Consider the following 44,939-nt stretch of genomic DNA (forward strand, 5'->3'; position numbering starts at 1 on the left):
GCCTCTTCCCGATCCGACAGCATCTGATCGTCAACCGGCGCATCGACCTTGAGGATCTGGGCGGCTACCCGGGCGACCGAGCCGAGGTGCGGGCCGACTACGTCAACCCGATGCGGCTGGCCCGGGAGGGGGAGGCGTCCGGGGCCGGTGACACCGCTCCCGACTTCGTCTCCGGCGGCCGGTACACCTTCGAGCTGGACCGTACGGACCCGGGCTGGCGGATCCGTACCGTCACCGTCCACGAGAAGTGGCGCCGCGCCCCGGGCGCGGCCTGATCCGCACCCCAGCGACCCACGCCCCCGGCCGCGTCCCGTGCCCGGTGGGGATCACCTCCCCCACACTGGGTACACAGAGCTGATCCGGCAGATCACGCGGTGGATCACGCGGCTGCTCACCCGCGCGGGACGAGGAGGGCACGGCATGCGGATGCGGGGCGGAGGGGTTCCGGAGGGCGGACAGCCCCCGGGCGGGTCACGCCCGGGCGGCGGGAGTTCCGGCCGCCCCTCGCTCCCGGCCTCCGGCTGGGTCCGGGGAGCCCTCGCCCTGCTCGCCGGGGCCCTGCCCGCGCTCGCGTTCCCCGAGCCCTCGCTCTGGTGGTTCGGCTGGTTCGCGCTCGTTCCCTGGCTGCTGCTGATCCGCTCGGCGGGCACGGCGCGCCGGGCCGCGCTGGACGGCTGGATCGGCGGAACCGGCTTCGTCATCGCCGTGCACCACTGGCTGATGCCGAGTCTGCACATCTTCATCGTGCTGCTGGCCGCGCTGCTCGGTCTGCTCTGGGCCCCGTGGGGCGTGCTGGCCGGGCGGCTGCTCGGCGGCGCGCCTTCCGCGCTGCGGGCCGCCGCCACGGTGGTGGCCGTGCCCTCGGGGTGGCTGGTGATCGAACTGGTCCGCTCCTGGGAAGGGCTCGGCGGGCCCTGGGGGCTCCTCGGCGCGAGCCAGTGGGAGGTCGCCCCGGCGCTGCGGGTGGCGTCGGTGGGCGGGGTGTGGCTGGTGAGCCTGCTGGTGGTGGCGGTCAACACCGCGCTCGTCCTGCTGGTGACCGCGCGCGCCGCCGCCCGGACGACGGGCGGGGTGCTGCTGGTCGGGTGCGCCCTGGCCGTGACCGCCGTATGGGCCTGGGCACCGCAGCCGGTGACCACGACGACGGCCGGGATCGCCGTCGTACAGCCGGGTGTCATCGCCGGTCCCGGCAGTGTCGGGCGGCGCCTGGCCCGGGGCGAGGAGCTGACCCGTACGGTCGCGGACCAGGACGTGGACCTCGTCGTCTGGGGCGAGAGCAGCATCGGGGCGGGGGCCTGGCGGGACCCGGAGACCGCGCGGCGGCTCGCGGCGCTGTCGCGGGAGACCGGCGCCGATCTGCTGGTCAATGTGGACGCCCGGCAGACGGACGGTTCGGGCCGGAGCGGGATCTTCAAGTCGGCGGTGCTCGTGGGGCCGGACGGACCGACCGGGGACCGCTACGACAAGATGCGCCTGGTGCCGTTCGGCGAGTACGTCCCGGCGCGCTCCCTGCTCGGCTGGGTCACCTCCGTGGGCAAGGCGGCGGGCGAGGACCGGCTGCGCGGCGACCGGCAGGTGGTGATGACGCTGCCCGACGGCGACCAGCGGCTGCGGATCGGTCCGCTGGTCTGCTTCGAGTCGGCGTTCCCCGACATGAGCAGGCGGCTGGTCCGGGACGGCGCCCAGGTGCTGGTCGCGCAGTCCGCGACCTCCACCTTCCAGGAGAGCTGGGCCCCGGCCCAGCACGCGTCGCTGGGGGCGCTGCGGGCCGCCGAGAACGGCCGTCCCGTGGTGCACGCGACGCTCACCGGGATCAGCGCCGTGTACGGACCGCGCGGGGAGCGGATCGGTGAACCACTCGGTACGGAGGTGAGCGCGGCGGCCGTGTACGACGTACCGCTGACGCGCGGCACCACGCTCTACGGCCGGTTCGGGGACTGGGCGGTGTACGGGGCCCTGGCAGCGCTGGCCGCGCTGTGCGCCGCCGAGGGGGTGCGGGCGCTCAGGAGGAGGCCTGCTCCAGGGACTCCCTGACGATCCGCTCGCACAGCTCATGGGTGGCCAGAGCGTCCCGGGCGCTGAGCACCGTACCCGCGCGGACCGCGTCCAGGAACGTGTGGACGCACGCCTCGATACCGCGCTGACGGGCCACCGGCACCCAGTCGCCGCGTCGGCGCACGCTGGGCCGGCCCTTGTGGTCGACGATGTCCGCGAGGTTGAGGACCTGGCGCTTGGTGTCCCGGCCGGAGACCTCCAGGATCTCTTCGGTCGAACCGTTCAGCCGGTTCATCATCCCGATCGCGGTGAAGCCGTCACCGGAGAGCTGGAGCACCACGTGGTGCATCAGCCCGTCCACGATCCGGGCCCGCACGGTGGTGTGGTCGACGGGCCCGGGAGCCAGGAAGCGCAGGGTGTCGACGACATGGATGAAGTCGTCGAGCACCAGGGCCCGGGGGTCCTCGGGCAGCCCGACGCGGTTCTTCTGCATGAGGATCAGCTCGCGCGGGTGCTCGGCGCACTGGGCGTAGCCGGGCGCGAAGCGGCGGTTGAAGCCGACGGCGAGGCTGACACCGCGCTCCTCGGCGAGCTTCACGAGCCGCTCGGACTCCGCGTACTCGTACGCGATCGGCTTGTCGACATAGGTGGCGACCCCGGCTTCGAGGAGCCGCTCCACGATCTCGGGGTGGACGGCGGTCGGAGCGTGCACGAAGGCCGCGTCGAGCCCTTCGGCGAGCAGCGAGTCCAGGGTCGTGTGGCGGGCGCCGGCCGGAATGCGGTGGGTGTCGCCCACGGTGTCGAGCGTGGCGGGCGTACGGGTCTGGAGGTGCAGCTCGACCCCCGGGACGGCGGACAGCACCGGCAGGTACGCCTTCCGCGCGATGTCGCCGAGCCCGATGCAACCGACCTTCACAGGGGTCTCCCTATCGCCGTGCCGTCTGGTGTCCGGATCGCCGTGCCAAGCGGTGGTTCCGGATCGCTGTGCCGTCCCGGTGTTCCGGTCCCGGCAGCATACGGGGCGGCGGTCGGCCCGCTCCCGGCCGCCCGGGGAGGGAAATGCCTGGCCAGGATCGTGATCATGGCCCAGGATGACCGGCATGACGTCCGCAGAACGCTCCGAACCCGCCCTCGACGCCGCCGAACGCCCCATGCTGGAGGGCTGGCTCGACTACCACCGCGAGACGCTCGCCACGAAGTGCGCGGGCCTCACGGACGCGCAGTTGCGCGAGGCGTCCGTCCCGCCCTCCGCGTTCACGCTGCTCGGCCTCGTACGGCACCTGGCGGAGGTGGAGCGCTTCTGGTTCCGCGAGATCCTGGCGGGCGAGGAGCTGCCGGACTTCTACTGCACCGAGGAGAACCCGGACGGGGACTTCGCGGTGACGGAGGCCGACACCTGGGCCGAGACGGAGACGGCCTGGCGGGCGGAGATAGCCGCGGCCCGGAAGAACGCCGCCGCGTACGGCCTGGACGACTTCTCCCAGGCGGTCGGCTCGGCGGGCAAGCCGTTCAGCCTGCGCTGGATCTACACGCACATGATCGAGGAGTACGCCCGGCACAACGGCCACGCCGACCTGGTACGGGAACGCGTCGACGGCACGACGGGCGTCTGACCGGACCTCCGGCCGCCCCGGGAAGGCTTTCGCACGCGGTACGTTCGCACGCCCGGCCCGGCCGTGGCGCCGTGCTGACCGGGTCACTCGTGCGGGCCATTCCTGGTCCTCGGGCTGCCCGAGTGGCGGCCCGCACCGCAGAGTTACCCGGGTGCAGCGAACCAGATTCACCACAAGTCTCCTGGTCGGGGTGGCCGTCACGGCCGTCTCCGGTTGTGTGTCGGTGGAGCCGCAGACGGGCCCCCGGCAGCCTCCCGGGAACAGCAGCAGACCGGTACAGGACGTGTTCCCGCAGGTCGTGCAGCCGCCCGCCCGCGAGGCGCTGGAGGCCATCGAGGAACCCGGCCCGTCGCCCGGCACGCCCGCCTCGCCCGCACCGTCTTCCGCCGCCCCTGCGGAGGCGCGCCGTGCCGGGCCGCCCCCGGCACCCCGGCCACCGGAGCGTGCCGCGCCGCCACCGCGCCGGACACCGCCCCCGCAGGTACCGCGCGTTCCGCCCCGCGTCCTCCCGGCCCTGCCGCGGATCGGAGGCGGGGTGTTCGACGTGTGCGCGCTGGGCCGGGGGTACGGCGGCTGGCAGTCGGGCAGCACGGAGGCCCGGATCTGCGAGGAGACGTACGGGCGCTGAAGGCCCGGGAGGCAGTTCAGTGGCCCCCAAGCGCCCCGGCCCCCAGAGGCGCAGCGGCTGCGGGCGCCCCGGGCGCAGGGCCCCGGGGCCCGGGTATCGGCGGGCCCCGGGTATCGGCGGGCCCCGGCGCGGCCCCCGCGCTCACAGCCCCCGCATCCGCAGCTCCAGCCGCTCGATGGCGGCCCGCACGCCGCCGCCGTAACCGTCGTCGTCCAGCACGTCCGCCGCGTCGCGGGCCTGACGCAGGTGGATGCGGGCCGCGTCGGGGCGCTGGAGCTTGAGGTAGTCCGCCGCCAGGTTGAGGTGGAGCGAGGGGTAGAACGCCTGGACCGCCCGGGAGTCCCGGTGCCCGTCGGGGCGCTCGCCGCTCAGCCCCTCGGCGGCCGTCAGGGCCCGCAGGTCCCAGGCGAGCTCGTCCCCCGGGTCGTCCTGGGTGTCGGCCAGGTAGTGCGCGAGGGTGCAGCGGTGCAGGGCGTCGCCGTCCGCGCCGAGCTCCGTCCAGAGGAGACCGAAGCGGTTGCGGGCCTCCTCCCGGTCACCGCCGTGGAGCAGCATGACCGCCTGGCCGATCCTGGTCATGACGGCGTCCTCGGACGACGCCTCCTGCTGCTCCACCACTGCGGTCTCCTCTTGCCCGTCCAGCCGGTCGCGGTCCCTCCGACGCTAACGCCGGGGGTCCGCGATACCGCTCAGGCACGGGTGGCGGCCCGGTCGGCCTCAGCCGAGATTCGGGATGCGCCAGTCGATCGGCTGGTGGCCCTGGGCCGCGACGGCCTCGTTGATCTGGGTGAAGGGCCGGGAGCCGAAGAACTTCTTCGCGGAGAGCGGGGAGGGGTGGGCACCCTTCACGACGACATGGCGCTCCTCGTCGATCAAGGGGAGCTTCTTCTGGGCGTAGTTCCCCCAGAGCACGAAAACGGCCGGGTCGGGCCGGTCGGCGACGGCGCGGATCACCGCGTCGGTGATCTTCTCCCAGCCCTTGCCCTTGTGGGAGTTGGCCTCGCCCGCGCGCACGGTGAGCACCGCGTTCAGCAGGAGGACGCCCTGCTCGGCCCACGGCATCAGATAGCCGTTGTCCGGGATGGGCAGGCCGAGCTCCTGCTGCATCTCCTTGTAGATGTTGCGCAGGGAGGGCGGCGTCTTCACACCGGGCCGCACGGAGAAGCAGAGCCCGTGCCCCTGACCCTCCCCGTGATAAGGGTCCTGGCCGAGGACGAGGACCTTGACCTTCTCGTACGGGGTGGCGTCCAGTGCGGCGAAGACCTGCTCGCGCGGCGGGTAGACGGGCCCCTTGGCCCGCTCCTCCTCGACGAAGTCGGCCAGCTCCTTGACGTACGGCTTCTGCAGTTCTTCGCCGAGGACGCCGCGCCAGGACTCGGGCAGCAGGTCGATATCGGTCACGTCCACAACCTCCGGTGAGCAACAAGTTCTTGATCCCAGAACCTACCGCCCACCACTGACAACGGGCCCGGGGAGGCCGAACTCCCCGGGCCCGTAAGCCTGCTACCAGCTGGCCTTGCGGTAGAGCTCCCACATCTGCATCACGGTCTGCGGGTCGAGTGCGCGCTCGCCGCCGCCGATGTCGTCGCCCGAGGCGACGTACAGCTTGCCCTGCCACAGCGGCAGCAGCCGGACGTCCTCGACGAGGATCTGCTGCGCCCGCTCGAACTGCTTGCTGACCGCGCCCCGGTCGCTCTCCTGCCGCGTGGCGGGGATGAGCTCCTGGGTGATCTCCTTGTTGCGGTACGGGGTCCCGGTGACGCTCTCCTCGCCGACGAAGGGGGCGATGAAGTTGTCCGGGTCCGGGAAGTCCGGGAACCAGCCACGGCCGAAGACCGGGTACTCGCCCTGGGTGAAGCCCTCCTGGAAGGTCTTCCAGGGCGCGCTCTCCAGGGTGATGTCGAAAAGCCCCGACTTCTCCAGCTGGCGCTCCAGCTCCTCGAACTCGGGCTGCGTGGAGGAGCCGTACCGGTCGGTCGTGTACCAGAAGGTCATCTTCACCGGCTCGGTGATCCCGGCCGAGGTCAGGATCTCCTTCGCCTGCTTCACGTCCGGTTCGCCGAAGGTGTCGAAGAAGCTGGTGGTGTGGCCGGAGATGCCCTTGGGGATCATCGAGTAGAGGGGTTCGGCGGTGCCGCGGTAGACCTTGGCGACCAGGGCGTCACGGTCCACGACATGGGCGATGGCCTTGCGGACGGCGGGCTTGGAGGCGGCCGGGTCCTTCGGGTTGAAGACGAGGAAGCGGATGTCCGCGCCCGTGGTCTCGATGATCTGGAGGCCGTCGTTGTCCTCCTTGTTGTCCTCCAGGCCGACGACCTCCTCGGCGGTCAGACCGCGGTAGGTGGCGTCGATGTCCTTGGCCTTGAGCGCGTCCACCATCTGGGCGGACTTCTCGAAGTACCTGATGGTGACCGCGTTGTTCTTCCGGTTGGCGAAGCCCTTGTAGTCGGGGTTCTTCGTCAGCTCGGCGCTGACCCCGGCCTCGTAGGAGTCCAGGAGGTAGGGACCGGAGCCGGTGATCCTGCCGTCCTCGCGGATCTTGTCCTTGGGGTAGTCGCCGGGGGCGACCAGCGACATCGCGGGCGTGGCCAGGATGAACGGGAAGGTGGCGTCGGACTTGTTCAGGTGGAAGATGACGGTGTCGTCGCCCTTGGTCTCCACCCGGTCGAGCGAGCCGAGCATGCCGGCCGGGCCGCCCTTGAAGTGGATGTCCACGATCCGGTCGATGGAGTGCTTGACGGCCCGGGCGTCGAGCTTCTCGCCGTTGGAGAACTTCAGGTTCTTCTTGAGCGTGCACCGGTACGCCATGCTCGTGGCGTCGGTGAACGTGCAGGACTCGGCCGCGTCCGGCTCGGGACTCGTACTGCCCGTGGGGAAGCTCACCAGGGTCTGGTAGATGTTCCGCATCAGCTCCCAGGAGCCGTCCCAGGCCGCCGCGGGGTCCAGGGTGGACGGGGAGCTCGTCGTCCCGACGGTTATCTTCTGGTTCTCGTCCGACCCGCTGTCGGAAAGAAGACCGCAGCCGGCCAGCAGAGAAAGGGATGCTAGGGCTGCAGCGGCCTGCAGACTGGCCCGGTAGAACACGTGCACGCTCCTCGATCAGCCATGGGTCGGCAGACCATACCGCAGCGCCCCGCCGGAGCAATCCGACGGTCCAGCGGGGCGACTGAGTCAATCAGGCCAAACCGGTTCAGGCCACTCTCAGCCCACGCCGGCGTTGAGGAAAATTCCTCCGTCGACCACCAGGGTCTGCCCGGTGATCCAGTCCGACTGCGCCGAGGTCAGGAAGGCCGCGGCGCCCCCGATGTCCTCGGGCACACCGAGCCTGCCGAGCGGATAGGCGGCGGCCGCCTCCGCCTCACGGCCCTCGTAGAGCGCCTCGGCGAACTTCGTCTTGACCACGGCGGGGGCGATCGCGTTGACCCGGACGATCGGCGCGAACTCGTGCGCCAGCTGGAGGGTCAGGTTGATCATGGCCGCCTTGGACATCCCGTACGCGCCGATGAACGGCGAGGGGGAGACGCCGGCGACGGAGGCGATGTTGACGATCGCCCCGCCGTTCTCCTTCTGCCAGGCCCGCCAGGTCTGCTGGGCGAAGCCGAGCGCCGAGATCACGTTGATCTCGAAGACCTTGCGGGCCACGTTGAGGTCCATCTCGGCCATGGGGCCGAAGACCGGGTTGGTCCCCGCGTTGTTCACCAGGTAGTCGACCCGGCCGAACGCCTCCATGGTCCGCTCCACCGCCGCCGCCTGGTGGGCCTCGTCGTGGGCCTTGCCGGGGATGGCGATGACCCGGTCGGCGCCGAGCCGCTCCACGGCCTCCTTGAGGGCGTCCTCGCCCCGTCCGGTGATGGCCACCCGGTCGCCGCGCGCGACGAGCGCCTCGGCGACCCCGTAGCCGATGCCCCGGCTGGCGCCCGTGACGAGGGCGACTTTCCCGCTGTCCTGCACCGTCATGTCGTTCGCTGCCCTTCGGGTCAGTTGAGGGGGCCGCCGGCCACGTAGATGACCTGGCCGGAGACGAAGCCGGCGTCGTCACCAGCGAAGAAGGCGATGGCGTTGGCGACGTCCTCGGGACGGCCGACGCGCTGGACCGGGATCTGGGTGGCGGCGGCCGCCTGGAACTCCTCGAAGCCCATGCCGACCCGGGCGGCGGTCTGCGCGGTCATCTCGGTGACGATGAAGCCCGGGGCGACCGCGTTGGCGGTGACGCCGAATTTGCCGAGCTCCTTGGCGAGGGTCTTGGTGAGGCCCTGGAGCCCCGCCTTGACGGCGGAGTAGTTGGCCTGGCCCCGGTTGCCGAGGGCCGAGGAGGAGGAGAGCGAGACGATCCGGCCGAACTTGGCCTCCACCATGTGCGCCTGGACGGCCTTCGCCATCAGGAACGCGCCCTTGAGGTGGACGTTCATCACGATGTCCCAGTCGGACTCGCTCATCTTGAACAGCAGGTTGTCGCGGAGCACGCCCGCGTTGTTCACCAGGATGGTCGGAGCACCCAGCTCGGCGGCGACCCGCGCGACGGCGGCCTCCACCTGGGCGCTGTCCGACACGTCGCAGCCGACGGCGAGCGCGGTGCCGCCCGCGGCGGTGATCTTCTCGACGGTGTCCTCGCAGGCCGCCTCGTCGAGGTCGAGTACGGCGACGGCGCGGCCCTCGGCCGCCAGGCGGACGGCGGTGGCGGCGCCGATGCCCCGCGCGGCTCCCGTCACGATGGCGACGCGCTGCTCGGTGGTGGACATGCTTGGTTCTCCTCGCCCTTGGATAGCGGCTCAGCGGACGTCGGGGCGCCTGCCTGACAGTCCCCGCCAGGGAGGCCCCGATGGCTGAGCAACCGCTTAGTACCTTCAGCAGACGAGACGCTAGAAGCCCTGGCACCCGGTGTCAACGGCGGGCGCCCCCGGGGGCCGCACGTCACACCGCCCGGCCCCGCCCCGTACCGGGCTCAGCGCACCAGCAGATCGAGCAGCCGCTCCACCTCACCGGCCGGATCGGTGGTGAGCCCGCTGTGCACGGCCCCCGGCTGGACGACCGTGGAGCGCGGGGCGATCAGCCAGCGGAAGCGCCGCCCGGCGTCGTCACCGGCCGCCTGACCGGCCCCCTCCCCGCCGCCGCAGAGCCCTTCGACCGCGCGGAGGGCGGCCCGCACCCCGACGACATCGGCGTGCGGGTCCAGCGCCCTCAGCTTCGCCTCGTCCAGGTGTGTACGGGCGGCGACGAACGACTTCGCCCGGCAGTAGACGAGCACCCCGGCGTTGAAGCACTCCCCGCGCTCGACCCGGGGGACGACCTTGAGGAGCGCGTACTCGAAGACATCGCGGCGCGTCATCGGCCACCCTCCTCGCCGGTACGGGCGGCTGCGGCGGCACGGTCCCCGCCGATGGCGGCGGGAGCCCCGCCGTCCGGTTGTTGCGGCCGGGGCGGCAGCCGTTCGGTGAGCCAGCCCGGGGCCTGGGAGGGCCGGTTCGCGGCCGGCGCGTCCAGGGTGATCCGCTCATGGATGGTGGCGGCCCGCGCCAGCAGCGGAGCCACGTAGGCCCGGCGCAGCTCGTCGGTGGACCCGAACCCGGGCTCGTCGGCCAGCCAGGCGTCCGGGACGTCGGCGGCCACCTCGGTCAGCAGCTCCTCGGTGACCAGCGGGGCGAGCTCGGCGGCGGCGGACGCGATGTCCGGGGCGAAGGGGGCCAGCACATGGTCGGAGGCGTTGTACGGCTTCGCCGCCGAGGCCTCGGCGCCCGGCCAGTTGTGGTGCCAGATCATGGTGGCGCCGTGGTCGATGAGCCAGAGGTCGCCGTGCCAGACCAGCATGTTGGGGTTGCGCCAGGAGCGGTCGACGTTGTTGATCAGCGCGTCGAACCAGACGACCCGCCCCGCCTCGGCCGCACCGACCTCGTAGGCGAGCGGGTCGAACCCGAGCGACCCCGGCAGGTAGTCCATGCCCAGATTCAGCCCGCCGCTCGCCTTGAGCAGCTCCTGCACCTCCTGGTCGGGCTCGGCGAGCCCGATGACCGGGTCCAGCTCGATGGTCACCAACTCCGGCACCCGCAGCCCGAGCCGACGCCCCAGCTCCCCGCAGATGACCTCCGCGACGAGGGTCTTGCGCCCCTGTCCGGCTCCGGTGAACTTCATGACGTACGTACCGAGATCGTCGGCCTCGACGATCCCCGGGAGCGAGCCGCCCTCACGCAGGGGCGTGACGTAGCGGGTCGCGGTGACTTCGGTGAGCATGGGGCCAGGCTATCGGCCGCCACGCGGCGGGCCCCCGGCACACGCCTCGTACGATCAGCGGATGAAAAGAGCGCGGAAGACAAAGAAGAGAAAGGCGAAACACCCCGGGCGCAGACGTTTCGTCATCTGTGCCGGCTGGGTGACCGGCGCGCTGGTCTTCCTGGGCATCACCGTGTACGTGGCCATCAGCGGCAGCATCGGCGCCGGGCTGGCCGGGGAGTCACGCCCGGTCCGGGTCATGGAGTGCGAGACACGGTCCGGCGGCAAGGGCGGGGACCAGATCTGGTGCGCCGTCCGCCCGGTGGAGGCGGGCGACGCCGGAGGGCTGGGCGAGCCGATGGTGCACTTCGGCCGACAGCCGGGGAAGACCGCCGATGTGGCCCGCACCCCGTGGGGCGAGTGGGTCGAGGTGGAACCCGATCTCCTGTCCAGGGCCGGGCTCCTGCTCTTCCCCGCGATACCTCTCCTGGCCTCGGGCGTCTGCGCCTGGCTCGCCGTGGGGGCGCTGCGGCCGTCGGAGTTCTGACCCCGGTACGGCCCCGCTCCCCCGCGCTGAACACCCGCGCCCCGTTCTCCGTACCCATGGCCGAAGCCGTAGTCATTCATGGATACCGATGAAGGGAATCACCACGATGAGCGCAGCGCGGAAGCCCCGGAACCTCCTCGAACGCCGCACCGTCTTCCTGGCGGTGGGCGCGGCCGGAGCGGCTGCCGCACTCACCGCGTGCGGGGGTTCGGACGGCTCGGGAGGTGCGGAGTCGGTCGAGCAGCCGGGGAGCGGCGGGGAGGGGGCTGGGGCGGCCGTTCTCGCGCAGACGGCGGACATCCCGGAGGGCGGCGGGGTCGTCTTCGCCGCGCAGAAGGTCGTGGTGACCCAGCCGAAAGCCGGTGAGTTCAAAGCCTTCTCGGCCACGTGCACCCATCAGGGCTGTGCGGTCAAGGACGTCAGGGACGGGGCCATCACCTGCCCCTGCCACGGTTCGACGTTCGACGCGGCGACGGGCAGCCCCACCGCCGGACCCGCCACCCAGCCGCTGCCCGCGCGGGAGATCTCGGTGGAGGGCGGGGCGATCACGCTGGTGTAGGGCCGGTCGTCACCGCTCCGCATCGGCCGCCGGCATCCGCGCGCGGCGGCCGGTGCGGGGGGGCAACCTCACATGATTGGTGGGGTGGGTGGCCGCTCAGGCGCCCACGGTCCCGTCCACGCCCTCCCGCAGGAAGTCCGCGTGCCCGTTGTGACGGCCGTACTCCAGCAGGACGTGCATCACCACCATCCGCAGCGACACGCCCTGGCCCCAACGCGGCTGCTGCCCGGCCAGATCCAGGGACTCCGCCTCCCGCTCGATCCGGCGCGAGTTCGCGACCTCCGCCTCCCAGGCCGTGAACGCCTCGGCCCCGGTCGATCGGGTCGCGTCGTACGCCGCCTGAAAGTCGGGCTCCTCGGTCCATGTCGGGGCTTCCGGGGCCCCCGAAACCTACCCCGCCTGCCTGCGGGGTCCCTTCCAACGGCCCAGGATCTCATCGGTGGTGGTGACCGTGGAGACCAGGGCGAGGGTGTTGCGGATCATCGCGGGGGTGTACTCGGCGGGCACCCCCGCGATCGCGTCGGAGGGGACGACCGCCGTGTAGCCGAGGTTGACGGCGTCGAACACGGCGTTGGGGATCGCGACGTTGGCCGAGACCCCGGTGACGACGAGCGTGCGGCACCCGAGGTTGCGCAGGAGCGCGTCCACATCGGTGCCGGCGAGCGGCGAGAGTCCGTGCAACCGGCGTACGACGAGGTCCTCTTCCGCCACCGGGATGGGCGGCGCGACCCGTACGGCGGTGGTGCCGGTGTGCTGCTGTACGGGGAGCCGGGCGGCGGCGCGGAAGAGGCGGGCGTTGCGGTTGGCGCCGCGTCCGTCGGGGCGGCTCTCGGCGACCGCGTGCATGACCTGGACACCGCCCTCGTGGGCGGCGGCGACCAGGCGGGCGATGTTGTCGAGGACGCCCGAGGAGCGGGCGGCCCTGGCGAGTTCGGGCAGGGCACTGTCCGGTCCCACGACGCCCTGCTGGCATTCGACGGTCAGCAGTACGGTGGTGGCGGGGGCCAGCAGCGCGGCGAGCCGGTCCTGCGATTCCCTGGACGCCACGGGGCTCCTTCCCTTCTCGCTCTTCTCGTCCGCCGTGCGGTCAACGGCGTTGCGCCGCGACGGAAGAGCCCCCATGATTTCTGACACGTCGTCAGATGACAAGGGGAGGACCCCGCATGACCGACACCCAGCGACGCGGCCGCCGGATCATGATGACCCCCGAGGAGCGGGACGCCTACCTCACCGGGCAGCGCACCTGCCGGGTCGCCACCCTCGCCGCCGACGGACCTCCGCACATCGGTGCGCTCTGGTTCGTCTGGGACGGCTCCTCGCTCTGGCTGTACTCCATCACCCGCAGCCTGCGCTGGTCCCAGCTGCGCAAGGACCCGCGAATCGCCGTGGTGGTCGACGACGGGGAATCGTACGACGAGCTGCGCGGCGTGGAGCTCTCCGGTACGGCCCAGTTCGTCGGCGAGGCCCCGCGCACGGGTGAGCCCTGCCCCGAACTCGACGTACCGGAGCGGCTGTTCCCCGCCAAGTACTTCGGGATGACGGAGATGCCGCACGACGGTCGGCACGCCTGGCTACGGCTCACCCCGGACACCGTCACCTCATGGGACTTCCGCAAGATCGCGGAGCCGGGGCGGTAGTCACCCCGCACCCGCGACTCCGGCCGCCACCTGCTCCGCCGCCGCCCGCAGCGCCTCGACCGTGGCCCGGACCGAGGGGCGGCGGTCGGCGTCCGTACGCCAGACGGCATGGATGTGGCGGCGCATGGTCTGCCGCACCGGCACCAGGGAGACTCCGGCGGGGACAGGGCCTCGGCCCAGTCGCGGTGCGACGCAGACGCCGAACCCGGCCGCGATGAGGGCGAGTTGCGTGTGGTGCTCTCCGGCCAGGTGGGAGATGCGCGGCTCGATCCCCCGGGAGCGCAGGGTGAACATCAGCCACTCGTAACAGAATTCGCCCTCCGGCCAGGAGACCCACTCGTCCCGCGCGAAGTCCTCCAGCTCCACTTCGGCCCGGTCTGCCAGCGGATGCCCGGCCGGCATGGCGATGTCCGGTGCGTCGTCGAGGAGTTCGGCCTTGGTCAGACCGCCGGGAACGGGCAGCCGCTTGTTGCTCCAGTCGAGCACCACGGCCACGTCGACATCGCCCCGCAGCACCGCGAGGAGCCCCTGCTCCGGCTCCAACTCCCTCGTTCGCACTCTCAGTTCGGGATGGTCCGCGCGCAGGGAGATGAGCGTGGCGGGCAGCAGTCCGCGCGCCGCCGTGGGGAACGCGGAGAGCGTCACCTCGCCGACCACCTCACCCCGCTGCGCCTCGATGTCGGACTGGGCCAGCTCCACCTGCGACAGGATCCGGGCGGCGTGGTCCGCGAGCAGTCGGCCCGCGTCGGTGAGGCGGACGCCCCGGCCGTTCCTCGCAAGCAACTGCTGACCGACCTCGCGCTCCAGCTTGGCCATCTGCTGCGAGACCGCCGATGTGGTGACATGCAGCCCTCCGGCGGCCCCGCTCACCGAGCCGTGCCGGGCGAGGGCGTCCAGGGTGCGCAGCCGCTCCAGATTCAACATGTAAGCGATGCTACGCGAATCTGCGCAGAAACTCTCGCTTGTTCTAATCAGTGCTGTTGGTCATCGTTGAGCCATGAGCGCCCCCTGCCAGCAGCCCGCCACCCCTCCGGCCGCGTCCGTACCGCCACTCCCGCCCCCGCCCGCCATCCGGCGCCCGGCCGTGGACTGGCGAATCCGGTTCGCCGTGCTCTCCCTCATCTGGGGGTTCAGCTTCCTGCTCATCAAGGTGGGCACCGAGGGGTACGCACCGTTCCAGGTCACCCTCGGCAGGCTGCTCGCGGGCACCGCCGTCCTGGCCGTCGCGATGGCGATGCGCCGCGAGCGGCTGCCGCGCTCGGCCCGGACCTGGGGGCACATCACGGTGGCGGCGTTCTTCCTCAACGCGCTGCCGTTCTCCCTCTTCTCCTACGCCGAGCTGACCATCCCCTCCACCCTCGCCGGTATCTGCAACGCGACCTCGCCCCTGTGGGGCATGGCCCTCTCGGTGGTCGCCCTCTCCGAGGACCGCCCGACCCGCCGACGCGTCGCGGGCCTGGGCGTCGGCTTCCTCGGCGTGCTGACGGTCCTGGGCGCCTGGCAGGGCTTCTCCGGCGTGGACCTGCCCGGTACGGGGATGGCGCTGCTGGCCTCGTTCAGCTACGCGGTCGGCTGGATCTACGTCCGCCGTACGCTGGCGGGGACCGGCTCCTCGACGCTGACGCTCACCGGCAGCCAGCTCTTCGTCGGGACACTGCAACTGGCCGTGGTGACCCCGGTGTTCACCTCCGCCCCGGACACGTTCCCGCTCCTGCCGACGCTCTCCGTCCTCGCCCTCGGCGCGCTCGGCACGGGCCTCGCGGTGCTGCTCCAGTACGGGCTGGTCCAGGAGGTGGGCCCGACGACCGGGCAGATGGTCACCTACTTCATCCCGGTGATCGCCACGGCGGCGGGCGTGACCCTGCTCGGCGAGCAGCTGACCTGGAACACCCCGGTGGGCGCGGTGATCGTGCTGGCCGGAGCGGCCCTCACCCAGAGCCGCCCCTCGGCCCCCGCCCGCAAGCCCGCGCCGGGCGAGGCCCCCCGATCCGGAGAGGGACGCCGACGCCTCAGCCGTACGTGACCGGTCGCACCGGTCCGGCCGCCGCCGCCACCGCGTCCGCCAGCGGCCCGATGTCCGCGGCGGTCAGGCGGGAGACGGTGAGCCGCACCGCCTGGGGCGTGGCCACCCGGAAGCGCGCTCCGGGGGCCGCCGCCCACCCTGCGTGCAGCAGCCGGGCGATGGCCCCGGTCTCGTCGCTGACGGGCACCCACACGTTCATCCCGCTGCGCCCGTGGGCCGCCACCCCACGCTCCGCCAACGCGTGTACGAGGGCGTCGCGGCGCTCTCCGTAGGAGCGGGCGACGGCGGCGGTGTCGACGGCGTCCGAGGTCCACAGGTGGAGCACCGCACGCTGGAGCAGGCGGCTGACCCAGCCGGGGCCCAGCCGTTGCCGGCCCGCGACCCGGTCGACCGTGACCGGGTCGCCGGTGAGCACGGCGACCCGCAGATCGGGCCCGTACGCCTTGGTCGCCGACCTGATGAACGCCCAGTGGTCCGTGGTGCCCGCCAGCGGGTGCAGCGGCAGGCCGACGATGGCGTGGCCGTGGTCGTCCTCGATCAGCAGGACATCCGGGTGGCGGGCGAGCACGGCCTTCAGCTCCCGGGCCCGGCCCCCGCTCACCGAGGCCCCGGTCGGGTTCTGCGCCCGGTCGGTGACGACGAGCGCCCGCGCCCCGGCCCGCAGCACCCGCTCCACGTCCGCGACCAGCGGCCCGTCGTCGTCCACCCCGACCGGTACGACGCGCAGCCCGAGCGCCGGTACGAGGTCGAGCACACTGCCCCACCCCGGGTCCTCCACCGCCACCGCGTCGCCCGGCCGCAGATGCGCGGCGAGCACCCGCTCGATGGCGTCGAGGGCGCCGGAGGTCACCGCGACGGGCCCCTCGGGCACCCCGTCGGCGTCCATCGCGCCCCGCGCGTACGCCGCGAACTCCGGGACCACGGGGGCCTCCCCGTACAGACCGGGGCGCTCGGCATCGACCGCGGCGGCCGCGGCGAGCGCCGGGCCCAGCGGCGGCAGCAGGGCCGGATCGGGGTTGCCCTCGCCGAGATCGCGTACGCCCGGCGGCGCCTCGATCCGCAAGGAGCCGCGGGGCGTACTGGCGGGGCGCGCCCGCACCCGGCTCCCCCGGCGGCCCGCCGTCTCGATCACTCCGCGCTCGCGCAAAGTCCGGTAGGCGGCGGCCACCGTGTTCGGGTTGACCTCCAGGCGCGCGGCCAACTCCCGCATCGGGGGCAGCACATGACCGGGCGCGAGCTCTCCGGAGCCGACCCCGCGCTCCACACTGGCGGCGATCTCCGATGCGCGCCGCCCACTGATCCGATACTCTCCTAGCACAAACAACATTATGCACTAGTGCAATGGAGTACGCAATGCAGCACACCGCACCGCCCGCCCCCACGGGCCCCGGCGTTGCCGCCTCCCCCTCCACGTCCTCCTCCTACACGCCCACCGACCGCACGGTACCCACCCGGTCCAAGGAGCGCGCCTCCTACGACCGCGAGCTGGTCCACTCGATCCTCGACGGGGCCTACCTCTGCCACCTCGGCTTCGTCCGGGACGGAGCGCCGGTCGTGCTGCCGACCATGTACGGCCGGGTCGGGGAGCGCCTGTACGTCCACGGGTCGACCGGATCGCGGCCGCTGCGGAACGCCCGGGCGGCGGCCGGCCCCGGGCTGCCGGTCTGCCTGACCGTCACCCATGTCGATGCCCTGGTGCTGGCCCGGTCCGCCTTCCACCACTCGCTGAACTACCGCTCCGTGGTGGTCCACGGCACCGCCACCGCCGTGACCGACCCCGAGGAGCGGCGCATCGCCCTCGACGCGATCGTCGACCAGGCGGTCCCCGGCCGCTCCCGCGACGCCCGCCCGGCCGACGCCAAGGAGCTGGCCGCCACGGCGGTGATCCGGCTGGACCTGGACGAGGTCTCGGCGAAGGTCCGCACCGGCGGCCCCGACGACGAGCCGGAGGACCTCACCCTCCCCCACTGGACCGGGATCGTCCCCCTCACCCGGGGCTACGCGCAGCCGGTCCCGGCGGACGACCTGGACCCGGCCGTCGACGTACCGGACTACCTCCGCGCGCTCTGATCCGGGCCGCCCGGGGGAACAGAACCCGGAGCCGCTGCCCCGGCCCCGGGCCTCGACACCCGGCCCCTGCTCCAGGCCCTGCCCCACTACACGGCCAGGGCCTCCGCCTCCCTCCGGCGCGTGACCGCGGCGCCTCGCGCCTCGGCCAGGGCCAGCCCGGCCACGGCGGCCAGCAGAAGCAGGGTGCCGATGACGGTGGCCGCCGTCAGCCGCTCCCGCAGGACGGTCACCGCGATGAGCGCGGCGCTCACCGGCTCCAGGAGCATGATCACGGAGACGGTGGCCGAGCGGACGACGGCGGCCCCCGCGAAGTACAGCGCGTACGCGAGCGCGGTGGGCACCGCCGCCACGTAGACGAGCAGCCACAGCACCTGCCCCGCCTCGGCGGTGTGCGGCACAAGCCCCTCGGCCGCCGCCATGGGCAGCAGCCCCACCGCCCCGATGCCGAACGCCCAGGCGCTGGTGGTGAGCGCGTCGCCACCGCCGCCGTCCCGCCCGAGCCAGCGGGTGAGCAGGGTGATCGCCGCGTACCCGGCGGCGGACAGGAGCGCGAGGAGCACCCCGGCCGGGACGACCTCGCCGCCCTCGCCGCCCAGGACGAGCACGGCGAGACCGGCCAGCGCACCCACCACGGCGGCGAGCCCGCCCCGGCCGAGCCGTTCGCCCAGCATCACGCGTGCGCCGAGGGCGATCAGGACGGGCCCGGCGCCGAGCGTGACGACGGTACCGACGGCGAGGCCGGTGGCCTCAACCGCCGCGAAGTACGCGCTCTGGAACACGGTGAGGCCGACGCCCGTGGCGAGGATGCGCAGCAGCCTGCGGCGCCGGGGTTCGGGCCGCCGGGGTGCGCGGCCGGGACGCAGGGCGAGTACCCCCGCCAGCAGGACGAGGCCGCCGAAGCAGCGCCAGAAGGACAGGGCGAGGGGGCCGAGATCGCTGATCCGGAAGATCAGGGAGGCGGCCGCACCGGCGGTGCCCCAGGCGACTCCGGCGACGACGAGATACAGCAGGCTCCGCCCGACGGGCAGAGCGGAAACACCAGGCATGGCCATGTGACTTCTCCGGAGGAGGACAGACAGGGTGGTGGTCGCTCGGCTCCGCACGCGGGCAGCGACGAACCGCTCGGGGACTGCCCGAGCCCGGTCTTCGTCAGGAGTGGCCGCGCGCGCTAGGCGACAGGCGGCGGCAGCACAGTCAGATGCATGATCGGCACACTAATGCGGGGCCCGCCCGGCGGACAACTCACTTCCGGCGGCGCCCTCGACGGCACCGAGGCCCGCCCCCGCCCCTGCGGCAACGGGCCCCGAGGGCGGTTTCGGCGCGGCCGACTGGGCAATGAACGCCCCGGTCAGGACCACGAAGCCACCGATGAGCTGCGGCGCGGAGAGGTGCTCACCGAGGAGCACCCAGGCCAGCACGGTCGCGATGACCGCCTCCAGGCAGGCGACGACCCCGGCGACCTGCGGCGAGAGCCTCCGGACGGAGACGACGCCACTGCCGTACGCGAGCACGGTGGCGATCAGCACGATCCAGCCGAGCAGCAGCCAGGCGGGGACCCCGTTGCCGTTCATGCCCGCGGTTCCGCCGAGCAGCGACCAGTCCATGCCCCAGGGGCGCGCCACAACGGTGAGGACGAGGGCGCCGACGATCAGTCCGTACGAGATGACGCCGAGCGGGTGCGGAGGTTCGACGCGCCGCCCGTCACCGCCCTTGCCCTCCTGGCCGCCGTGGTCGGAGAGGACGAAGTAGCCGACCTGGCAGCAGGCGGCGCCGAGGGCGAGCAGCAGCCCGAGGGCGTCGAAGCTGAGCCCGGCCCACACCTCGACGACACAGGCGAGCCCGCCGACGGCCAGGACCACACCGAGTGCGGCGGCCCGGGTGACGGGCCTGCGCTGGACGAACCGGACCCAGCCGAGGACCAGCGCGGGGGCCAGATACTCGACGAGGAGCGCCACCCCGACCGGGATACGGGAGATCGCGGCGAAGTAGCAGGCCTGCACTCCCGCCACGGCGAAGAGCCCGAACCCGGCCAGCAGGGCGGGCCGCTCACGTACCAGGTTCCGGTGACGCCAGGCGACCGGCAGCATGATGAGAGCGGCACCCGCCACCCGCAGCCACACCACGTGCAGGGGGTCGAGCCCCGCCTCGATGAGCGGCTTGGCGGCGACCCCCGAGCCGCCGAAAGCGAAGGCCGAAAGCAGGGCGAGCCCCAGACCGGCGCTTCGCTTCTGAGTACCCCGAGACGCGTGCATCGGCACATCATGACAGCACCCGACAGCACCGTCACCTCCGTGACACCTGTCGAGACACCCCGCCGGCACGCTCCCCCGTCACACCCCCCGAAACACCCGCCCCATCACCCCCACCGAGACGCCTCAGCCATACGCTCCACCGCCCGCCCCGCCAGCCACCGCGCGTCCACACCGGCCCGGCTCAGCACCTCCACCGCCCGGCACTCCCCATCGGCGGCCAGTGCGGCGAGGAGATCCAGCCCCCGGGCGTGCGGCTCCCCGCGCAGCCCCGCCCGGCGCAGGGCGTCCTCCATCGCGGTGACGGCCGACGGCGACCAGCCCTCCGCCGCCGGGTCCCGTACGACGGGGACGGCCCCGGAGTCCTCCACCGACCCCTGCCAGCGGAGCCCGTAACCGATGCTGCGCTGCACGAGGTAGCCGAGCACCTTCGCCAGCCGCGGTCCGCCGTCGAAGGCCTCGCGGACCTCGGGGTCGCTCTCGATGAGGGAGTGCAGAAGGTGGGCGGTGTCGATCTGCCGGTCGCCGTCCCGCAGCGCACGCCTGCGCGCCCCCGTCACCACCGAGGCCAGTTCGACGGTGAGCCCGGCATCGGGTCCGACGGGGTTCGGGGCGGGCTGGTCAGGGATCCGCGGCGTCCGGTTTTGCACTACTCCACCCCATCAGTCCCCGGGCCGTGAGGCATCGGCGGCGCGGCCCATTCGCGGGTCCCACCCAAGTTGGGCTCACCGGAGCGGCCCCTCATCCCTGCGGATGAGATCGCGCCACGGCGTACAACCATCACTCTCAGGGGGGCGCGCCGCCTTGCGCCGCACTCCCCCGGGCAACCGCCACACCCCGCGCACACGTCCCCCAGACCACAGCACACAGCACGCAGGCATCGACTCCGGGCGGAGGGACATCACAGGTGTTCTGGATGGTCGCACTGCTCGCCCAGGACGGGATGCAGTACGTCTACCGCGTGTACGCGCCGGACGACGCCCTGCCCGCCGATCTGTTCTGGGCCGCTTTTCACTGCCACGACGAGGGCCCGCACCCGCGCGCGTCGGACCGGTTCGACGCGGCGGAGATCTGGCGGAACCGGCAGCCCCAGCAAATCTGACGATGCATCAGCATTGAATATTGGAGCCGCCGCCGTTACGTTCCCCGGCACCGTAACCGGACGAACCAGGGGTGGTCGCATGGCCGAAGTCAGCGCGGAGGCACGCATCGAGGCACCCGCCGAGAAGGTCTGGGCACAGCTGACGGACTTCCCTTCGTACGGCGAGTGGAACGCCACCCACACCAGCTTCCCCAAGGGCGGCCCGACCACGCTGGAGAAGGGGGCCGTCTACGAGGAGAACATGAAGCTCATGGGCTTCCCCGCCGAAGTGACGTGGACGGTCGACGAACTGGAGCCCGGCCGACTGCTGACGACCCGGGGCACGGGCCCGATGGGCGTCAACCTGGCCATGCGCTACTCCCTGACTCCGCACCCGTCCCCGTCCCCGGACGGGACGGCCACGGTGGTGCGCATCGAGGGCGAGTTCACCGGCGCGGCGGTCTCCCTGATGGGCGGCAAACTCAAGGACTCCGCGACGGCGGCACTCCAGGAGTCCCTGCGCAAGCTCGCGGGCCTGGTCACGCCCTGACCACGACTGCCGACGCGGGAGGGACACGCGGTGTGTGACCGCTACCGGGCCCGGACACCCAGCAGCCACTCCTCCAGAACCCCGAAGTCGGCCTCGCCGAGACCGGTCGAAGAAGCCACCCGGTGGAGGAGCGCGGCCCATATCAGCGTGCAGGGCAGAGCCAGGAGACGCGGGCCGTGCGTGCGGTCGATCTTCGCGAGCTGAGGATTGGACAGGTGCTGCCATCCTGCCCACTCGTCCGGGGCGGCGGGAAGCCGAACTCCCCCGTACGGCAGCAGCGTTCCGTCGACGTCCAGGAACAGCAGGGGTGACTCCACGGGTTCGATCACGGCCGCACGCTGTCGAACCGCCCGCCGATCACGGCCGGAGGGCCCTCGGGCGGTGGGGCCCGCCGTAATCGTCTTTCGCCTCCCGGCCCCCGAGCGCTACCGTTCGGGCCGACGAGTGACCCACGAGGGAGGCGGAGAGGCATGCCCGGTCGTCCGAGCGCGCGTTGACGTCGTAGGCCGGGACCGGCCCGTCATCGCGTGCTGCCCCTGAGGTCGCGGCACAGCGAGCCCTTCACCCCGCCCGAAGCCCGGGTGCGCCTTCACGCGCCGAGCCGGCGGTCCTCGTTCCGGCAACCCCAGGGGTCTCCGTGCCGTCCCCCTCCTCCGCGTCCTCCCCTTCCGTGTGGCGGGACGCCGACTTCCGCAGACTCTGGGCGGGCCAGACCGCCTCCCAGCTCGGCGAACACACGATGCTCATCGTTCTGCCGCTCTTCGCCGTCCTGGCGCTCGACGCCGACGCGGGCCAGTTGGGCGCCCTCCGGGCCGTGGGGCAGGCGCCCGTCCTGTTGCTCTCGCTCCTGGCGGGTGCGTGGGTGGACCGATGGCGGGCCCGCACGGTGATGGTGGTGACGGACGCCGCCCGGGCCGTCGTACTGGGCGCGGCCGCCGTGGCCGGTCTCCTCGGGCTGCTCGGCCTGCCCGCGTTGTCCATGGTCGCCTTCACCGTCGGAGCTCTGTCCGTCCTCTTCGATGTCGCCTATCAGGCCTCCCTCGTAAGGCTGGTGAGACGCGATCAGCTCTTGCCGGGCAACAGCGCGCTGGAAGGCAGCCGGTCCGCCGCGCAGATCGGCGGCCCCGCGCTCGGCGGCGGGCTGGTGTCGCTGCTCTCGGCGCCGGTCGCCGCCGCCTCCGGCGCGCTGTTCTTCGCGATGTCGTTCGCGTCCCTCCGGCGGATCCGCCGGGCCGAAGCCGTACCGGAGCACCACGAACCCGCCCCTCGGGTCCGGCAGCAGATCCGGGACGGCCTGCGCTTCGTCGCCGGACACCCCCTGCTGCGGGCCGTCTGCCTCGCCTCGGCCGCCTTCCAGTTCTCCTTCGCGGCCACGATGACCGTCTACCTGCTCTTCCTCCCGCGCGAACTGCACCTGACGGGCGCGACCGTCGGGCTCGTCCTCGCGGCGACCGGACCGGGCGCGCTCCTCGGGTCGGTCCTGGCCGCCCGGCTGCCGAGGCGGTACGGCCATGGCGTGGTGCTCGTCTCCGGCGCGGTGCTCGGCAACGGCGCCCTGCTCTGGGTGCCCGCCCTGCACGGCTCATCGGCGGTGACGGTGGCCGCGCTCCTGGCGGTCAACTTCGTGTTCGGGGCCTTCGGGCAGTTGGTGAACGTCACGGTCATGTCGGTGCGGCAGGCCGTCACCCCGGACGGAATGCAGGGCCGCGCCGCCGCGACGATCACCTTCGTCGGGATGGGGTGCACCCCGCTCGGCTCGCTGCTCGGGGGGCTCCTCGCGCAGGAGTGGGGGCTGCGCACCAGCCTCCTGGTGACGACCGCGGGCATGATGCTGTCCCCGGCCGTGATGGCCGCGTCCCCGCTCGTCCGGCTGGGGCGGAGGCTCGCGCTATGACGTGTACCACAGGGCCGTACGCGGTACGGAGCCGCCGCGAGCACCCCCGTACCGGACAACCGCCCGCCCTCGCCCGCCGATCCGAGGGCACGGCCACGGGACGGCGGAGGGCGGCACCTCAGCGGGCGACTTAGGTCACCCTTCCCTGCCGCCGCGCGGGCCTGGTACAGATGGTGAGGTTTCACCCCCACACCCACCGGAAGCGCAGCCATGAATCAGGACAGGACCACCGGGCTCGTCCCCTTCACCATCGACCTGACCTTCGAGGAGGCCCGGCGACGGACCGCGGTCGTCGCCGCGCTCGGGCCCGACTGGGATCCGATGGCCGCCCTCCGCGGCGAGGACGAGGCCTACGCCCTGCTCTACTCGGGCCTCGACGCCGACCAGCAGCGCACCTACGACCGGCTGGTGGCCGCCGGTGTCCTGCCGGACAAGGATCCGGGCCGTGCGGCTGCCCATTGATCCGCAGGCGGACATCGCCCGCCGAGCCTGGGTGACCTGCCCCGCCTGCGACGACGCCCGCCACTGCGCGACCTGCGCGGACCTGCGCACCTGCGGCGAGCACTGGCGCTATCTGATCTCCAACAACGGTCCGGTCCTGCACCTCCAGTGCCCCGGCTGCACCCACACCTGGTCGCTCGACAGCCGCCCCGGCCTCCCCCGCCACGGCGGCGGCACCCCCTGCTCCTGAACCGCCGGCCCGCGCCCGGACCTCCCACGCCCGGGTGACAGGGCCAGGAACCCCCGATTGGCCTTGGCCCGTGGCCGCGCGGGCGATCTACGGTCGTCCCATGAGGATTCGTATCGTCGACGCGTTCACCGACCGCCCCTTCTCCGGCAACCCCGCAGGCGTCCTCCTGCTGGAATCCACCGCCTTCCCGGACGCCGAACGGCTCCAGGAGATCGCCACCGAGGTCAACCTCTCCGAAACGGCCTTCGCCCACCCGCTGCCGCCGGGCGGCACGGCCGACTGGGCGCTGCGCTGGTTCACCCCGGCGACCGAGGTCGACATGTGCGGGCACGCCACGCTCGCCACCGCGCACATCCTGCACACCACGGGCCGGGCCACCGGCACCGTACGCTTCACCGCCCGCTGCGGGATCCTCACCGCCACCGCCCACCCGGACGGCTCCCTCACCCTCGACTTCCCCACCGCCCCGCTGCGCGAGGAAGCCGTACCGCCGCCCGGCCTGGCCAAGGCCCTGGGGGCGGAGCCGGTCTCGGTCCACGACACCGGGGAGCACATCGGCGACCTGCTCGTCGAGCTCCGCGACGAGGCGACCGTACGGGCTCTGACCCCGGACTTCGCCGCCCTGGTGACCCACTCCCGGCGCGGCATCATCGCCACGGCCGCCGCCGAGGACCCCGCGCGCGGCTACGACTACGTCTCGCGCGGCTTCTTCCCGGGCGTCGGCATCGACGAGGACCCGGTGACCGGCAGCGCCCACACCGCGCTGGCCCCGTTCTGGTCGGCCCGGTTCGGCCGCGACGACCTGACCGGGCTCCAGGCGTCCGCCCGCTCCGGTCTCGTACGCACCGCACTGCGCGGCGAACGCACCCTGCTGACCGGCACGGCGGTCACCGTCATCGACGGCGAGCTGCTGACCACCCTCTGAGAGGGGGCGGCGTACGGGACCCTCCGCGCCGCCCCTGCCACCCCTCCCCCTCCTACGGCGTCGGCAGCCAGTCCACCTTGCCCGCGAGGAGCGCGTACCCGACGAACGCCCCGATGTCGAGCAGCGTATGGGCCACGACCAACGGCCCCACCCGCCCCCACCGCCGGTACAGCAGCACGAAGACGACGCCCATCACCAGGTTGCCGATGAAGCCGCCGATGCCCTGGTACAGGTGGTACGAGCCACGCAGCACCGAGCTGGCCACCAGCGAGGCCATCGGCGTCCAGCCCAGCTGGTCCAGCCTCCGCAGCAGGTAGGCGACGACGATGACCTCCTCCACCACGGAGTTCTCCGCCGCGGCGAGGATGAGCACGGGGAACTTCCACCAGACGTCGGGCAGCGACTCCGGTACGACGGTGAGGTTGAAGCCGGTCGCTCTGGCCACCAGGTAGAAGGCGAGCCCGGCGCTGCCGATGCCGGCCGCGATCAGCGTTCCGCGACCGAGGTCGGACCACGGCCGGGTCCGGTCGAACCCGATCGTCCGCAGGCTTGCGCCCTCCCTGATCAGCAGGTGCGCCACGAGCGCGACCGGCACCAGGGCCGTTGCGATTCCGAACATTTGCCACGCCAGATCCAGCCATGGACGGCCCGGGGCGTACGAACCGTTCAGCGTCGCCGCCTGGTCCTTCAAACCCCCCGGTTTCGTCAGCGATCCGACAAAGCTGATGAGCGCGGACACCGCGCTCGCGCCCAAGGAGAGCGCCAGGACCAGCACCATCTCCGACCGCAAGATCCTTCGCGACGGGCCCTCTTGAGGAAAAGAATCAGCCATGCGCCCCACCTCCACCGGTACACCTGCCTTTTGTTCTGCAATCGCGTCTCATCCCGCCCACCGTCCCGCTAGGGTCTCGAATGCAGGTACGAAGATCATGCGCGACAGGCCGGGGGACGACCACCATCGCCGATGGTGCGGTCCCCCTTTTCCTTGTTCACCGTTCATCGTTCGTCTTCAGGGGGCTCCACCGACATGGGACGTCACAGCTTGCCCGACGCCTACGCGCCGGAAGAACGCGGGGACGCATCCCCCCGGCGCCGGCGTCGCACCATCGCCATCGCCACCCTGCTCGTCCTCGCCGTGGCGACGGGAACCGCGGTGGCGGTCAAGGGCGGACTGCTGTCGTTCTCCGAGTCGTGCGAGGACTCCGCCGTGCGCCTGACCCTGGCCGCCTCGCCGGACATCGCCCCGGCGGTCCGGGCCATAGCCGAGCAGACCCTCGCGGACGAGGTGAGATCCGACGGCCACTGCATGGACGTGGAGGTGGTGGCCCGCGACTCCTACAAGGTGGCCGACGCCCTCGCGAGCGAGGCCGAGGCACCCGGCTTCCAGGTCTGGCTGCCCGACTCCGACCTCTGGCTGGACCGGGCGAAGGGGCTGGGCACCGGAACCCCCGTCTCCCCCTCCGACTCGGTGGCCTCCTCACCGGTGACCCTCGCCATGGTGCCGTCCGCCTCCAAGCGGCTGGGCTGGCCGAAGAAGACGTACTCCTGGGCCGAATCGGTCGGCGCGGCCCTCCAGTCCGACAGGATCCGCCTCGGCGCGGCCGATCCGGCGCGCAGCGCCACCGGTCTGCTGGCGCTCACCAGCATCGGCGCCTCGTCCGAGGAGCAGGGCGGGGACAGCGACACCAGGGTCGCGGAGACCGCGAAGGTGCTGGCCGAGCGGATGTCGGACAGCGACGCGCAGGTGCTGGAGACCCTGGCGCGGAGCGGTTCCGGCGCGGAGGACGGCAATCCCAGACGCAACCAGGCGGTCCTCATATCCGAGCAGGCCGCCTTCGCCCACAACGCGGAGGCGACCGGCAGCGGCAGGCTGGACCTCTTCTACCCCGAGGACGGCACCCCGCTGCTCGACTACCCCTACACGCTGGTCGACGAGGAGAAGCTGACCCTCGCCCAGTCCCGGGCGGCCCTGCGCTTCATGACCCTGCTCAACGACAAGGGCTCGCGGGCCGTGTTCGCCCGGTACGGTTTCCGCCCGGCCGACGGAAGGGCCGACGACGCGGTCGTCACCTCGGCGGGCGGCAAGTCTCCGCAGCCGTACGACACATCGGCGGCCGAGGCACCTTCGGCGAAGAAGCTCCAGGAGGTGCTGGGGATGTGGACGATCACCGTCCAGAGCGCCCGGCTGACCACGGTGGTCGACGCCTCGGGCTCCATGGCCACCCTGGTGCCGGGACGGAACCAGTCCCGGATGGACGTCACCAAGGAGTCGCTGATCCAGGCGCTCACCCAGTTCACCCCGGACGACGAGATCGGCCTGTGGGAGTTCGCCACCACGCTGGACGGCGAGAAGGACTACCGCAAGCTCATGGAGACCCGCAGGCTGGGCGACCCCTCCCCGGGCGGCTCCACCCACCGGGAGAAGCTCTCGGCGGCGTTCGCGGGGCTCCAGCCCGTACCGGGCGGGGCGACCGGGCTGTACGACACGGTGCTGGCCTCGTACAAGGAGGCCCGGTCGACGTATGTGAAGGGCAAGTTCAACGCCCTGGTGATCCTCACGGACGGCTCCAACCAGGACGAGGACGGCATCTCCCGCAGTGCGCTGATCACGGAGCTCAAGGGACTCACCGACTCCGAGCGTCCCGTTCCGGTCATCGCCATCGCGGTGGGCCCGGAGGCCGACCGCGAGGAGGTCGCCGAGATCGCGCGGATCACCGGCGGCGACGGGTACGGCGTGAGCGACCCGGCGGAGATCCAGGCGGTCATCCTCCAGGCCATCATGACGGCGGGACAGAACGGACGCGCCGCCCAGGAGTGAGGACGGCGCCCGGCCCGACGGCGGCCTGCCGGACCGAACAGGCCGCACAAGCACCCCGCCGCCCCGTACGCGTACGGGAACATGCACCGCCGCCCTCGTACGCGTACGGGCACACACCGAGCTACCCCCGTCCGCGTACGGGAACACCCAGCCGCCCCCTCAGGGCGCCGGGAACCCCACCGGCCAGGTGTGCACCGGCTCCCCCGCGTGCATCAGCTCGGCGTAGCGCCGCGTGGTCGCCGCCAGTGCCGCCTCCCGGCCGAGACCGGCCTCCAGCGCCCGGCGGTACGTGGCGACCTGCCAGGAGGCCCCATTGACCCGCCGTTTGCAGCGCTCCTCGATGACGCCGAGGTAGCGGTCCCGGTCGGCGGGCTCGATGTGCCAGGCGTCGAGACCGGCCGCGGCCAGCGGCAGCAGCTCCTCCCGTACGAGCTGTACGGCGGGGACCTTGGCCAGTCCGCCGGCCCGGCCGGGGCGCGGCCAGAGCAGTTCGGCGTCGATGCCGTGGCGGCAGGCCTCGGTGAAGTTCTCGGCGGCGGCCTCGAAGGGGAGCTTGCTCCAGACCGGGCGGGACTCCTCGGCGAGGGCCCGTACGAGCCCGTAGTAGAAGGCCGCGTTGGCGATGACGTCCGTGACGGTCGGCCCGGCCGGCAGGACGCGGTTCTCCACCCGCAGGTGCGGGACGCCGTCGGCCATCCCGTACACCGGGCGGTTCCAGCGGTAGACCGTCCCGTTGTGCAGGACCAGCTCGGCCAGCTCCGGCACCCCGCCCTCGTCGAGAACCCGCAGCGGCTCCTCGTCGTCGCAGATCGGCAGCAGCGGCGGGAAGTAGCGCAGGTTCTCCTCGAACAGCTCGTAGGCGGAGGTGATCCAGCGCTCCCCGAACCAAGTCCTGGGCCGTACACCCTGGTTGGCCAGCTCCGGCGGCCGTACGTCGGTGGCCTGCTGGAACAGCGGGGGCCGGGACTCGCGCCAGAGCTCCTTGCCGAAGAGGAACGGGGCGTTGGCGCCCAGCGCGATCTGCACGGAGGCGATCGCCTGGGCCGCGTTCCACACGTCGGCGAACCGGGCGGGCGTCACCTGAAGGTGCAACTGGACCGAGGTGCAGGCCGATTCGGGAGCGATCGAGGGCGAGGAGCAGACCAGGTGCTCCACACCTTCGATATCCAGGGCGAAATCCTCTCCCCGGGCCGCCGCCATTTGATCGTTGAGCAGGGTGTAGCGGTCGACGTCCGAGAGATTCGCCGAGACCACGTCGTGCTCGCCGAGCGTCGGCAGGATGCCGATCATGACAATCCCCGCATCCACCTCACCGGCCTTGCGATGCGCATAGGCGAGACCGGTCCGCAACTCCTCCGAGAGCTGATCGAATACCCGGCCGCCGAGCCGGTGCGGAACGATATTTACTTCCAGATTGAACATCCCTAGTTCGGTCTGGAAATCCCGGCTCGCGATGCGCTGGAGGACTTCTTGATTCATCATCCGGGGCATGCCGTCGGAACCCGCGAGATTCAGCTCTATCTCCAGCCCCATCAGGTTCCTGGGACGGTCGAACCTCCGCTCCGCCAGCAGTCTGCCCAGCCCCTCCAGGCACTGGTTGAGCTTGGTGCGGTAGGCCTGCCGATCGGACAGGTCAACGGCTCCCGCCACGACCTTCTCCCCCATCGAGGGGTCCCTCCTCCAGTGGTCGGCCCGCTGCCCGGGCCGTTCGCATCACGATCGATAATGCCCAGTGGGAGTGATCCGTAACGCCCCACGGAGCACCGGAAACACGCTAGGCTGGTTGACGGAGACCGGGGGCACATTCCTGTGGCACTCTGCGAACGGCATTTTCGCCCGGAGAGTGCATGACGGAAACACCGACGAGTTTCGGCCTACCGCTCCGCCGAAAGAAGCACAGGCGGGAGCCGGAAACGGCCGATCAAATCACCAGGAATACCGCATTTCAGAGTCCGGATGTCGCCTTGCGCGAAATATCCCCGGCGGCTAGCGGAAACACTGAGTGAACACGTGTCGTATAAACTCCGCCTGACGAGGCAGAGAGTTGACGCAACCGGCCCGTCATCGGCCACTCCTCCGGCCCCGCTCTGCCGACAGCGCCGTCTGCACCCGCCCACGCATCACCGTGTCTCCAAGTGAGAGGCGACCCACTATGCCGCTGCATGTCCCCCCGGCTCCCGCGCCCGCCCTGCGCAGCGTGTCCGCGGCCCTCGGTTCCCCCACCGCGGTCCGTGAGGCGCGCACCTCCGCCCTCCGGTCCGTCCAGGGACCGCTCAGCCCCGAACTGCCGCTTCCCGTGCACGTTCTGGACCGGATCGCCCCGACCGGGACGGCACCTCGAACCCGCCTCGCGGCCTGGCGCTTCCTGATCCGGAGCGAGGGCCGTGCGATCGCGGCGGCGGACACCATGCTCACCCCGGACGGCTGGAGCTTCTCGCACTTCTTCGAGGGCCCCTACCTCGCCTCGACGGAGCTCGCGGTCCGCCAGGCGGAAGCCTCGCCCACGGCGTACCAGGCGAGACTCCTCTCCATCCCCGAGCTGTACATGCTCACCCTCTGGCTGCACGACGATACGGAGGACGACGCCGCCGGCGGTGTGCTCGCCCCGGCCGACGTCCTGGTGCCCCTGGCACCGGCGCCGCCCGGTATCGCCGCGCACCGGCCGCACCGGGTCGCCGATCTGCTGCCCGTCATGACCCTGCGCGTGGGCCCCGGCCCGCTGCTCAGCTCCGCCTGACCCGGCGGCCGACGTAACCGGAGCCCTCGCGGTGACCCCGACGCCAGGTGGCGGAACGGGCCACTGCGGGGGCTCCGTCCTACCCACTCGGACTAGCCCGGTCCGGCCACCCCGAACCACCCGAAGTGACAGTGCAGTTGCGGTGAACCGTCCGCGCGGGTGACGCGTCATGAGAGGAGTACGGGAGCTGCAGCGAAATCCCTGCGGAATCACCCCCGTAGGGCAACACTGGGACCGGACCGACTGATACGGGGGCGGCCATGAACCTCTCATCCAGCCGCAGGACACTCGACTCGACGCAGCGAAAGAACGCATCCATGTGCCAGCACCAGCCACCCTGCCCCACCGCCGACTCCCCCGACCGGGAGGCGGCCCGTCTGACGGCACACCACCCGGAACAGGGCTGGAGCCTTCTGTGCAACGGTGTCCTGCTCTTCGAGGACACCGGCGAGCTGCTGCCGGACGGGCAGATCATCGCACCGCACCGGCCGTTGGCGGCAGGCCGCGTGGTGAAGGCCGCCTGAGAGCGGCCGTACGGACAACACAGCAGTACGGAGAAGGGGCCGGCCCGGGGAACTCCCCGCACCGGCCCCGACGCATGTCAGCCGTACGCCCCGAAGGGATCAGCCGTCGTACTCCTCCAGCGGCGGGCACGAGCAGACCAGGTTCCGGTCACCGAAGGCCCCGTCGATACGGCGTACCGGCGGCCAGTACTTGTCGGCGGCCGAGACCCCGGCCGGGAAGACGGCCTCCTGGCGGCTGTAGCCGTGCTCCCAGCCGCCACCGAGCGCGGCGGCGGTGTGCGGGGCGTTGGCGAGCGGGTTGTCGTCCTTGCTCCACTCCCCCGACGCGACCTTCTCGATCTCGGCGCGGATCGCGATCATGGTGTCGCAGAACCGGTCGAGTTCGGCGAGGTCCTCGCTCTCGGTCGGCTCGATCATCAGCGTGCCGGCCACCGGGAACGACATGGTCGGCGAGTGGAAGCCGTAGTCGATCAGGCGCTTGGCCACGTCGTCGATGGAGACGCCGGTCGCCTTGGAGATCGGCCGCAGGTCCACGATGCACTCGTGCGCGACCAGTCCGGCCGGGCCGTTGTACAGGATCGGGAAGTGCGGCTCCAGCCGCTTGGCGATGTAGTTGGCGGCCAGCACGGCGACCTGGGTGGCGCGCTTGAGCCCCTCGCCGCCCATCAGACGGACGTACGCCCACGAGATCGGCAGGATGCCCGCCGAGCCCCACGGGGCGGCCGAGATCGGGCCCACACCGGTCTCCGGGCCCGCGCCGGGCTGGAGCGGGTGGTTGGGGAGGTACGGGGCGAGGTGGGCACGGACGCCGACCGGGCCGACGCCGGGGCCGCCGCCGCCGTGCGGGATGCAGAAGGTCTTGTGCAGGTTCAGGTGGGAGACGTCGCCGCCGAACTTGCCGGGCTTGGCCAGCCCGACCAGCGCGTTGAGGTTGGCGCCGTCGACGTAGACCTGGCCGCCCGCGTCGTGCACCTCGCCGCAGATGTCGGCGACGTGCTCCTCGAAGACCCCGTGGGTGGAGGGGTAGGTGATCATGAGCACGGCCAGCTCGTCGCGGTACTGCTCGATCTTGGCCCGCAGGTCCGCGATGTCGACCTCGCCGTCGTCGGCGGTCTTCACCACGACGACCTTCATGCCCGCCATCACCGCGCTCGCGGCGTTGGTGCCGTGCGCGGACGAGGGGATCAGGCAGACGGTGCGCTGCTCGTCGCCGTTGGCCCGGTGGTACGCCCGGACGGCCAGCAGGCCCGCGAACTCGCCCTGCGATCCGGCGTTCGGCTGGATGGAGACGGCGTCGTAGCCGGTGACCTCTGCCAGGCGCTCCTCCAGCTCACGGATGAGCGTGAGGAAGCCCTGGGCCTGGTCGGCCGGGGCGAAGGGGTGCAGCGCGCCGAACTCGGGCCAGGTGATCGACTCCATCTCGGCGGTCGCGTTCAGCTTCATGGTGCAGGAGCCGAGCGGGATCATGCCCCGGTCCAGCGCGTAGTCGCGGTCGGCGAGCTTGCGTAGGTAGCGCAGCATCGCGGTCTCGGAGCGGTGCTGGTGGAAGACCGGGTGGGTCAGGATGTCGTCGGAGCGCAGCAGCGCCTCGGGCAGCGCGTCGGCGGCCGAACCGTCCAGCGCCTCGATGTCGGCGTCGGCGCCGAAGGCGGCCCAGACGGCGGAGAGCTGGGCCCGGGTGGTGGTCTCGTCGCAGGCGATGGAGACGTGGTCGGCGTCGACGCGGCGGAGGTTGACCCCGCGCTCGCGGGCGTCCGCGACGATGTCGGCGGCCTTGCCGGGCACCTTGACGGTCAGAGTGTCGAAGAAGTCGGCGTGCACGACCTCCACACCGGCGGCGCGCAGCCCCTCGGCGAGGATCGTGGCGTAGCGGTGGGTGCGCCGGGCGATCGTCCGCAGCCCGTCGGGGCCGTGGTAGACGGCGTACATCCCGGCCATGACGGCGAGCAGCACCTGCGCCGTACAGATGTTGCTGGTGGCCTTCTCGCGGCGGATGTGCTGCTCGCGGGTCTGGAGGGCCAGGCGGTAGGCCTTGTTGCCGTCGGCATCGACGGAGACGCCGACGAGGCGGCCGGGCAGGGAGCGGGCGAACTTCTCACGTACGGCCATGAAGCCGGCGTGCGGGCCGCCGAAGCCCATGGGCACGCCGAAGCGCTGGGTGGTGCCGACCGCGATGTCGGCGCCGAGGGCGCCGGGCGAGGTGAGCAGGGTGAGGGCCAGCAGGTCGGCGGCGACGGTGACGATCGCGCCGAGCTCGTGGGCCTGCTCGATGACGGGCTCGATGGCGCGTACGGCACCGGAGGCGCCCGGGTACTGGAGCAGGACGCCGAAGACACCGCGCTCGGCGATCTCGGCGGGGATGCCGTCGCTGAGGTCCGCGACGACGACCTCGACCCCGGTCGGCTCGGCGCGGGTCTGGATCACGGCGATGGTCTGCGGCAGGGTGTCGGCGTCGATCAGGAAGACGCCGTTCTTGACCTTGCCGACGCGGCGGGAGAGCGCCATGGCCTCGGCGGCGGCGGTGCCCTCGTCGAGCAGGGAGGCGCCGGAGGTGGGCAGCCCGGTCAGCTCGGCGACCATCGTCTGGAAGTTGAGCAGGGCCTCCAGGCGGCCCTGGGAGATCTCCGGCTGGTATGGCGTGTAGGCCGTGTACCACGCGGGGTTCTCCATGACGTTGCGCAGGATGACGGGCGGCGTGAAGGTGCCGTAGTAGCCGAGGCCGATCATCGGGGCGAGCACCTTGTTGCGGTCGGCGAGCGAGCGCAGCTCGGCCAGCACCTCGGCCTCGGTGCGGGCCGAGGGAAGGTTCAGGGCCTCCGCACTCTTGATCACGTCGGGCACCGCGGCGGCGGTCAGCTCGTCGAGGGAGCCGTAGCCGACCTGGGCGAGCATCTTGGCCTGGGCCTCGGCGTCGGGCCCTATGTGGCGCTGCTCGAACGGAATGCCCTGCTCCAGCTGGGAGAGCGGAGTGCGACGGGGGGTCATGGTGGAGGCCTCCTGGTCTGTCACGACCTGCGAGGGGCACCACGGCGCGGGTGCCCGAACGGCCTCCCCCTCTGTCATCTCAACCTGAGAGCTTCACCGGCCCGCCCGGGGGCGTGCCGACTTTCACCGTCGGTGAGGGTCGAGTCCGTCCCGGCATGTGCCCGCACGAACCCGCCCTGCTTTCCAGAGTGACCTCGTCCGTGCGGTACGGGGGCCTGAGAGATTCCGGGGAGGATTTGCTCCTTCGGCGCCTCCGGATTCTGCACCGGAGGACTCTCCCGCACGGGGTCAGCAGCCACCTGCCAGCCTACCAGCGGCCATCCCCGCGCAGTCCTCGAGTGGCCGAGGCCACGGATCTGCACTTGTCTGGTGCTGGTGGAGCGACAGGGCCCCCTGGAGTCGCCGGGGAACCCCTTGCGCAGCTGCGACCAGTGGGAGGCACCGTGCAGACCGATATCGATCCGCGCCGCCTGATCGGCCGCAAGGCCTTCGATCGCAAGGGCGCCAAGATCGGAACGGTGGATGAGGTCTATCTCGACGATGCGACGGGGGTCCCCGAGTGGGCGGCCGTCCGCACCGGCCTCTTCAGCAGGGACGCCTTCGTCCCGCTGGAACCCAGCGAATTCGTCCAGGACGAGCTGCGGGTCCCCTTCGACCGCGCGCTGATCAAGGGCGCGCCGGACTTCGGCGTCGGGCGGCACCTCTCGCCCGAGCAGGAACTGCAGCTCTACCGCCATTACGGTCTGGACTCCCCGCCCGCGGCGGAGACCGGCCCCGACCGTGACTTCGGCAGGCTGGCCGGCCAGGAGGAGTAGTCGACCGGCTCGCGGACCAGCGGCAGCGGATCGGCCGGGCTCAGCTCCGGATCGTCGACACGGAACGTGCGGACCCGGCCGACCGGCCCGCCGGGCTCCTCGAACCGGACCGTCACCCGGCCCACCCCGCTCCCCTGCACCCAGCCGGGCCCGTGCAGCGCGTGGTGTACGTCGTGTCCGGCGGGCCAGCGCCGGGCGGCGAGCTGCTCGGCGCTCTCCCGCTCGGGCTCCTCGTCCACCGGCCCCCCGTCCTCCTGGACGACCGGCTGCTCGGGCATCTCCGCCCGCTCCCGGGCGTCCGCGGCCTGCGCGAACAGATCCTCCTGGGTGTAGTCCGCGAGCCCCGTGACACCCACCCCCAGCAGCCGCACGCCCCCGGTGGTGTCCACCGCCTCCAAGAGCCTCGCGGCCGCCTCACGGACCACCGTGGGGTCGTCCGTGGGGCCTCTGAGGGTCTCGGATCGGGTCAGGGTGGAGAAGTCGTAGCGGCGCACCTTCAGCACCACCGTGCGCCCCGACCGGTCGGCGGACCGCAGCCGCTCCACGCACCGCACGGCCAGCCGCTCCACCTCGGCGCGCACCCGCACCCGGTCGTGCAGGTCCACATCGAAGGTGTCCTCCACCGATACGGACTTGGCGTCCCGCTCGGCGACCACCGGCCGGTCGTCCAGCCCCAGCGCCATCCGGTACAGCCCGTGGCCGTGGGCCTTGCCGACCAGCCGTACGAGCTCGGCCTCACCGGCCTCCGCGAGGTCGTGGACGGTGGTCATGCCGGCCCGCCGGAGGTGGTCCCCGGTGGCGGGTCCGACGCCGGGCAGCGTCCGTACGGACATCGGGGCCAGCAGCTCCCGCTCGGTGCCCGGCTCGATGAGCACGAGCCCGTCCGGCTTGGCCTGCTCGGAGGCGATCTTGGCGAGCATCTTCGAACCGGCGAGGCCGACCGAGCCGCTGAGCCCGGTCACCACCCGGATGGCCGTGCGCAGCCGCTCCCCCGCCCTGCGGGCCGAAGCGGAGTCGTCGGCCACCCCGCCCGCCTCCAGGTCGACGAAGGCCTCGTCCAGGCTCAGCGGCTCCACCAGCGGCGAGAGCCGCCCCAGGAGCTCCATCACCTGCTCGCTCACCGACCGGTACAGCGAGAAGCGGGGCACCAGGTAGGCCGCGTTCGGCGCGAGCCGCCGGGCCTGGGCCGTCGGCATGGCGGAGTGGACGCCCAGGAGCCGTGCTTCGTACGAGGCGGTGGCCACCACTCCCCGGGGGCCGAGGCCGCCCACCACGACCGCCTTCCCGCGCAGGCTGGGCTTGGCCGCCTGCTCCGCCGAGGCGTAGAAGGCATCCATGTCCAGGTGGAGGATGGTCGGCGCGGGTCTCACACCTCCGATGCTGCCCTACGCCACTGACAACGGGGCGGCCCGGCACTCCGTGGAGTGCCGGGCCGCCCCGCCGCTGTCCTGTCCGGTGCGCTCAGCCGCTCATCCGGCGCGGTTGCGGCGCCGGGCCAGCTCGTCGGCCGGGTTGTTGCCGATGAGGGTCTCACCGGTGTCGACCCGCTCGCCGTGGAGCTGGGAGAGCGCCGCGTCCACATCCCGCCAGACGACGCCGACGGCGATCCCGAAGACGCCCTGACCGCCCTGGAGGAGGCTGACGACCTCGTCGGGCGAGGAGCACTCGTAGACCGTCGCCCCGTCGCTCATCAGCGTCATGCGCTCAAGATCCTGGAAACCCCGGGCCCGCAGGTGCTGGACCGTGGTGCGGATGTTCTGCAGAGCGACCCCGGTGTCCAGGAACCGCTTGACGATCTTGAGGAGCACCACGTCCCGGAAACTGTAGAGACGCTGGGTCCCCGACCCGTAGGCCGGCCGTACGCTCGGCTCGACCAGCCCCGTACGCGCCCAGTAGTCCAGCTGGCGGTAGGTGATCCCCGCCGCCGCGCACGCCGTCGGTCCGCGATAGCCGATATCGCTCGCCGCTGCCCCGCCGCCCGCCGCCACCGCGGCCGGCTGAACCGGCTGCCTGATGGCGTGGTCGGCTCCACTGCCGTGCTGCGGATACGGCCCACCCGCCGCCGTACCGTCGCCGCTGCTTCTCACGCCGACCTCCGTCCTTGACCTGCCCACTCGAAGGTAGGCAGTCACTGGGGGTGCGTCAACGATCGCCACACTCGGCACGCCGAGTGATAATCACCCTGAGGGTGGTTTCCCGTGTCTCGCTTCCGGGAAAGGCTTTTCGGATGCGCTGACGACACCCTTGCGGGACGGTCACTGACTGTTGGTACCGAAGTCCTCCGGTGAGATCTGGTCGAGGAATTCGCGGAACTTCTCCACCTCGTCCTCCTGCTCGTCGGGGATCGCGATGCCCGCGTCGTCCAGCACGCCGTCACTGCCGTAGATCGGCGTGCCGGTCCGCAGGGCGAGCGCTATGGCGTCGGACGGCCGGGCGCTCACCTCGACTCCGCTGGCGAAGACGAGCTCCGCGTAGAAGACCCCTTCGCGAAGGTCCGTGATGCGGACCTCGGTGAGCTCCTGGCCCACGGCCTCAAGCACATCCTTGAACAGGTCATGGGTCAGCGGCCTGGCCGGAGCCATGCCCTGCTGGGCGAAGGCAATGGCGGTCGCCTCCCCAGGACCGATCCAAATGGGGAGGTACCGGTCGCCTCCCACTTCACGCAGGAGAACGATCGGTTGGTTGGAGGGCATTTCCACCCGGACACCGACAACGTCGAGCTCGTTCACACAGCAACCCTAGGACGTGCTCGCCATGTTTGGGTAGTCGGGCTCCGCCGAGCTCAGTGCAGACGGCTGCGCAGAGCGCTCTGGACGAGTGCCGCGTGCAGCCGTACGGAGAGCTCGGCCAGCTCGTTCGCCGTGGCCTCGGCATGGGCCCTGGTCTGCGGATTACGGTGCCTGCGCAGCGGTGCGACCAGCTGTTCGACCAGCCCCGCCTCACGGTCCGCGGAGGCCCGCATGGCGCGCAGGTGACGTGGCTCCAGACCGAATCGGCCCAGATCCGCCACCAGCTTGGCCACGGTCACCATCTCGGCGTCGTAGGCGCCCTCGGGAGCCGCGACGATCAGCCCGTAGGACTCCCACTCCTCCAGCCGCTCCTCGTCGACCTGGGCCGCCGCCAGGAGCTCGGCCCGCCCGATCCGTACGACGGTCGCCGCGCCGGGGACGGACTCCCAGACGCCGTCGCCGAGGTCCCGCTGACCGCCGGGCGAGGGCAGCACGGGCTCCTCCCCACGGGCCAGGGCGTCCAGGTGCTCGCGGATGACCTTGAGCGGCAGGTAGTGGTCCCGCTGCATGCGGAGCACCTGCGCGAGGCGCTCCACATCACCGGGAGCGAACTTCCGGTAGCCGGACGGAGTCCGCTGCGGCTCGACGAGCCCCTCGGCCTCCAGAAAGCGGATCTTGGAGATCGTGACTTCCGGAAACTCTTCGCGCAGCCGGGTGAGCACCGTTCCGATGCTCACCCAGTGCGCGTCCGCGGTGGCGGTGCCGTCACCGGCACCGCCTGTCGGTGTTCGCAGCATGGGCCTTCCTGGGGGTCCCCCCGGACGGGGTCCGGGGGCGGGTCACACGCCCCGCGGGCTCGCATAGAAGACCAGGCGGTACTTTCCGATCTGGACTTCGTCGCCGTTGGACAGCAGGACCGAATCGATGCGCTCACGGTTGACATAGGTGCCGTTGAGGCTGCCGACGTCACCCACGGTGAAGCTACCGTCCGGACCCCTGCGGAACTCCACATGACGCCGCGACACGGTCACGTCGTCGAGAAAGATGTCGCTCTGCGGGTGACGGCCGGCCGTCGTGAGATCGCTGTCCAGCAGAAAGCGGCTGCCGGAATTCGGGCCGCGGCGCACGACCAGCAGCGCCGAGCCTCCGGGCAGCGCGTCGACGGCCGCCTGAGCCTCCGGGGAGAGCGAGGGCAGAGCCGTCTGGCCCGTCGCCTCGGCCTCGTACGCCTCAAGACCGGAGATGGAGATCGTGGACGTCGTCTCCGAGGCGCGCTCGGGGACAGCGCCCCGCAAGGGCGTGCCGCAGTTGGAGCAGAACCGGCTGGCCTCCGCATTGCGGTGACCGCACCTCGTACAGACCGGCATCGACGAGCCCCCCGGGGTGAACCCTCCACCCGTGCTTGAGGTTGATGGTTCGCCGAAACCTATGCGCCCGGCACCGGCAGGGTCAACGGACGACACGCCGGGACCACCCGGAGCGCCGTCACCGGGCACCTCATCGCGGAAGAGCGGGCGCTCCGCCTCCTGCTCCTCGCCCTGGCCGTGGCGCGGAGCACGGTGGCGGGCAGCACTGTTGCTGTCCTCGCGTGCGCTCTTCCCGAACAACTTCGCAAACAACTTCACGGGCGATTCCCCTTGACCGACATAGACCCGCCCGTGGGGCAGGACGAACCCTGAATGAACACACCTGCCGACCCGGACATCTTCACAACGTCCGTATCCACCCGACAGTTTCCACCACGCACCACCAATCCGGTGCGCCGACCCCCCGCAACCTCCCGCCCTCGTCCACCGGCCCTCCGGCCCGGCGCGATCACGGGGAGGACGACCGAGCGTAGTCAGGCCGCTTCGCCGGTCGCAAGGCGTCGACGACGATGTCGTCGAAGCGCTCCACCACCGCCGTGGCCTGCTCCTTCTCCAGCGTCTGCACCACACCGCCGGGGATGTTGAGGGCGGGCTCCAGGTCCTCCGGCTTGCCGATCACCTTGAACTCGTACGGTGCTTCGATCTTCTTGCCGTCGACCTGGATGTCGCCACCCTCCCCCGCGAAGTACGTATTGGCCACCACCCGGACGCCGTTGACCTCGATGGCCTCGGCACCGGCCGCGCGCAGCTCCTGGACGGTGTCGAGCAGCTTGTCCGCCGCGACCGCGCCCAAGGGGTCGCTGATGGTCAGCGTGATACCGGGGCCGTGGGCTGCCACCGTACCCGCGAGGATCCCCAGCTGCCGTTCCTTTTCCAGCGTCTGCTTCCGGGCCTCCTCGGCCTGGTCCGAGCTGTTCTCCAGCTCGGTGCGCTGATCGTCCAGACGCTGCTTCTCGTCCACCAGACGCTGGGTCCGGTCATCCACCTCGTCGAGGATCCGCACCAGGTCCTCCTGACGCGCTCCGCGCAGCGCGCTGTCGTCACTGGTGGACCGCACCTGGATGGCCAGCCCCAGACCGAGCCCGAACAGCAGCACGGCGACGATGAGTTGAGCGCGGCTCAGCCGGGGCGGCCACAGGCCCGCCAGCAGCCGCTGACGTCCGGAGACTCCCTCGGCGGCGGGCGGCTGCACCGGGGCGTCCGGGGCGGCGGACACGCCGCCGTCCGGCCGACCGGGCTCTTCGGGCCGGGGCGGCTGGTCCGGCTGATCGGGCTGATCGGGCTGTTCGTTGCGAGGGTTCTCGTCGTTGTTCATCGGCCTCAAGCCCGGAAGACGTGCCGGCGGATCGCGGCGGCGTTGGAGAAGATCCGGATACCGAGCACGACCACCACACCGGTGGAGAGCTGAGCTCCGACACCCAGTTTGTCGCCCAGGAACACGATCAGTGCGGCGACGACGACGTTGGAGAGGAACGACACCACGAAGACCTTGTCGACGAAGATGCCGTCGAGCATGGCCCGCAGCCCCCCGAAGACCGCGTCGAGCGCGGCGACCACGGCGATCGGGAGGTAGGGCTCGACCACCGCCGGCACCTCGGGCCGGACAAGCAGTCCGACCACGACTCCCACGACGAGGCCCAGTACGGCGATCACGATGTGCCCTTCCCTGATTCTGCCGCATCACTGCCGGCGGCCTTCGGCTCTGCTGTACGGACGATCAGGCTCGGCGCGGCCGGGAGCCGCACTTCGGCCTGATCGGACAAGCTGGTGCGAATGTCGAAGCTCTCCTTGAGCGCGTTGAGGTACTGGCCGTCGGCGCTGTCCCGGAACGCGGCGGCGAGCTTCTTGCCGTCCCCCACCGCGAGCACCGTGTACGGCGGTACGAGCGGTCTGTTGTCGACCAGTATGGCGTCGCCCGCGGCACGGATCGCCGACAGAGCCGTCAGCCTTTGCCCATTGATAGCGATGGCCTCGGCGCCGGACTCCCACAGGCCGTTGACGACCCGCTGCATGTCCCGGTCGCGCACCCGGCCCGTATCGGCGAAGCTCGACGACTCACGGGGCCCGCCGCCGCCCTGGTCGGTGTTCTTGGCATCGTCCACGACGAGCTTCACACCAGGGCCCTCGACGGGGGTCGCCCCGGAGAGCAGGGCCACCAGCTCCCCCTGGTCCCCGCCGTGCTGTTCCAGGGCCTTGCGCTGCCGCTCGCTCACATCGCGGCGGAGCTCGTCGACGTCCGACTCCAGTGTGTCGGCGGCCCGGGTCTCGGCGTTGATGCGGTCGATCAGCTCTTCGCGTTCCTTCGCGACGACGGGCGCCGACACCTGGGCCTCGGCGGCACCGAGGGTGACCACGAGGGCGGCCACCACCAGACCGGCGGCGAGACCCAGCTTCGACTTGAGCGTACGGGGCAGCCCCGCGCTCCCGTCGGCCTTGCGGCGGGCCGAGGCCTCCGCGTACCCCTCGTCGAGGCTGTGGTCCATCACGTTGTTCAGCAGCGACATGGAGGCGTCGGGACGTGCGGGCTGCGAGGGTGTACTCCGATCGGGGGGCTGCTGCGACATGCCGCACATCGTCGCACGTCACCACGGCTGCCGCCGAATGGCCCCACCGGTGCACCGGAACGCCCTGGAGAGGGAGTTCCGGCGCACCGGCCTCAGCGGGTCACTCGCCCGCGCCCTCCACGACGGCGGACCACTCGTCGAGCAGCGCCTGCGCCGAGGCGTCGTCCGGGCCTTCCGCCCACAGATGGGTGACGGCCTCCGCCCGGTCGGGCAGCACCATGATCCACCGTCCGTCCGCCTCGACCACCCGGACGCCGTCCGTGGTGTCCACGCTGCGGTCCCCGGCGGCCTCGACGACGCTGCGCATGACGAGGCCCTTGACCGCCCAGGGCGTCGCGAGGTCGCGGCGCAGGACGTGGGCCCGGGGGATGCGGGCGTCGATCTGGCTCAGGGTGAGCTGGGTGCGGGCGACGAGACCGATGAGCCGGACGAACGCGGCCGATCCGTCGAAGACGCTGCTGAATTCGGGAACGATGAACCCGCCGCGCCCGTCTCCACCGAAGATGGTGGTCTCTTCGCGTCCCACCCGGGTCAGGTCGTCGGGCGAGGTGGTCGTCCACTCCACCTGGGTGCCGTGGTAGGCCGCCACCTGCTCGGCGACGCGCGTGGTCGTCACCGGCAGGGCGACCCGTCCGCTGCGCCGCTCGGCGGCGACGAGATCCAGCATGACCAGCAGGGCCCGGTCGTCCTCGATGATCCGGCCGAGTTCGTCCACGAGGGAGAGCCGCTCGCCGACCGGGTCGAACCGGACACCGAAGGCCGCCCGCGCCGAGGAAACGATCTCCCCGAGGCGTACGAGGCCGGCGCGTCGGGTCTCGGCGGACTCGGTGGGCCGCGACTCGTCGAGCCCCGGGTTGATCGTCAGCGCGTCCACGCCGAGCCGCCCGAGCAGGCTGGGCAGCACGAGCCCGGCGGACCCGTTGGAGGCGTCCACGACGACCTTGAGCCCGGAGTCGGCGATGCCCGCGATGTCGACGTTGCGGAGCAGGGAGCCGGTGTACGAGTCGAAGACGCTGGACGGGAAGTGCAGGTCCCCGATCTCACCGGGGAAGGCCCTGCGGTACTCCTGCCGGGCGTAGACCCGGTCCAGTTTGCGCTGCTGCGCCTGCGAGAGGTCGGCGCCCCGCTCGTCGATGAACATGATGTCCACCGAGTCGGGCACGCCCGGCGACGTACGGATCATGATGCCGCCCGCACTGCCCCGCGCCGTCTGCTGCCGCGCGACGGGCAGCGGTACGTTCTCCAGGTCCCGTACGTCGATGGCGCTGGCCTGGAGCGCCGAGATGACGGCCCGCTTCAGGGCCCGCGCGCCTCGGGAGTGGTCACGGGCGGTGGTGACCGTCGCCCCCTTCTTCAGGGTCGTGGCGTAGGCACCGGCCAGCCGGACCGCCAGCTCGGGGGTGATCTCGACGTTCAGGATCCCGGAGACGCCCCGGGCTCCGAAGAGATGCGCCTGACCGCGGGACTCCCAGATCACCGAGGTGTTGACGAACGCACCGGCCTCGATGGTCTTGAACGGGTACACCCGCACATTGCCCTGGATGATCGACTCCTCGCCGACCAGGCATTCGTCACCGATGACAGCGCCGTCCTCGATCCGGGCAGCGCGCATGATGTCGGTGTTCTTGCCGACCACGCAGCCCCGGAGGTTGCTGTGCTGCCCGATGTAGACGTTGTCGTGCACCACGGCCTTGTGAAGAAAGGCCCCGGTCTTGACGACGACGTTGGATCCCACGACCGTGTGCTCACGGATCTCGACGTCCGCCTCGACCTTGGCGTAGTCACCGATGTACAGCGGGCCGCGGAGCACGGCGTCCGGGTGGACCTCCGCGCCTTCGGCGACCCACACTCCGGGCGAGATCTCGAACCCGTCGAGCTCCACGTCGACCTTGCGCTCCAGGACGTCGGCCTGGGCCTTCACATAGCTCTCGTGCGTACCGACGTCTTCCCAGTAGCCCTCGGCGATGTAGCCGTAGATCGGCTTGCCCTCCTTCATCAGCTGGGGGAAGACGTCACCCGACCAGTCGACGGAGGTATCGGCCTGGACGTAGTCGAAGACCTCGGGCTCCATGACGTAGATGCCCGTGTTCACGGTGTCCGAGAAGACCTGGCCCCAGGTCGGCTTCTCCAGAAAGCGTTCGACCTGACCGTTTTCGTCGACGATGGTGATGCCGAATTCCAGCGGATTGGGGACCCGGGTCAGACAGACCGTGACGAGTCCGCCCTTCTCCTTGTGGAAGGCGATGAGGTCGGTGAGGTCGAAGTCGGTGAGCGCGTCTCCGGAAATGACGAGGAAGGTGTCGTCCTTCAGCGCCTCCTCGGCGTTCTTCACGCTCCCCGCGGTGCCGAGTGGCTTCTCCTCGTTGGCATAGGTGAGCTCCATTCCGAGCTCTTCGCCGTCCCCGAAGTAGTTCTTGACGAGGGAGGCGAGGAACTGGACGGTCACTACTGTTTCATTGAGCCCATGCCTCTTGAGCAGCCGCAGTACATGCTCCATGATCGGCCGATTGGCCACGGGCAGGAGCGGCTTGGGCATGCTCGAGGTCATGGGGCGCAGGCGTGTACCTTCGCCACCAGCCATCACGACGGCCTTCATGTCGGAAACGTCCTCCTAGAAGAGACGACGGTCAGCCGAGTTCGCCCGTCGGGGCATCATTCAAGACATCACACAGCGGGCCGGCCACATTGCACGGCACCACGTCAACGAGCTCAGTCGGCTACTGCATCCGCCTTCACGAGCCGGCGGACCTGGACCACGTAGAGGATCCCTGCCCACCAATACAGCGTTGTACCCCATCCTGCGAACGCCCATCCGAAAACGGCGGCCACGCCAGCCAGCCAACCACTGCCGTCGCTGAGCAGCAACAAGGGGAACGCGTACATCAGGTTGAACGTTGCAGCTTTCCCCAGAAAGTTGACCTGCGGCGGCGGATAGCCGTGACGCCGCAGGATGGCCACCATCACGAGCAGCATCAGCTCACGGGCCAGAAGGGCCGCGGTGAGCCAGAACGGCAGGATCTCGCGCCAGGTGAGGCCGACAAGCGTCGAGAGGATGTAGAGGCGGTCGGCAGCCGGGTCCAGGAGCCGGCCGAGGCTGCTGATCTGGTTCCACCGCCGGGCGAGCTTCCCGTCGAGGTAGTCGCTGATGCCGCTGAGCATCAGCACCAGCAGCGCCCAGCCATCACTGTTGGGGCCGCCGAACACGGGGCGGAGAATCAGCCACAGGAAGAGCGGTACCCCGACAAGGCGAGCCATGCTGAGGATGTTGGGGATGGTGAGGACCCTGTCCGTCTGGACCCGAGTCTCCTGGACCTCCACCCGGGGGCCTCCTGTGAAGAACGTGCGAATGATGCTCCCCGACCTTACCCTCCGCTTCCGCCGGCACCTGCACGGGGGTGGGTGGCTCCGGCGCCGGAACGCAGAAAAGCCCCGCACCACAAGGGTGCGGGGCTTTCCCACAATAATTGTTCGGCGGCGTCCTACTCTCCCACAGGGTCCCCCCTGCAGTACCATCGGCGCTGAAAGGCTTAGCTTCCGGGTTCGGAATGTAACCGGGCGTTTCCCTAACGCAATGACCACCGAAACACTATGAAAATTTGAACACCGGGCATAATCACGGCTGTTCATTATTTCAGAACCAACACAGTGGACGCGAGCAACTGAGGACAAGCCCTCGGCCTATTAGTACCAGTCAGCTCCACCCGTTACCGGGCTTCCACATCTGGCCTATCAAC

47 protein-coding genes, 2 rRNA genes, 1 pseudogene and 1 riboswitch (1 of these 51 only partly in view) are annotated in these 44,939 nt (G+C 71.4%); of the genes and pseudogenes, 19 read left to right on the forward strand and 31 right to left on the reverse strand.

Features of this window, described 5'->3' with window-relative positions:
* A protein-coding gene (locus tag ACFW9Z_RS18265) for a nuclear transport factor 2 family protein (protein ID WP_384641512.1) crosses the window boundary here: on the forward strand, positions 1-275 show its 3' portion. Its footprint begins 205 nt before the window's first position; the window shows 275 of its 480 coding nt (coding positions 206-480); its start codon lies beyond the left edge, outside the window; it ends in the stop codon at positions 273-275.
* A 145-nt stretch (positions 276-420) separates the two neighbouring features.
* Complete coding sequence (gene lnt / locus ACFW9Z_RS18270; RefSeq protein WP_384641514.1) at positions 421-2,034, forward strand: apolipoprotein N-acyltransferase; 1,614 nt, start codon at positions 421-423, stop codon at positions 2,032-2,034.
* Here lnt and ACFW9Z_RS18275 read toward each other — a convergent pair.
* A complete protein-coding gene (locus ACFW9Z_RS18275) occupies positions 2,003-2,911 on the reverse strand; it encodes a Gfo/Idh/MocA family protein (protein ID WP_384641517.1) in 909 nt (302 codons plus the stop codon). The genes lnt and ACFW9Z_RS18275 overlap by 32 nt on opposite strands.
* A 175-nt stretch (positions 2,912-3,086) precedes the next feature.
* Here ACFW9Z_RS18275 and ACFW9Z_RS18280 point away from each other — a divergent pair, with 175 nt between their 5' ends.
* Complete coding sequence (locus ACFW9Z_RS18280) at positions 3,087-3,608, forward strand: DinB family protein (protein WP_384641520.1); 522 nt, start codon at positions 3,087-3,089, stop codon at positions 3,606-3,608.
* A 151-nt stretch (positions 3,609-3,759) separates the two neighbouring features.
* Positions 3,760-4,236 (forward strand): hypothetical protein, encoded by a 477-nt coding sequence (locus ACFW9Z_RS18285; RefSeq protein ID WP_384641522.1) that lies wholly within the window; start codon positions 3,760-3,762, stop codon positions 4,234-4,236.
* A 141-nt stretch (positions 4,237-4,377) separates the two neighbouring features.
* Here the strand turns inward: ACFW9Z_RS18285 and ACFW9Z_RS18290 are convergent, their stop codons facing one another.
* The 7 genes from ACFW9Z_RS18290 to ACFW9Z_RS18320 form a co-directional block, all read right to left on the reverse strand.
* Positions 4,378-4,854, reverse strand: coding sequence for a hypothetical protein (locus tag ACFW9Z_RS18290; RefSeq protein WP_384641524.1), 477 nt, complete (start codon positions 4,852-4,854; stop codon positions 4,378-4,380).
* A 99-nt stretch (positions 4,855-4,953) separates the two neighbouring features.
* Positions 4,954-5,637 (reverse strand): uracil-DNA glycosylase, encoded by a 684-nt coding sequence (locus ACFW9Z_RS18295; RefSeq protein WP_384641527.1) that lies wholly within the window; start codon positions 5,635-5,637, stop codon positions 4,954-4,956.
* Between the two features lie 102 nt (positions 5,638-5,739).
* The gene (locus tag ACFW9Z_RS18300) at positions 5,740-7,320 is read right to left on the reverse strand and encodes an ABC transporter substrate-binding protein (RefSeq protein WP_384641654.1); all 1,581 of its coding nucleotides are present in this window, start codon (positions 7,318-7,320) and stop codon (positions 5,740-5,742) included.
* A 117-nt stretch (positions 7,321-7,437) separates the two neighbouring features.
* A complete protein-coding gene (locus ACFW9Z_RS18305; RefSeq protein ID WP_384641529.1) occupies positions 7,438-8,193 on the reverse strand; it encodes an SDR family oxidoreductase in 756 nt (251 codons plus the stop codon).
* A gap of 20 nt (positions 8,194-8,213) precedes the next feature.
* Positions 8,214-8,975: a 3-oxoacyl-ACP reductase FabG gene (fabG, locus tag ACFW9Z_RS18310; protein WP_384641532.1), complete on the reverse strand. Its 762-nt coding sequence runs from the start codon at positions 8,973-8,975 to the stop codon at positions 8,214-8,216.
* A gap of 203 nt (positions 8,976-9,178) precedes the next feature.
* A complete protein-coding gene (locus ACFW9Z_RS18315; RefSeq protein ID WP_384641535.1) occupies positions 9,179-9,562 on the reverse strand; it encodes a DUF3037 domain-containing protein in 384 nt (127 codons plus the stop codon).
* Complete coding sequence (locus ACFW9Z_RS18320) at positions 9,559-10,461, reverse strand: HipA family kinase (protein WP_384641538.1); 903 nt, start codon at positions 10,459-10,461, stop codon at positions 9,559-9,561. Before ACFW9Z_RS18320 ends, ACFW9Z_RS18315 begins: the two co-directional genes overlap by 4 nt.
* Before the next feature lie 61 nt (positions 10,462-10,522).
* Here ACFW9Z_RS18320 and ACFW9Z_RS18325 point away from each other — a divergent pair, with 61 nt between their 5' ends.
* Complete coding sequence (locus ACFW9Z_RS18325; RefSeq protein ID WP_384641541.1) at positions 10,523-10,987, forward strand: hypothetical protein; 465 nt, start codon at positions 10,523-10,525, stop codon at positions 10,985-10,987.
* A 106-nt stretch (positions 10,988-11,093) separates the two neighbouring features.
* Positions 11,094-11,546, forward strand: coding sequence for a Rieske (2Fe-2S) protein (locus ACFW9Z_RS18330; RefSeq protein ID WP_384641544.1), 453 nt, complete (start codon positions 11,094-11,096; stop codon positions 11,544-11,546).
* Between the two features lie 96 nt (positions 11,547-11,642).
* Here the strand turns inward: ACFW9Z_RS18330 and ACFW9Z_RS18335 are convergent.
* Together ACFW9Z_RS18335 and ACFW9Z_RS18340 are read right to left on the reverse strand one after the other, a co-directional pair.
* A pseudogene (locus tag ACFW9Z_RS18335) lies at positions 11,643-11,909 on the reverse strand (DUF664 domain-containing protein); the annotation flags it as partial.
* Between the two features lie 27 nt (positions 11,910-11,936).
* Positions 11,937-12,593 (reverse strand): cysteine hydrolase, encoded by a 657-nt coding sequence (locus ACFW9Z_RS18340; RefSeq protein ID WP_384641548.1) that lies wholly within the window; start codon positions 12,591-12,593, stop codon positions 11,937-11,939.
* A 116-nt stretch (positions 12,594-12,709) separates the two neighbouring features.
* Between ACFW9Z_RS18340 and ACFW9Z_RS18345 the strand changes: the two genes are divergently transcribed.
* Positions 12,710-13,183 carry a pyridoxamine 5'-phosphate oxidase family protein gene (locus ACFW9Z_RS18345; protein ID WP_384641551.1) on the forward strand — a complete coding sequence of 158 codons (474 nt, stop codon included), beginning with the start codon at positions 12,710-12,712 and terminating at the stop codon, positions 13,181-13,183.
* Here ACFW9Z_RS18345 and ACFW9Z_RS18350 read toward each other — a convergent pair whose 3' ends face one another.
* Positions 13,184-14,107 carry a LysR family transcriptional regulator gene (locus ACFW9Z_RS18350; protein ID WP_384641554.1) on the reverse strand — a complete coding sequence of 308 codons (924 nt, stop codon included), beginning with the start codon at positions 14,105-14,107 and terminating at the stop codon, positions 13,184-13,186.
* A gap of 73 nt (positions 14,108-14,180) precedes the next feature.
* Here ACFW9Z_RS18350 and ACFW9Z_RS18355 point away from each other — a divergent pair, with 73 nt between their 5' ends.
* Positions 14,181-15,206, forward strand: a complete 1,026-nt coding sequence (locus ACFW9Z_RS18355; protein ID WP_384641557.1) for a DMT family transporter — start codon at positions 14,181-14,183, stop codon at positions 15,204-15,206.
* On the opposite strand, the gene ACFW9Z_RS18360 is transcribed toward ACFW9Z_RS18355, so the two are convergent.
* Positions 15,193-16,524 (reverse strand): aminotransferase class I/II-fold pyridoxal phosphate-dependent enzyme, encoded by a 1,332-nt coding sequence (locus ACFW9Z_RS18360; protein WP_384641560.1) that lies wholly within the window; start codon positions 16,522-16,524, stop codon positions 15,193-15,195. The two genes, ACFW9Z_RS18355 and ACFW9Z_RS18360, sit on opposite strands and share 14 nt — an antisense overlap.
* A gap of 35 nt (positions 16,525-16,559) precedes the next feature.
* On the opposite strand from ACFW9Z_RS18360, the gene ACFW9Z_RS18365 reads away from it, so the two are divergent.
* Positions 16,560-17,276 (forward strand): pyridoxamine 5'-phosphate oxidase family protein, encoded by a 717-nt coding sequence (locus ACFW9Z_RS18365; RefSeq protein WP_384641563.1) that lies wholly within the window; start codon positions 16,560-16,562, stop codon positions 17,274-17,276.
* Between the two features lie 86 nt (positions 17,277-17,362).
* Here the strand turns inward: ACFW9Z_RS18365 and ACFW9Z_RS18370 are convergent, their stop codons facing one another.
* The 3 genes from ACFW9Z_RS18370 to ACFW9Z_RS18380 form a co-directional block, all read right to left on the reverse strand.
* Positions 17,363-18,328: a DMT family transporter gene (locus tag ACFW9Z_RS18370; protein ID WP_384641566.1), complete on the reverse strand. Its 966-nt coding sequence runs from the start codon at positions 18,326-18,328 to the stop codon at positions 17,363-17,365.
* Between the two features lie 162 nt (positions 18,329-18,490).
* Positions 18,491-19,528, reverse strand: a complete 1,038-nt coding sequence (locus ACFW9Z_RS18375) for a DMT family transporter (RefSeq protein WP_384641569.1) — start codon at positions 19,526-19,528, stop codon at positions 18,491-18,493.
* A 104-nt stretch (positions 19,529-19,632) separates the two neighbouring features.
* Positions 19,633-20,175 carry a Clp protease N-terminal domain-containing protein gene (locus ACFW9Z_RS18380; protein ID WP_384641572.1) on the reverse strand — a complete coding sequence of 181 codons (543 nt, stop codon included), beginning with the start codon at positions 20,173-20,175 and terminating at the stop codon, positions 19,633-19,635.
* 257 nt (positions 20,176-20,432) lie between these two features.
* Here ACFW9Z_RS18380 and ACFW9Z_RS18385 point away from each other — a divergent pair, with 257 nt between their 5' ends.
* Complete coding sequence (locus tag ACFW9Z_RS18385; protein WP_384641575.1) at positions 20,433-20,627, forward strand: hypothetical protein; 195 nt, start codon at positions 20,433-20,435, stop codon at positions 20,625-20,627.
* 79 nt (positions 20,628-20,706) lie between these two features.
* Positions 20,707-21,156, forward strand: a complete 450-nt coding sequence (locus ACFW9Z_RS18390; protein ID WP_384641578.1) for an SRPBCC family protein — start codon at positions 20,707-20,709, stop codon at positions 21,154-21,156.
* A gap of 41 nt (positions 21,157-21,197) precedes the next feature.
* Here the strand turns inward: ACFW9Z_RS18390 and ACFW9Z_RS18395 are convergent, their stop codons facing one another.
* A complete protein-coding gene (locus tag ACFW9Z_RS18395) occupies positions 21,198-21,485 on the reverse strand; it encodes a hypothetical protein (protein ID WP_384641581.1) in 288 nt (95 codons plus the stop codon).
* Between the two features lie 308 nt (positions 21,486-21,793).
* Here ACFW9Z_RS18395 and ACFW9Z_RS18400 point away from each other — a divergent pair, with 308 nt between their 5' ends.
* From ACFW9Z_RS18400 to ACFW9Z_RS18415, 4 genes are all read left to right on the forward strand, one after another.
* A complete protein-coding gene (locus tag ACFW9Z_RS18400; protein ID WP_384641584.1) occupies positions 21,794-23,050 on the forward strand; it encodes an MFS transporter in 1,257 nt (418 codons plus the stop codon).
* Positions 23,051-23,260: 210 nt separating this feature from the next.
* On the forward strand, positions 23,261-23,512 hold the full coding sequence (locus tag ACFW9Z_RS18405) for a DUF6400 family protein (protein ID WP_384641587.1): 252 nt from the start codon (positions 23,261-23,263) through the stop codon (positions 23,510-23,512).
* Positions 23,496-23,741: a hypothetical protein gene (locus tag ACFW9Z_RS18410; protein WP_384641590.1), complete on the forward strand. Its 246-nt coding sequence runs from the start codon at positions 23,496-23,498 to the stop codon at positions 23,739-23,741. Before ACFW9Z_RS18405 ends, ACFW9Z_RS18410 begins: the two co-directional genes overlap by 17 nt.
* A 100-nt stretch (positions 23,742-23,841) precedes the next feature.
* Positions 23,842-24,666, forward strand: coding sequence for a PhzF family phenazine biosynthesis protein (locus ACFW9Z_RS18415; RefSeq protein WP_384641593.1), 825 nt, complete (start codon positions 23,842-23,844; stop codon positions 24,664-24,666).
* A gap of 52 nt (positions 24,667-24,718) precedes the next feature.
* Here ACFW9Z_RS18415 and ACFW9Z_RS18420 read toward each other — a convergent pair whose 3' ends face one another.
* Positions 24,719-25,405 carry a CPBP family intramembrane glutamic endopeptidase gene (locus ACFW9Z_RS18420; RefSeq protein WP_384641657.1) on the reverse strand — a complete coding sequence of 229 codons (687 nt, stop codon included), beginning with the start codon at positions 25,403-25,405 and terminating at the stop codon, positions 24,719-24,721.
* A 288-nt stretch (positions 25,406-25,693) separates the two neighbouring features.
* On the opposite strand from ACFW9Z_RS18420, the gene ACFW9Z_RS18425 reads away from it, so the two are divergent.
* Positions 25,694-27,484, forward strand: coding sequence for a substrate-binding and VWA domain-containing protein (locus ACFW9Z_RS18425; RefSeq protein WP_384641596.1), 1,791 nt, complete (start codon positions 25,694-25,696; stop codon positions 27,482-27,484).
* Positions 27,485-27,643: 159 nt separating this feature from the next.
* Here ACFW9Z_RS18425 and ACFW9Z_RS18430 read toward each other — a convergent pair whose 3' ends face one another.
* Positions 27,644-29,149, reverse strand: a complete 1,506-nt coding sequence (locus ACFW9Z_RS18430; protein WP_384641599.1) for a glutamate--cysteine ligase — start codon at positions 29,147-29,149, stop codon at positions 27,644-27,646.
* Positions 29,150-29,636: 487 nt separating this feature from the next.
* Between ACFW9Z_RS18430 and ACFW9Z_RS18435 the strand changes: the two genes are divergently transcribed.
* Together ACFW9Z_RS18435 and ACFW9Z_RS18440 are read left to right on the forward strand one after the other, a co-directional pair.
* A complete protein-coding gene (locus tag ACFW9Z_RS18435; protein WP_384641602.1) occupies positions 29,637-30,221 on the forward strand; it encodes a hypothetical protein in 585 nt (194 codons plus the stop codon).
* A 317-nt stretch (positions 30,222-30,538) separates the two neighbouring features.
* Positions 30,539-30,745, forward strand: coding sequence for a DUF5999 family protein (locus ACFW9Z_RS18440; RefSeq protein ID WP_007452228.1), 207 nt, complete (start codon positions 30,539-30,541; stop codon positions 30,743-30,745).
* A 99-nt stretch (positions 30,746-30,844) separates the two neighbouring features.
* Here the strand turns inward: ACFW9Z_RS18440 and gcvP are convergent, their stop codons facing one another.
* Positions 30,845-33,730, reverse strand: coding sequence for an aminomethyl-transferring glycine dehydrogenase (gene gcvP, locus ACFW9Z_RS18445; RefSeq protein WP_384641605.1), 2,886 nt, complete (start codon positions 33,728-33,730; stop codon positions 30,845-30,847).
* 193 nt (positions 33,731-33,923) lie between these two features.
* Positions 33,924-34,021: riboswitch (glycine riboswitch) on the reverse strand.
* A 152-nt stretch (positions 34,022-34,173) separates the two neighbouring features.
* Between gcvP and ACFW9Z_RS18450 the strand changes: the two genes are divergently transcribed.
* On the forward strand, positions 34,174-34,545 hold the full coding sequence (locus ACFW9Z_RS18450) for a PRC-barrel domain-containing protein (RefSeq protein ID WP_384641608.1): 372 nt from the start codon (positions 34,174-34,176) through the stop codon (positions 34,543-34,545).
* Here the strand turns inward: ACFW9Z_RS18450 and ACFW9Z_RS18455 are convergent.
* From ACFW9Z_RS18455 to ACFW9Z_RS18510, 12 genes are all read right to left on the reverse strand, one after another.
* A complete protein-coding gene (locus ACFW9Z_RS18455) occupies positions 34,467-35,915 on the reverse strand; it encodes a DNA polymerase IV (RefSeq protein WP_384641611.1) in 1,449 nt (482 codons plus the stop codon). The genes ACFW9Z_RS18450 and ACFW9Z_RS18455 overlap by 79 nt on opposite strands.
* A 99-nt stretch (positions 35,916-36,014) precedes the next feature.
* Positions 36,015-36,632, reverse strand: a complete 618-nt coding sequence (locus ACFW9Z_RS18460) for a MerR family transcriptional regulator (RefSeq protein WP_384641614.1) — start codon at positions 36,630-36,632, stop codon at positions 36,015-36,017.
* A gap of 168 nt (positions 36,633-36,800) precedes the next feature.
* Positions 36,801-37,274, reverse strand: coding sequence for a bifunctional nuclease family protein (locus ACFW9Z_RS18465; RefSeq protein WP_006123076.1), 474 nt, complete (start codon positions 37,272-37,274; stop codon positions 36,801-36,803).
* A 53-nt stretch (positions 37,275-37,327) separates the two neighbouring features.
* Positions 37,328-38,071: a MerR family transcriptional regulator gene (locus ACFW9Z_RS18470; RefSeq protein WP_384641616.1), complete on the reverse strand. Its 744-nt coding sequence runs from the start codon at positions 38,069-38,071 to the stop codon at positions 37,328-37,330.
* 42 nt (positions 38,072-38,113) lie between these two features.
* A complete protein-coding gene (locus ACFW9Z_RS18475) occupies positions 38,114-38,899 on the reverse strand; it encodes an FHA domain-containing protein (protein ID WP_384641619.1) in 786 nt (261 codons plus the stop codon).
* Positions 38,900-39,089: 190 nt separating this feature from the next.
* The gene (locus ACFW9Z_RS18480; protein ID WP_384641623.1) at positions 39,090-39,956 is read right to left on the reverse strand and encodes a DUF881 domain-containing protein; all 867 of its coding nucleotides are present in this window, start codon (positions 39,954-39,956) and stop codon (positions 39,090-39,092) included.
* 5 nt (positions 39,957-39,961) lie between these two features.
* Complete coding sequence (locus ACFW9Z_RS18485; RefSeq protein WP_003970459.1) at positions 39,962-40,294, reverse strand: small basic family protein; 333 nt, start codon at positions 40,292-40,294, stop codon at positions 39,962-39,964.
* The gene (locus ACFW9Z_RS18490) at positions 40,291-41,205 is read right to left on the reverse strand and encodes a DUF881 domain-containing protein (RefSeq protein WP_384641626.1); all 915 of its coding nucleotides are present in this window, start codon (positions 41,203-41,205) and stop codon (positions 40,291-40,293) included. The genes ACFW9Z_RS18485 and ACFW9Z_RS18490 overlap by 4 nt, the downstream gene beginning before the upstream one ends.
* Before the next feature lie 100 nt (positions 41,206-41,305).
* A complete protein-coding gene (locus ACFW9Z_RS18495; protein WP_384641629.1) occupies positions 41,306-43,801 on the reverse strand; it encodes a sugar phosphate nucleotidyltransferase in 2,496 nt (831 codons plus the stop codon).
* 113 nt (positions 43,802-43,914) lie between these two features.
* Entirely contained in the window at positions 43,915-44,523 is a 609-nt protein-coding gene (locus tag ACFW9Z_RS18500) for a CDP-alcohol phosphatidyltransferase family protein (protein ID WP_384641632.1), read from the reverse strand.
* 148 nt (positions 44,524-44,671) lie between these two features.
* A 5S ribosomal RNA gene (gene rrf, locus ACFW9Z_RS18505) occupies positions 44,672-44,788 on the reverse strand.
* A 78-nt stretch (positions 44,789-44,866) separates the two neighbouring features.
* Positions 44,867-44,939 (reverse strand): 23S ribosomal RNA (locus ACFW9Z_RS18510); the annotation flags it as partial.

It is taken from the genome of Streptomyces sp. NPDC059452 (assembly GCF_042750035.1).
Classification (GTDB): Bacteria; Actinomycetota; Actinomycetes; order Streptomycetales; family Streptomycetaceae; genus Streptomyces.

What these genes read in the sequence shown, in the direction of transcription:
- lnt (WP_384641514.1), top strand. Translation starts at nt 421, where the DNA reads ATGCGGATGCGGGGCGGAGGGGTTCCGGAGGGCGGACAGCCCCCGGGC.
- ACFW9Z_RS18280 (WP_384641520.1), top strand. Translation starts at nt 3,087, where the DNA reads ATGACCGGCATGACGTCCGCAGAACGCTCCGAACCCGCCCTCGACGCC.
- ACFW9Z_RS18305 (WP_384641529.1), bottom strand. Translation starts at nt 8,193, where the DNA reads ATGACGGTGCAGGACAGCGGGAAAGTCGCCCTCGTCACGGGCGCCAGC.
- fabG (WP_384641532.1), bottom strand. Translation starts at nt 8,975, where the DNA reads ATGTCCACCACCGAGCAGCGCGTCGCCATCGTGACGGGAGCCGCGCGG.
- ACFW9Z_RS18315 (WP_384641535.1), bottom strand. Translation starts at nt 9,562, where the DNA reads ATGACGCGCCGCGATGTCTTCGAGTACGCGCTCCTCAAGGTCGTCCCC.
- ACFW9Z_RS18320 (WP_384641538.1), bottom strand. Translation starts at nt 10,461, where the DNA reads ATGCTCACCGAAGTCACCGCGACCCGCTACGTCACGCCCCTGCGTGAG.
- ACFW9Z_RS18325 (WP_384641541.1), top strand. Translation starts at nt 10,523, where the DNA reads ATGAAAAGAGCGCGGAAGACAAAGAAGAGAAAGGCGAAACACCCCGGG.
- ACFW9Z_RS18330 (WP_384641544.1), top strand. Translation starts at nt 11,094, where the DNA reads ATGAGCGCAGCGCGGAAGCCCCGGAACCTCCTCGAACGCCGCACCGTC.
- ACFW9Z_RS18345 (WP_384641551.1), top strand. Translation starts at nt 12,710, where the DNA reads ATGACCGACACCCAGCGACGCGGCCGCCGGATCATGATGACCCCCGAG.
- ACFW9Z_RS18350 (WP_384641554.1), bottom strand. Translation starts at nt 14,107, where the DNA reads ATGTTGAATCTGGAGCGGCTGCGCACCCTGGACGCCCTCGCCCGGCAC.
- ACFW9Z_RS18355 (WP_384641557.1), top strand. Translation starts at nt 14,181, where the DNA reads ATGAGCGCCCCCTGCCAGCAGCCCGCCACCCCTCCGGCCGCGTCCGTA.
- ACFW9Z_RS18365 (WP_384641563.1), top strand. Translation starts at nt 16,560, where the DNA reads ATGCAGCACACCGCACCGCCCGCCCCCACGGGCCCCGGCGTTGCCGCC.
- ACFW9Z_RS18370 (WP_384641566.1), bottom strand. Translation starts at nt 18,328, where the DNA reads ATGGCCATGCCTGGTGTTTCCGCTCTGCCCGTCGGGCGGAGCCTGCTG.
- ACFW9Z_RS18375 (WP_384641569.1), bottom strand. Translation starts at nt 19,528, where the DNA reads ATGCACGCGTCTCGGGGTACTCAGAAGCGAAGCGCCGGTCTGGGGCTC.
- ACFW9Z_RS18390 (WP_384641578.1), top strand. Translation starts at nt 20,707, where the DNA reads ATGGCCGAAGTCAGCGCGGAGGCACGCATCGAGGCACCCGCCGAGAAG.
- ACFW9Z_RS18405 (WP_384641587.1), top strand. Translation starts at nt 23,261, where the DNA reads ATGAATCAGGACAGGACCACCGGGCTCGTCCCCTTCACCATCGACCTG.
- ACFW9Z_RS18415 (WP_384641593.1), top strand. Translation starts at nt 23,842, where the DNA reads ATGAGGATTCGTATCGTCGACGCGTTCACCGACCGCCCCTTCTCCGGC.
- ACFW9Z_RS18425 (WP_384641596.1), top strand. Translation starts at nt 25,694, where the DNA reads ATGGGACGTCACAGCTTGCCCGACGCCTACGCGCCGGAAGAACGCGGG.
- ACFW9Z_RS18430 (WP_384641599.1), bottom strand. Translation starts at nt 29,149, where the DNA reads ATGGGGGAGAAGGTCGTGGCGGGAGCCGTTGACCTGTCCGATCGGCAG.
- ACFW9Z_RS18435 (WP_384641602.1), top strand. Translation starts at nt 29,637, where the DNA reads ATGCCGCTGCATGTCCCCCCGGCTCCCGCGCCCGCCCTGCGCAGCGTG.
- ACFW9Z_RS18440 (WP_007452228.1), top strand. Translation starts at nt 30,539, where the DNA reads ATGTGCCAGCACCAGCCACCCTGCCCCACCGCCGACTCCCCCGACCGG.
- gcvP (WP_384641605.1), bottom strand. Translation starts at nt 33,730, where the DNA reads ATGACCCCCCGTCGCACTCCGCTCTCCCAGCTGGAGCAGGGCATTCCG.
- ACFW9Z_RS18470 (WP_384641616.1), bottom strand. Translation starts at nt 38,071, where the DNA reads ATGCTGCGAACACCGACAGGCGGTGCCGGTGACGGCACCGCCACCGCG.
- ACFW9Z_RS18480 (WP_384641623.1), bottom strand. Translation starts at nt 39,956, where the DNA reads ATGAACAACGACGAGAACCCTCGCAACGAACAGCCCGATCAGCCCGAT.
- ACFW9Z_RS18490 (WP_384641626.1), bottom strand. Translation starts at nt 41,205, where the DNA reads ATGTCGCAGCAGCCCCCCGATCGGAGTACACCCTCGCAGCCCGCACGT.
- ACFW9Z_RS18495 (WP_384641629.1), bottom strand. Translation starts at nt 43,801, where the DNA reads ATGAAGGCCGTCGTGATGGCTGGTGGCGAAGGTACACGCCTGCGCCCC.